The organism is Massiliimicrobium timonense (genome assembly GCF_002160865.1).
Classification (GTDB): Bacteria; Bacillota_I; Bacilli_A; order Erysipelotrichales; family Coprobacillaceae; genus Allocoprobacillus.
In genome coordinates this window covers 1-57,671 of record NZ_NFLJ01000003.1, presented here as the reverse complement: position 1 = coordinate 57,671, position 57,671 = coordinate 1, and the positions used below count along the sequence as shown (strand labels likewise).

The window sequence follows — 57,671 nt, the reverse complement described above, 5'->3', positions numbered from 1 at the left end:
AATCCCCATACAACTAGAAATCAATTGTTGAAAACCTAAAGGGATTGCCATAGAAAAAACATATTGATAAAACTTTCGTGGACCAATATATCGTTTGATTTTATCTAACATTATCACCTCATCTCCCTTTCTTTTTTTATCATATAAAAATCTATTTAATAAGAATTCAGTGTTTAAATAATTGTCACTTTTTATATATTTTAGACACTTTTTAAAAAGCGGTTCTTAAAATTTTGATAATATCCAACAAATAATATAGATGTTGCTGCCCATGAAATAGGATAACATACAACAACCATATGAAATGAAGCAAATATATCAGGAATCCCAATAACCCAAAGAATTCTTAATAAACAAACTCCACAACAAACAATAATCATTGGTTTGAATGCATCTCCACATCCTCGCATTGTAGCCGAAATAATTTCAGCTCCGCTATATGTAACATAATATGGAACAATATAATAGATAATTTGAACAGTTTCTAAAATAACTTGCGAATCATTTGAAAACAATGATGCAATCTGTCTACCAAAAGTCATCAAACAAATACTTAGAAAAATGGCTGAGATACTTAACATGCCAATACAAATTTTCATTCCCTGTCGCACTCTTGTATAAAGCCCAGCTCCATAATTTTGACCTACAAAAGTTGTTAATGCTGAACTGTATGCAGCGGCTATCATAAAAAACAGGGCATCTATTTTACAATAAACAGTCCATGCGGCAATCATAGATGTTCCAAAAGAATTAATTTTAACTTGTAAAATAATATTGGAAACTGCATACATAACTGCTTGTAACCCCGCTGGAATACCAATTTTTAAAACATTTTTTAAAATTTCTATATCAAACTCTATCTTTTTCAAACATAATTGATAACAGCCTTTTGCTTTAATTAGTTTGTAACAGACAAGAAGTGCAGAAACAAACTGTGCAATAGCTGTCGCAATACCTGCCCCAGCAATTCCCATGTAAAAATAAACAATAAAAATATAATCTAAAACAATATTAATAAAAGTACAAATCATAAGATATATTAAAGGCGTGTGACTATCTCCAATAGCACGTAATACTCCTGTTCCAATATTATAGACAACTAGAGGTATACCACCTAAAAAATACAATCGCATATACAAAGTTGCTGCCTCTAATATATCTGATGGAACTCCCATCATATTTAAACACTTTCCAGAAAAAAACAAGCCAAATAAAGTCATTATCAAGCCACAGACAATAGCTAAAGCAAAAGATGTATGAACAGTTTTAGAAACACGATGTTCTTGATTTGCTCCAAAAAACTGAGCAATCAAAACAGTTGTTCCTGAAGATAATCCAACAAAAAAATCCACCAGCAAACTAATAAGATTTCCTGTTGATCCAACAGCGGCTAATGCCTGAGTCCCTACATACTGTCCAACAATAATTGTATCAACGGTATTATATAACTGTTGAAAAAAAGTTCCTATTAATATAGGAAAAAAGAATTTCAGAATTTGCTTCCATATTTTCCCTTTCACTAATGAATATTGCATTATTCGTACACCTCCCTTAATAAAGTGTACTTTAATTCGTATGTCAAAAGAAAAAGTGTATGAATTTTCGACGAATTTTGATTTATTTAAACACTAAAAATAAGAAGTATGAAAATATTAAACACATCCCATAAGACATTTATGAATAGAAAAATCATTGATAATATCCTAAATAATATAAAAAACATTGAATATATATCTATTATCAGATACATATTCAATGCTTAATTCCTAATCTAATCATTATTTTTTATATTTCATTATTCTATTATAAATTCCAGCAATGATTCAATGGTCCACTGCCATGTCCTAAATTTAGATTAGCTTTTAATGCTCCTGTAATATACTTCTTGGCTTTTTCCACACTTGTTTTTAAATCATAACCCAAAGCCAGATTGGAAGCTATGGCACTAGATAAAGTACAACCTGTTCCATGTGTATTTGGATTGTCAATATGCTCACATTCTAGCCAATAAACCTCATTATTTATGACAAGTAAATCATCAGCACGTTTTTCAAAATGTCCTCCTTTAATCAAAATAGCTCCTTGATACCATTGTTGTATTTCTTTAGCCGCTTGAATCATATCCTCTTTACTTTGAATCGTATGATTCACTAAAACTTCTGTTTCAGGAATATTCGGTGTGATGATACAAGATAATGGAATCAACTCACTTTTTAAAGCTTCTAAAGCACTATCAGCTAATAAACGTGAACCACTTGTAGAAACCATCACAGGGTCTACAACAATATTTTTAGCATGATATTTTTTCAATTGTTCAACAATTTTATGAATTAATTCTGGTTGTGAAACCATTCCGATCTTGACTGCATCTGGATAAATATCTTCAAAAACACATTGAAATTGTTCTTCTAAAAAATAAGGAGTCACATCCATAATATCTTTAACACCTAATGTATTTTGAGCAACCAATGATGTAATAATACTCATTCCATAGACTTTATGAGCCATGAATGTTTTTAAATCGGCCTGTGCCCCAGCCCCTCCTGTTGGGTCCGTTCCTGCAATTGTTAAAACTGTTTTCATAAAATATCCTCCTTAACTTTTCCTTTTAAATTCTGGGCAGCCTTGAACACATCATCTTGAGCCATAATAGCACTAACTACAGCTACTCCATCAATGCCTGTCCCCTTTAATTGTAAAAGATTATTCTGTCCAATACCTCCAATAGCAATCACTGGAATATCAACAGCTTGACAAATATCTTTTAACGTCTGTATTTCCACTTTTTTGGCATCATCTTTTGTGTGTGTCACAAAAATAGAACCCACTCCTAAATAATCGGCTCCATCTTGTTGTGCTTTTAAAGCCTGTTCCACAGTTCTTACTGATACACCCAATATTTTATCCGGTCCAATCATCTCTCTTACCTTTTTTGCATCCATATCATTTTGCCCAACATGCACACCATCCGCTTGAACTGTTATCATCACATCAACATCATCATTAATAATCAAAGGAATATGATGTTGGTGACAAAGAGATAAAAGTTGTCTAGCTGATTCAACAAAATATTTTTGATCCAAATGCTTTTCTCTTAACTGAACACAAGTCACACCACCTTGAATTGCCTTTTCAACTGTTTGAATCAGTGATTCCTTTAACCAGCGACGATCTGTAACCAGATATAATGGCATGGCTTTCTTAACATCTTTTTTCAATCTTCATTCCTTCTTTCAATATACCATCATTCATAAGTGATAAATAATCCATCAAATAAACTCTTAAACTTCCCACACCTAATTTCTCAACAAGCATTTTATTTTTTGCCAACTCTCCACAATATCCCATCAATGCACTGACATAAGTACATGCTTCTAACAGTCTTTGACGATGAACAACCATAAATGCAGACATAATTGCACTTAACATACAACCTGTTCCTGTAATCATAGACATTTCTTGACATCCATTTCTAACAATATAAGCATTTTGACTATCCACAATCACATCAATAGCTCCACTAACCGCTATAATCGCTCCTGTCTTTGAACTGAGTTGTTGTAACCATATTATATTTTCATCTAAGTTTTCATCCGTTATACTATCTGATGCATTCGCATCAACACCTCTTGATTGTGACTGGATATTCATTAAAACTTTCATTTCTGAAATATTTCCTCTAATGACATCAAAATGAACTTCTTTTAATAATTGTTGAGTTGTCTGATAACGTAATTGACTTGCGCCTATTCCAACGGGATCTAATAAAACAGGGTGTTGTAAGGCATTGGCTTTTTTTCCAGCTTTCATCATAGATGGAATGGTTGCCTGATTCAATGTTCCAATATTAATCAACAATCCTTGACAAATAGATGTAATGTCTTCTACTTCTGCCTCATCATCAGCCATAATAGGACTCCCGCCAATTGCGAGTAAAGCATTGGCACAATCATTCATTGTCACTTTATTAGTGATACAATGAATTAATGGTTTAGCATTTTTGACTTGTTCTATCATCTTTTCATCCTCCTTACAAAAAAAGAATATATCAAGGGATATACTCTTAATACTCATTTTATATCCCTACGTTGGCATTATCCAAATCAGGTATGGTCGAAGTTCACAACTTCCTCTCAGCCTATTTATAAGCTCCCTTTTTTATTATCATAGCACTTCTCTTTAAACACGTCAAAAAAAGATGAAGCTATTTTTTCATCTTAATCACATAAATCACTTCATCTTCTGTTTCTGATATATCTACACTTATGTCTACCCCAGCCTGTTGTACCATCATGGCAGCCTGATCTAATGTATTCATCGCTATCTTTAAATTTTGTGAAATACTCTTTGTTTTAGGTTTAGGTTTCTTTGGTTCAATTTTCTTTTTAATCTTTTCTTCTGTCTGTTCAACATTTAAACCTTTATCCATAATTTCTCTTAACATATTATTTTGTTTAGCAGTTGTATCTAATTTCAATAAAGCTCTGGCATGTCTTTCTGTAATATCTTTTCTTCGTACTGCCTCTTGTACAGTCATCGGAAGTTGTAATAATCTTAATTTATTTGCAATCGTCGATTGCTTTTTACCAACCTTTTGAGCTAATTCTTCCTGTGTTATATTTTGCGTATCCAAGATTTGTTGATATGCCAATGCTTCTTCAATAGCCGATAAATTTTCTCTTTGAATATTTTCAACAATCGCTGCTGTTGCTGTTTGTTGTTCATCATAATTTTGAACTAAACATGGAACTTCTTCGATACCTGCTAAAAGACAGGCACGATAACGTCTTTCCCCAACAACAATCTGATACTTTCCTTGATAAGGTCTAACAACAATAGGTTGTAATAATCCATTTTGTTGGATAGATACAGCTAATTCTTGAATCTTCTCATTTTCAAAATGAGTTCTTGGCTGATGACCATTGGCTTCAATTTTATGAATATCTATAAATTTATATTTTGGTTCTTTCACAAAATCCTCTCCTTACAATTCGCTCATTATTATAACATCTTTATTGAAAAAACAAAAGAAATCAATGATATAAAAAAGACAATTATCAACAAGTTTTATATGAACTCATTTTTAATTGTCAAAATAATTCTTTTAATCTATTAAATTTAAATAACGAAAAGCATTATATAAACCATCATCATTTACATCTGTTGTAATATAATCAGCAGCTTCTTTAATTTCTTTACCACCATTTCCCATAGCAACATTATAATCACAACATTCAAACATAGATAAATCAATTTTCGCATCACCAAATGAAATCGTATCTTTTTGATCTGCTCCTAGATAATCTAATAACACTTCAATCGCATGTCTTTTGGTAATCCCTGTTGGTCCTAAATCACCATATAAAGCCACTTCACCTTTGCCACCCCAAGTATTTGCTATTAAATGAGGAAATTCCTTTTGTGAATCTAAATGATCTTGATAACGACTTAAAATAAAGCTAATTTTATTGACATCATCTCGATACAAATCTTCACCCTGCAAATGAATAAAACCATCCATAAACTTTTTTGAAGCTTCCTTAGCTTTAGTCAAATCTGCACCTTTTCCCTGTGCATATTTAATCATTGTTTCAGGTCCCTGCTCTAACATATAATCATTACAATACATACCACTGTTAGCTTCTAAATAAAACCCTAGATGTCTTTCATTACACCAGTCAACAATATGTTTGACATCTTCTTTAGATAATCCTTGATGCATCACGACATGTCCATGATCTTCTACATAAGCCCCGTTACCACCAATCATTCCATCTAATTCACAAAGATTTCTTTGTTCAATTTCAGCTTTTGAACATCCTGTACAAATATAGACTTTATGTCCATTGGCACGTGCCATATCTACAGCTTTCGCAGCTGAAGCAGGTAACTTTGCTTCATAGTCAATCAATGTTCCATCAACATCTAAAAATATAATCTTGCTCATAAATTCTCTCCTTCATCTTTATTATTTTTATTATAACATGTTTTAAAAAAATAACAGCATGATTTCATACTGTTATTGAACTTTCACTTCACCTGATAAAACTTTTTGATAATCTTCGTAATTCTTTTGTAGTAAAGCTGGTGTATCTAATTCATATGGACATTTTCTTGAACATTGACCACAATGTAAACAATTTTCAATTTTTTTCATTTCTTCCTGCATTTCAGGTGTTAACCAGCTCTTTGATGGTGCCCTTCTTAACATCAATGACATACGTGCACATTGATTAATCATGATCCCTACTGGACAAGGCATACAATAACCACATCTCGACAAAAATCACCAGATAATTCTTCTTTTTCCTTTTCAATAAACGCCTTCATTTCATCATTTAATACAGGTGTATTTTGCATATAAGAAAGCCACTCGTCTAGTTCACTTTCTTTTTGAATCCCCCAAATAGGCAATACATTATCAAATTGACACATATATGCCATTGCTGGTTTGGATTGATTAATTAAACCACCAGCTAAACCTTTCATCGCAATAAATCCCATATTGGCTTTTTGACTTTTTTGAACTAATGCTAATTCTTTATCTGATGATAAATAACTAAAAGGAAATTGAATTGTTTCATACAATTTTGAATCCACTGCATCCAGTGCGACTTGCAATTGATGAGTTGTGATCCCAATATGTTTAATCTTTCCTTGTTTTTTAGCTTCTAACATACATTCATACATACCTGTTCCATCTTGAGGCTTATAAACTTGCGTAGCACAATGAAACTGATAAATATCAATATAATCTGTTTTCAGTAATGTGAGTGACTGTTGTAGCTGCTTCCAAAATTCATCCGGTGTTGTTGCCATTGTTTTGGTTGCGATAAAATAACTTTCTCTAGAATAAACCTGTAATGCTTCTCCCAGCTTTTCTTCACTGTCACTATAAGCACGAGCGGTATCAAAAAAACGCATTCTACCCTCATATGCCTTTCTTAAAATATTAACGGCTACTTCCATTGATACTCTTTGAATAGGTAAAGCTCCAAACCCATTTTGTACAACTTGAATACCTGTACTTCCTAAAACAACTTCTTTCATAACTCTCCCTCTTTTCTTTTCTCTATTTTATCACAATTTATTTTCTCTAGAACGTTTAATATTTTGTTCATGATGACAGTATGGACATCTCACATGATAATCATTGACTTGACAATTGACATTCCCTATGATCTGGAAAAAGTTTGGTTTCCATATATGATAGCAATACCGACATTGAAAATAATGATTTTTTTTCACAATAAGATACACAATAATAAGACTCACAACAACAATACCCAAAACATAAATCATAATTCTTTCTCTCCTTTGGTTTATCATATTATAACATAAAAAGACGAGTTCCCTCGTCTTAAGATAAAAAAGAACTGAAAATCAGTTCTTACATTTCATAATCTATAATAACTTTAATATTTTTTGTTACATCACTGGCTGCTTCAATTGCTTGTGGAAAATCTTTATGTGAATATTTTTTTGTAATCATTGTTTTTACTGGTATATCATTTTTTTCAATCATTTGAATAACTTCTTGAATTGTATTTGTATTATATCCTTTTGATCCTCTAATCATTGCTTCATTAGCAATAAACATATTTCCTGATAATGGAATCTCTTTTCCATATACAGCAACAATAGAATATTTTGTACCAAATTTTCCTAATGAAAAAACTTGTTGTAATAAAGGTACAGCTCCTGCAGCATCAATATAATAATCAACATTAGGAATTTTTTTACCTAATGATAAATGTGATTTTTTAGCAAATTCCATAACTTGTTGAAGTAAATCTGGATTAAGATCTTCTGGGCGAAAAGCTGCCCCATTACTAACTTCACCACAATATTCTAATAATTTTTCCTCTAAATTATCCTCACTTGTATTAATGATTTTAGCTCCTAATTCCTTAGCTTTATCTAAACGCCATTGGACTTTATCAACGACTATAACATTTTTTATACCTCTAGATAATAGACCTGCTGTTGCACCTAAACCTATTGTACCCGCACCTAAAACAACAACATTTTGATCAACAGATGGATTCATCCAAGTTGCACCTTGTGTCCCAACACTAACCGGTTCTATCAATGCAGCAGTATCTAAGTCAACGTTTTTATCTAGAATATATAAATTAACATTCAAAGCAGCATCTTCAACACGAACATATTCACTAAATCCACCTGTCATGTCTGCTTTAAAACTTCCTAAACGACTCGCTTTCATTGGATCAATAAAAACAATATCATCTAATTGAAAACAATCTGGGACATCAGCACCTTTTTCAACAATTCTTCCAACCATTTCATGTCCAAATTCTTGTCCTTTAAAAATACCATAAGGTTCTCCTCCATGAAGATAAGCTCCTGTATCAGAACCACAAATACCAGCTCTCAAAACTTTTACAAGAACATCTTTTGAACCAATTTTTGGTATATCTCTTTCTTCCATTTTAACATTTTTAATTCCATAATAAATTGCACATTTCATTTTACCTTCCATTTTTTCATCCTCCTTTTTTTATTTTAAATGAATTTATAAAAAAAAGAATTGAAATTACCATAATAAAATCATATTACTAATAAAAACGGAACACTTTTTCAATTGTGTAACGCTTATCATGTTATAATATAGAAAAAGAGGTATAAATTATGACAAGAAAAACAAAAGATCAATTATCAAAATCTCTCTATCTACTTTTACAAGAATATCCTTTTGATAATATCACAGTAAACCAAATTATAAATCATTCTCACATAAGTCGAACAACATTTTATCGTCACTTTCATAATAAACAAGATGTTTTAACTTATTTTTTTCATAATGATATTGTTCCTCAATTTTTTCCATCCAAGACACAAGATTCTTACTATACACTAGCTAAGCAAACTATACTTTATTCACGGAAAGAAAAAAATTTTTTTAAGAATGCTCTTATTGATTCTCAAAACACATTAATACATTTACTTATCAATAAATATATACAATTAATGAGTACAAAATTACCTAAATTAACAAAAACACAGTATGATGTCTTATCTATCTATTTAAATGGAACAATGATAACTTCTATTCATTGGTTTTTAAAAGATGATGAACACTCTATTCCGGAAATGCTCTATCTTTTTGATTTAGCAATGCCTGATATTATAAAAAGTATTTTTGATAAATCTTAGAATACCATACTATACAAAAAGACGAGTTCCCTCGTCTTATAAATCACAAATACCTTTTCCTTCACCATACATACTATACCAGTCAGCATTAAAATCATCCACTGCTTTTTCAATGTTTGGATTCTTAAATATCTGCTTTAAAATGCCTACTGGTGCTGTAATCGCCTGTGCTCCATTATTCAATGCATTCTTGATCTGTTCAACACCTTTAAATGATGCTGCGACAATCTTTGTATCATAGTTATCCATGATGATACGATTTGATAACTCATAAATCAGTTCCATTGGATCAGCTCCCAAGTTTCCTATTCTATTGACATAAGGTGCAATATAGTCTGCCCCTGCGGCTAGTGCCATATATCCCTGCATCAAGTCATAGACTGCTGTCGCTGTGACATGAATGTTTTCTTCCTTCAGCATTTTAATCGCTTTGATACCTTCATAAGATACAGGTACCTTGATATAAACCTGTCTATCAATTTCTTCTAGGATTCTATGAGCTTCCTTCACCATACTGTCACAATCTTTAGAGATGACTTGAATATGCAGACTTCTATCCTTCCCAATAATTTCTCTAATTGTTCGCATATGTTCAAAGAAATCCTTTGGATTTGTCTTTTTTACTATTGAAGGATTACTCGTTACACCAACAATAGGCATATATTCTACTGCTTCTTTGATTTCACTTAAATCAACTGTATCAATAATCAATTCCATTTTCTTTTCCTCCTACAATGTTTGTTCTGTTCTTTCAATAATATCATCTTGTGTTGCTTTTGATAAAACATTAAAGAATGCTGAATAACCTGCCACACGAACAATGAGGTCTTTATGTTTTTCAGGATGTTTTTGAGCATCAATCAATGTATCTCTAGACACAACATTATATTGAACATGATAACCTTCTAAACGATTAAAGAATGTTTTCATCATCATTTCTAGTTTTTGTTTATTTTCTTCAGTTGATAACATTTGTGGTGTCACTTTCTGATTCAATAGAACACCACCTGTAATTTCATGTGTTGGTAGTTTTGATACTGATTTAAAGACAGCTGTTGGACCACTCTTATCACAACTATGAGCAGGTGAACATCCTTCAGCTAATGGTGTTTTGGCATGTCTTCCATCTGGTGTTGCCATTGTCCCAAAACCTTGTCCAACATTTGCTGAAATAGAAGATGTTCCAGCATAACGAATACCACCAATTGGTCCTCTTCCATATCTAGTATTAGGATATTTCTTCATTTCATCAATATAAGAAGCATAAGCATCTACAACAAGTTGATCAACATCATCATTATCATTACCATATTTAGGAGCATCATTGATCAACATATGTTGAATTTTTTGTCCTTGTTCACCTGCAAAATCATGCACAATTGCATCCCATAATTCCTGTCTTGTGATTTTCTTTTCTTCATAAACAAGTTTTTTAATAGCCGCTAAACTATCTGCCATATTGGCAATGCCTACCTGTAATCCAGAAATAAAATCATAAACAGCTCCACCTTCTTTGATTGTCTTTCCTCTACCAATACAATCTTCTGTTAAGGTAGAACATAAGACATCTGGAACATCTCTTTCAGAAGCCAAATCAATAGCATTTTCAACAATAACACTCATACGTGTTAATTCTCTGACAACTTGATCCCATGCTTTCATCAAATCTTCATATGTTTCCATTTCAGTAAAATATCCACATTCCTTCACAAAACGTTTACCAGAAGTCATATCTACACCATTATTCATCGCAATCAATAAAATTCTTGGGAAATTCATATAACTCATTCCTGTACAGCGATAACCCCATTTTCCTGGCACTGCTGTTTCTACGCATCCAATCGCAGAATAATTATAAGCATCTTCTTCTTTGACACCTTTTTCAATAAATGATGGAATAATGACTTCATCATTATTAAATGCTGGCATCCCTGTTCCTAGTTTCATAACTTCAATCGCTTCATCAAAGAAATCCTGATTGATATGCGCATGATATCTGACAGTCAGATTAGGTTGTGGTAATCTTGTTTGAGCTACTGATTTTAAAACTAAAAATGAAAGTTTATTCACAGCATCTTTTTGATCTGGGGTCTGTCCTCCAATAGTCACATTTTGATACATTGGACTTCCAGCACTTGAAAATGTATGAGCTTGACTACGGACTTTATTAATCGTTAATGTTTTGATCCATAAATTTGTCAGTAATTCAACAGCTTCATCTTCATTAATCATGTGATTATCTAAATCATGTTTTAAATAAGGATACATATATTGGTCAAAACGTCCATAAGATAAAGAATGTCCATTAGATTCAATCTGTAAAATTAATTGAATAAACCATACAGATTGAATCGCTTCATGAAATGTTTGAGCAGGTTGATATGGAACTTTTGCACAAATACGACTGATTTCTAATAATTCTTCTTTTCTTTTTCCTGTTTCTTTTTGAGCTTTTTCTTTCGCTAAAAGACTAAAACGATTGGCAAAAGTTCTCACAGCTTCAATTACAATCAATACAGCTTTATAGAATTGATACTTATTAAGATTTTCAGGAACACATAAGTCCAAATCTCTTAGAATGTCTAAAACTCTTTCTTCATAACCTTTTAATCCTATTTCCAGAACTTTTTGATAATCAACAGCTAAATGTGCATCTCCAGAGTTTAATTTTCCTTCCATCCCAAAAAATCCCGTTTCCATAAAAACACTGACTTCTTCAGGAAGTAAAGCTTCTCCTTTTGCTCTTAAATTATTATTTTCCCAAAATGGTGCAATCCTTTTTAATGCTTCTTTTGTTTCTTCTGTAATATAGAAAACATCACCGTCTCTTTTTTCAAAAGTGTCCAATTCCTCAATAACAAATTTCATTGTATATTCAGGAAAAATAGGCGCATCTTTATTAGAAGATGCCTGATTACCCACAATCAAAGTTTCATCTTCAATATAAATAGACATCTTTTCCAATATATTCTTTAACATATAGGCACGTTTCATAACCGGTGTCTGATTTTTATACTTTTCATAAGCTTCTGTGACAAGCAATGCACGTTGGGCATCAATATAAGGTTTCTTATCAAGCACTGCTTCTCTAAAATGACTCATACGTGGTGTTAAATCACCAAAATGTTCTACATTCTTCATCTTTCTTCTCCTTTTTATTTCATTTGAAAGTTTTTATATTTCATTTTCAATTATATATTATCATACATTTATTTAAAGTCAATATTTATTTAAACAAAATAGAAATGTCTTTCATATGAAACTTTTTATTTACTATCATCAATATATATGTTAACATATATTCAAAGGAGAGAAATTATGACAAAAGGTATCATTTTTAACATTCAAAAATTTAGTATTCATGATGGACCGGGTATTCGTACAACTGTCTTTTTAAAAGGATGTCCTTTAAGATGTCAGTGGTGTTCTAACCCTGAATCACAAAATCCAGATATTCAAATCCTATATAATCATCAGACATGCCTACATTGTTTGCATTGTATCAGTGTCTGCCCACAACACGCTATTTCCTATAACAATGAACATATCCATATTGATTTTCAAAAATGTATAGGATGTTTACAATGTACACAACAATGCCCTTCACATTCATTAACATGTGAAGGTGAATATCAGGAAGTGCAAGAAATTGTTCGTATCTGTAAACAGGATCTTCCTTTTTATGAAGAATCCAATGGTGGCGTTACGATTTCTGGTGGTGAAGGTATGGGACAGCCACAGTTTGTAGAAGCTTTACTTCAAGCTTTAAAAGCAGAAAAGATACATGTTGCGATTGAAACAACTGGTTATATCCAAGAAGACATTTTTCATCAATTAGCTCCACAATTTGATTTATTACTCTTTGATGTCAAACATTATGATAGTCACCAGCACCTTTTCAAAACAGGTGTTCCTAATGAACTCATTATTCAAAATTTAACATGGGCTATTCAACAAGGCATTGATGTATTACCACGTATTCCTGTCATACCAGATTTTAATTGTACATTAGAAGATGCTGAAGGTTTCGTGAAATTATTTCAAAAAACAGGAATCAAACGTGTACAGTTATTACCTTTTCATCAATTTGGAGAAAAGAAATATGAAATGTTGAATCAAGAATATCTTTATCAAAATAAAAAAGCCCTCCATCCTGAGGACTTAAAAGATTATCAACAAATTTTTATTAATCATAACATAGATTGTTTTATTTAGGAGCATAGCTCCTTTTTTATACCTTTTTTACAGTGATATTTTGACTTTGTAGATAGTCTTCACTATCTAATGGAATTTGTTGATCTGTCACAACATATGATACTTGATCCGTTGGTAAAAGATTAACCAATCCCACCTGTTGAAACTTTGATGATTCTGTAATTACAATCACATGTTGTGCCTGTTTTGCCATATCTCTTACTGTTTCACTACGCATATAATCATTCCCTGTAAAACCAGATGTTTTTGAAAAACCATCGGCTCCAATAAAGAACTTATCCACAAAAAAGGCTTCAACACATTTACGTGTCATCGGTCCAACACAAACTTGTGCTTCTTTTTGATATTCTCCACCAAGCAAAATGATACGCACCTGTGGATATTGACGAATATAATCAGCAATAAATGAAGAATTGGATATAATCGTTACATCTTTTTTACTGGCAGCTATCTCTTGTGCCAATAAAGCACAACAAGAGCCCGATTCAATCATAATTGTTTCTCCATCTTCAATCAGTTCACAGGCAAGTTTTGCCAGTTTTTGTTTAATATCATAATGATAAGCCAATCTGTTATTCATATCATCTTGACCATTCAATGTCGCAAATCCATGAGCCCTTATGATAAGCCCTTTTTTTTCTAATAAATCCAAATCTTTACGAATTGTCACTTGCGAAACTTTCAATAACTGTGAAAATTCATTCACATCAACTTTTTTTCTTTCTGTTAATAATTCTAATATTTTTGTCTGTCTGATTTCCATTTTTTTCATTTCTATCACCTTTATACCTAGATTATCACATCTAAATTTCAAACGCAACTTTATCACAAAAGAAAAAAAGTAATCCGAAGATTACTTTATACACATAAAGTGCTTTTGAAAGAATAGAAAATCATCATAGTTAAGTATGTCTAGATTTCAATCTGGCTTTTGATGAATAGGAGTATGAGGGGAAACTATTTTGATTCTTCTTATTCCTTTCAATTCTTTATATATCTTTTACACGCTTAGATATATCAGTTAGCTATAACTAACTCTATATTCAGTATACTCTTTTTTACACTTTTGTCAATAGATTTCAATAAAATTATACCCCTATCATTTTCTTTTTTAACCATTGTATATCATTATTTTGAATATATACTTGTTCATTTATTAATCCGATTTGAGGATGAATGCCATCATCCATATGAAAATCTGATCCCATTGTATAAAGCAAATGATTCTTCAAAGCAAAATTCTTCCATTTTTCGATATCATTAATCTTATTATTTTTTTGATCTATATACATATAAATAGCCTCTATTCCATCAGCATTCATCTCTTTAACAAGATGGGTTATAGATTCTACATTGATATGATCTTCATGTTCATAACAGACAGGATGTGCTAATACAACTATTCCACCCGCTTCTTTAATCAACTGACTTGCTTCCATAGGCGTTATAGATTCCTTTTTCACATAAGCTGGACATCCCTCATTCATTAAAGTTTCAATAAATTCACCACGTTGAGGAATATATCCAAAATCATGAAGCAATAATTTTTCATTCTCTTTATTTTGTACAATATGACTTGCAATATGTGCCTTCGTCACTATTTTGAATTGACTTAATTCATCAACATAAACAATATACCCTAACTCCTCTAACTTTTTTGAAACTTCCTTTAAATAAATATGTCTTGCATTTTTTAATGTATAAAGTTTTTCATTAAGCTTTGAGTTATGAATATCAAATTGATACCCTAACACATGAAATCCTGTTCCTTGATAATGTGTCGATATTTCCACTCCATAAACAACTGAAATATCATTTTTTCTGGCATATTCTAAAAAAGATAATGTATAAGCATCAATACAATCATGATCAGTAATAGATATCATATCAACATGATTTTCCATCGCTTGATCAACAATTTCAAAAGGTGTTAGCACTCCATCAGAACAACAAGAATGTATATGCAAATCAATGAATCCCATCACAATCACCCCTATACATCATACTCATGAATAAGTTTATATTTCAAGTCAAATCTTTTTATATCTATATATCATCTTATAATAATCATTTCTATAATTAAAGAGGTTTTTTCATTTGAAAATGTTATAATAGGATAAGAAATGAGGTGATGTTATGTATAAAAATAAGTTTTATTTTTTTATAGAGTTTATAATCGGTTTTATTCTCCTATTGATAAGTTTATTTATCCTTTTTCACCCGTCAATGATGATTTTTTCTATGAGAATTCTTGGAATCATTATATTATTCAATGGATTATATATGGTATGGAAACAAAGAAATAACAAAACTGGAATTATATTATCCCTTTTTGTAGGCATCATTCTTTCTCTCTTTCCTGCTTTACCTTTTACCCTATTTGTCTTTCTTTTTGCATTTTATATATGTATCAAGGGTTTATCTCAATTTATCACTTACTACTTATATAAACAAAACCATATTTCCTATCGTTTTATTATTTTATTATCAAGTTTATTTTTGATAAACTTTGGTTTTACTTATCTTCTCTCACCCTATATTCATCTTTATCAGACAAATATAATCATTTGCATTTATCTCATTTATCTTGCACTTTCTTTTATTTTAAAAGGAATCAGAGAAATCATAGGTGAAAACAGACAAAATCAAATAAAACGAAGAATCCATGTATCACTTCCTGTTATTTTAAATGCTCTTATTCCTAGAATCATGATTGATTATATCAACGAAAAACTAGAAACACCTTCTTTCATACATACAGATGGTCACAATATAGATTTAACAGTTTTTATCCACGTCAGTAAAAATGGATTTGGGGCCGTTGGGCATGTTGATATATCTTATCAAAATATTGTTTATGCATATGGTGCCTATGATGATTTATCTAATCACTTATTAGGAGCTATAGGTGATGGTGTATTATTTGAAGTTGATGAATCATCTTATATTGATTTCTGTTTAAAAGATGATCCTCAAAGTGTTATCTTTGCATATACTCTCCAATTAAATCATCAACAGACACAATTAATTGAACACAATATTCAATCATTAAAACAACAACTGCTTCCTTTTGAACTCACACACCATCAGCATACATATGCCAAAAGACTTCAAGAATATACTCACGCTCAATTTTATAAATTTAAAAAAGGACGTTTTCAAAAATATTTTGTTTTAACAACCAATTGTGTTCTTTTAGCTGATTCCATCATTGGAACATCAGGAATAGATATTATTGGTATTAATGGCATGATTTCACCCGGTAGTTATTATACCTATTTTGAAGAAGAAGCACGTAAAGAATATTCAAGAGTTTATCAAAAGAAAATATATGCTTCTTCATCTTATCATTTATAAAATATTAAGAATTTATTTAAACATTTTCAATCAGTGTATGACATAATGTAAAAGCGAGGTGATTTTTATGGTTAAGAAAAAAAGAATAAATAAAAAACCTGTTCTTATTATGGTGGTGATTTTGATGTTAATAAGTCTAGGTTCTTTCTATATTGCTTCTACACATCAAAATGATGTTGAAGCCTACCAGGTTGAAGGTCTACCCATTCAACATCAATTTCTCACAATCAATCCTTATTCTAGAAGTGGAAAGTCTTTACATCGTGTCAATGGGATTGTTATTCATTATACTGCAAATCCCGGTTCAACCGCTAAAAACAATAGAAACTACTTTGAAAATCTAAGATATACAAAAACCACATCTGTTTCCAGTCATTTCATTATTGGCTTAGATGGTGAAATCATTCAATGTATTCCTCTTAATGAGATTGCCTATGCTTCCAATAATCGTAATCGAGATACGATTTCTATTGAATGTTGTCATCCTGATGAAAGTGGAAAATTCAATGAAGAAACATATAACTCTCTTGTTAAACTTGTCCGTGCATTAATGAAAACTTATCACTTACAAAGTCAAGATGTAATAAGACATTATGATGTGACTGGTAAAATATGCCCAAAATATTTTGTTGAGCATGAAGATCAATGGAAAGAATTTTTAAATACACTCTAAAGGATGGTGATTGAAATGACATTAGAAGAAGATATCTTTCAAAAAACAAAAATAAACTATGACAAATTAATATCTTATGGATTTCATAAACAATCACATCAATACATTTATGTACAAGATATATTTGATCATACATTTCAAGTTATCATTATTATTCAAGACAATGATAGTGTACAAGGACATATCATTGATTTAGCTTTTCAAGAAGAATATACAAACTATCGCATAAAAACACAGGGCGAATTTGTTTCTAAAGTGCGTCAAGAGTTTATGAATATTTTAAATGATATTAAAGAACAATGTACATCTCCCCAATATTTTCTATATCCCCAATCTAATCGTATTGCTCAATATATTATTGAAAAATATCATGAATATCCTGAATTTCTTTGGGATAGTGATCCACAATATGGTGTATTTAGGCATCAAAGCAATCAAAAATGGTATGCTTTGATTATGAACATCAATAAAAATAAATTAGATTCTGATAATCAAGACATAGAAATTGTGAATTTAAAATTAAAAGAAGATCATATTCAACAACTTCTTCACCAAAAAGGATTTTACAAGGCATACCATATGAATAAACAAAAATGGATTTCTATTATCTTGGATGATACATTATCCGATTATGAAATTATTCAACATATTGATGAAAGTTATCAATTGACTCAATCTATTCATGAATGGATTATACCGGTTAATCCTCAAAACGATGATATTTTTCATTGTTTTAATCATACTGATACAATCCTATGGCAACAATTTCCACATATACGAAAAGATGATTGGGTTTATGTCTATGTCAATAAGCCTTATAATTATCTTCTTTACCAATGTCAGGTCATAGAAACAGATATATCCGACAATCATCACAATTGTCTTATGAAAATAAAGCATACACATACTTATACCCCAGAAGAATATCCTTTCCATCAACTCAAAGATTATGGCATCAAAACAATCAGAAATGTGCGAAAAATAACATCACGACTTCATCAAAGACTACATCAATAAATAAGAGGTTTTCCTACTGAAACCTCTTATTTTTACATATGTTGATGAATTAAACTCTCTAATTCCAATATAGCTGAATCTTGTAAAAAAGAACCATATCTAAATAAACCAAAACCTTTATATCCATGTTCATATAATATTTGAACTTGTGAAGAAATATTATCTGTACGATTTTGCCAGCCATGATCTTCATCTTCTCCATTTCCTGCACGATACAATGCTAAACCGGCATACAATATGACACTTTGATGTCTTGGTATATCAGCAAATTGTTGACATCGTTGAGTAAACATTGCTTCATTACCTTCTCCATATTGATCACTCCAATAAATCTGAGGCATCAAATAATCGATATATCCTTCTTCACTTAGCCATGTATCAATATCTGCACCATCACTGATACAGTTTTCATAATTTCCTTGTGGACTAATGCCAAACACAACATGATCATCAATAGATTTAATTGTTTGATAAACATCTTGTATAAGCATATTGACATAATCCATACGTTGATTTTGAGTTGTTCCATCATGTGTTCCAGCGACATAAAAATAATCATCAAAATGAATTCCATCAACATCATAATTTTCAACAATTTCACGAACACCATCAACAATATAATCTCTTACTGATTGACTGGCAGGATTGAAAATATATTGATATGTTGCATATCCAATGGTTTGACTGGCATCTTCCAGCCATTGATGATGGGGTGATTCATTGAGAAATTGTTCAAAACTTTTTCGATTCAATGAGATACGATAAGGATTAACCCATGCTTCAATGCTCATATCATTTTGATGAGCAATATCTATCATTGATTGTAAAGGATCAAATGATAAACTCTCTTGATGTGTAATGACTTTTGAAACCGGAAAGAGCTTTGAATCATATAAAGCATCACTAAAAGCTCTCACTTGAACAATGACTGTATTCATATGATATTTTTTTATATTTTCAATGGCTTGTGAAAAATCTTTTTCAAAGTCTTTTTGTGACTTATAAGAAAACTGTTCTAAATCTCCATAAGAAAACCAGACAGCTCTTTTATCAAAAGATAATAAAGAACATGGTGGATGGGGAATAAAAATATAAATCAATACACATATACATAATAATATGATAATCACAAAAAGACTGTGTTTTTTCTTTTTCAAAAGAACATCACCTCATTGATTATATTCAAGAATTTTATATTAAATCCTCTTTTGTTGTAATTTTTTTATTTTCATAATCACCTAAAACCATATAAACTTTTTCATCTGTAAAGTTTTCAACCATTTGTGCATCATCTGTTGCCTGAAAATTTTGTTGAATAGCTTTGGTATACGCATCTAAAATAAGTTTTGTATCAAATGCCTGTGGTGTTTGAGCTTGCATAAGTTCCTTTCTATTTAAAGTTTCTATCACAACATCATCAACAACTCTTTTAATTGTATCTTTACAAGGCACCATAACTAGACAAGCCTTATGTGTTTTTAAGCACTCTAATAAATCATCAATCTGTTGTTTTTTCACATAAGGTCTGGCACCATCATGAATGAAAACATATTTACTTTGAACCCGTTGTAAACCTGCATAAACACTATCCTGTCGTTCTTTTCCACCGTCCACAAATTCAATACGTGAATCATGAGATAACTTTATAAAGTCCTCCCTTTCTTCTGGTCTAGTCACAACGATAATTTGTTGACAACGTGCATCTTGCATAAAAACTTCCAATGTCATTTCATAAACAGTTTGACCTTGAAAAGTATAAAACATTTTATTATAACTTAAACCTGTTCTTTTCCCTTGTCCTGCACACAAAATAATAACACTATACATAAAACCATCCTCTTTTCTTTCATCCATTGATATTATCATACCATAGATATGTTAAAAGAGCCACCTTAGTAGCTCTTTACAACTTGTACATAATATTCTTGATAATTTTGAGAGTCTTGTCCAATACAAACTGCCATTTTCCCCAGTTCTACAATATTGTCCATATCTATATTCCATATTGCTAAATCTTCATATCCTAGAGTAATTGTTACTGTAGAAAAAGTTTGATGGGGAACAAATACTTTTTGAAAACCTTTTAGTTCTAACACTCTTGAAACGATACTAGATTGAATATGTTTAATATAAACTTGAACTACATCTTCTCCATCCATATGACCAGTATTGTATACATCTAATGATATTGTTAGACCATGTTCTTTTAATTCCTGTATAGTTATTTGAGATGGTAATGATATATTTCGGTAATCAAAAGTCGTATAACTCATTCCATAGCCAAAAGGGAAACGAGGTCCTGATGGTAAATCAATATAATCTTTTTGTGCACCATTATGTTTATGATTATAATAACATGGAAGTGCTCCAACATGACGAGGAACCGATACACTTAAATGTCCACTAGGATTATAATCTCCAAATAATACATCTCCTATCCCATCGCCACCTCTTGATCCAGGATAAAAACTTGATATAACAGCTTTTGAATAACTGAAAACATCTTCAATAACATGAACTCTTCCTTGAATTAATACAGTGACAATGTTTTTATTGACTTTACTTATTTCTTGTATAAGTTTGTTTTGGTATCCTTCCAATTCCAGAGAAGCTAAATCAATATTTTCTCCACAGTTCATTTCATTTTCATTTTGAATCCTCAATGCTCCATTATTTTCAAAAGCATTTTGGTATAAACGAGTACTATTGCCACCTAATACCAGTACAACAACATCTGCTTGCTTAGCTATCTTTAATGTTTCTTCTAAGTTTTCAAACTGATTTTTTCGTGTTGTACAACCTAAAGCATAGCTAACATTTTTAGCTTTTTTACAGATACCTTGATAAACTGTCACAATATCTTGTGGATTCTGATAAGCTGTATAATCACCTAATTGATTTAAATAATGGTGAGCATTAGGTCCAATAACAGCTATTTTAGAAGATTTATCTAATGGTAAAATTTGTTGTTCATTTTTTAATAGCACCTGACATTCTCTGGCACTTTGAAGCAACAGTTCATCACTTTGTGGTAAAGAGATTTTCTTTCTTTCTGATTGAAAAAGACCTAGTCTTTCTTTTAATTTTAAAATTCTCTCAACAGCAGCATCTAATTCTTTTTCATCTAAATAACCTTCTTCAATAGCCTTATCAAGCTTTGTATACACTTGATCCCATAAGCTTAGATCAACACCTGCTTTCAAAGCTAAACTTCCCATTTTTAAAGGATTATCATCTAATAAAAGCAATCTATCCAGTGCACATCCATCAGCCATAACAATACCATCAAAACCATATTCATTTCTTAAAATTTGATTCAGCAAATTCTTATTGATATGACATGGAATACCATCAATTTCATTATAGGCAGCCATGACCCCTTTTGCTCCTGCTTTTACAGCTGCTTTCACAGGTGGTAAATGGATTTCTCTTAATTCTCTAGGACCAATTTTAGCAGCATCTGAATTATGACCACCTTCACAAGCTCCCTGTGCACATAAATGTTTCACAACAACACTCACACCATTATCATCTTTTTCAAAGCCTTTAACAGCACTCTCTGTCATTCTTGAAGTCAAATATGCATCTTCACTAAAGCATTCTTCACTTCTTCCCCAACGTGGATCTCTTAGGACATCAAATCCTGTAAACAATGCAAGATTTCCACCTTTTGCGGCAAGTTCTTGACTCACATGACATGCTATTTTTTCCATCAAATCTGGATTCCATGACATTCCCATTGCTAGCTGGGTAGGAAAAACAGGGCTTTGTAAAGCCATATGACCATGAACACATTCTTCAGTAATCAATGCCGGTATTTGAAAACGAGAATGTTTTTTTATATAATCTTGAATCATTTGAATCACTTGATAACTTTCTTCTCTGTTAATTCCATTATTTTCGTCTATCTGTGACCATGCATCTGCCCTCATAATGCCATAGATAGCTCCTATTCCACCATATTCTTTAACATGTTTCTTAAATAAATCAGTTAATTCAAAGTGATCTCCTATTTTTTTATAACATTGCCACCCATATAAATGTTGATTTAATTGACCAACCTTTTCTTTTAAAGTCATTTGTTTAACAATATTTTCTACCATTTTCTTTCCTCATTTAATTATAAATATTTCTTGCTATATAAATGTTGATTGACTAATTCACGTAATAAATACTCAATAGCTAAATGCATATGTAAACGTGAATCTATATCATATCCTTCATCCTTTGATACGGAAACATTCATTGTATAATCAGATAATTTAGACATAGATGAATGAATCTGTTCAGAAATCAGTAACATCTTACAACCATTCATTTTTGCAATCTTCATAACATCAATAATATCTTTTGTTTCACCACCACGTGATATCACTATCACAAAGTCTTGAGTTGTTAAATTATTAGCTTCCAAATACAAAAACCAACTATCGTCTGGATAGATTGTTCTAATTCCAAACAGACTTAATTTTACAGCCAATATTTTAGCAACATATTTATTCATTCCTGAAGAACATATGAGAACACTTTTAGCATGTACAATATCATCAATTGCTTGACTAATATCCAAATGTCGTAACATTGACATTGTATCTTTAATTTCTTTTTCTATACTGTCACAAGTATTTTCACATTTTGAAGTCAACTCATATTGATCTCTACGATGATAGAGAAGATCATAACGAAAATCCATAAAAGTTTTATAATTGAGTTTTTTCACCATTCTAAAAATTGTTGTTGTTGAAACATTTAATGTTTCTGATAATGATGATATTGTTAAGTTAGGCTGTAAATTTTGAAAGCTTAATAGTTTATGAAAGCATTCTACTTCCAACTCAGTTAATTGATTACCAAATTCTTGAAAATTCTTAATAAGACTCATTTTTATCAATCCTTCCATATGAAAATAGAGTAGAAAATCTACTCTATTATAACAGTTATGAAAGTATTTGACATCATGCTTTTAATACAAATTTTGCCATCTTTATTGATAAGTTCTTCCTGCTTTTCTTCCTGTGCCGTAGCAAGATAACATTTCTTATCTGCATCTATAGAAAGAATAACATTTTCAATATCCTCATTTCTATTATTAACAATACGAATAACTGAAGCTTGTCCTGACTCTGCTTTTTTATACGCCATCAATTCAACTCTAGAATCTAAATCTATATTTTCATATCTCCAAGCTAAATTTTGATTTTGTTGACGACTAATATCATTAAGATAACGTGATTGTACAGGAGTATTTAAAACTTCGGCATTGCGTACAAGCATTGACATTTGATGACTTTCTCCAAAGAAAAGTGAATATTCACTTGTTATTTTTTTATCTAAAAGTTGTGATGATGGTGTATCCATACGATAACCAGAAGATCTTCCTGGTCTAATTAAAAGATCTGCTTTACCAAATTTTCCAACACTTCTTAAAAGTGTTAAACAAATTTTTTGATTATCTTCTACCTCATATTCAAGCGGTCCGCGACTGATCATAGCCATAATAGACTTATCATGATTGAGTTTTACAAATCTTTGCATTGCATAAATTGGTAAAACAAATTCAGTTGCTCCATTATCAAGACCTTTTTGGTTTGTTATAACATTATCTCTTATAATTGTTCCAAATTGATCCTGACTGCAGTTTTGATGAGAAGTATAAATATCATCAAAAGTAACTCTTACAATATGATCACATGAATGATTATCAATTGTTGTTTCAAAATCAATTGTTTGACTATTTGCTTTTAATGAGATATCTGTCACAATACATAAAGCTACCTTTTCATCACTACGATGATGATTAACAACCTTCTCAGGTACTTTCACATTAAAAGTCAGACGATATTTAGCTTCTATTGAAGATACTTCAATGAGTTCAACAGTTGGTTTTGTATCATTAATTCTGATTTCTTTATCATCTATACAAGGTGAATAATTATATTCATCACCATCATCACCTTTTTCAACAAGGGTATGAAGACGATGATATGTTTCACCTGTTAATTGATTTGTCACTGTTAAAGTTCCATCTTCTTCAATATTCATTGATAAATACTTATTTTTAGCTCCACAATCTGTAATGACAACATCACCTTGTAAAGTTTTTTCTGTCTTTTCTTTAAAACATACTTTTAAGATTTCATACCCCATTGCTGGTAAGAAAGATGTATCAATTTTTAATTGAATTTTAAACTTCGTTCCTTCTAGAACCTCACCAGAATCATGGAAATTTTCCATACCATTATAGTATTCAATATCATGGCATGTTTCTTTTATTTCATTCATTAACTGGTAAGGAACAATTGTTCCATCTTGACGTTTTAATACAAAATCTTTATCTTTAACAATCATGCTCACAAACGCATAATCTTGTCTAGCATATGGTAAAGTATTAAACAATACAAGAATATCTTCATTATCTTGAAGTTCACTTAAATCTACTTTTTCAGCTAAGAATCTAAAGTTCATCCAAATCAATTCGTTTAATCCATGACGTAAATTCAACAAACGATTTTCAACTGTATGATTGATACTATCTGGAGATGAACTATAAATGGAATCATGGAATTGATTTTTAAAGATAATTTTCCAGAAATAATTCACAAGTTCTTGATCACAATACCCACCTAATGATCTTGTAATACTGATCATTGGTTCAACAACTTTTGCCATCAATGTTTCATAATATCGCATAGCATTTTTTATATCTATACGTGTAGATGTAATTCCAGCATGAATACGACCTAAAGCAGCACTTCTAGCTTCACCCTCATAAACAGTTAGTTCATGATTATTTTGTTTTGCAGTTTTTAAAATAGTATCTAAATATTCTTCTGGATTTGTCATTTGACATGGATATTGATCGTTTTTCAATTTTTCTATCATCTGAGAAGAATGACGTCTAGGAAAAGCATAATCGCTTCCTAACATGAATAGAATTTCCCCATCTTTATAACGTTCTTTTAATTTAGGAAGAAAGTTTTCCATATCCTTTTTAACATCTTCGTAATTTTCAGGAAATCCACGATAATGTCCATATCCTAAGGCAAAGTGAACTGATGGTAAAACAGTATCTCCATTCCCTTTCCATAAAAACAATGAATCTTCTAATGTATCATAATCAAATCCTCGCCATGCAAAGATACCTTTCATTCCAATTTGTTTAAAAAGGTAAGGTGTTACTTTATTTTGACCAAAAGCATCTGGCACCCATCCAACTTGCATACAATGACCTAGTGATTTTGCATATTGACTTCCAATAATAAGGTTTCTTAATAATGCTTCGCCAGAAGGTATAATCATATCTGGCTGAACATACCAAGGACCTATAAATAATTTTTGAGCTTTAACCAATCTTGCAATACGTTCTTTTTGAAATGGTTTAATTGCAAGATAATCTTCTAATGCAGCTGTTTGTCCATCAAATGTAAAACATTTCATTTGTGGATCATTTTCTAACATATCAATCAATCTATCAAAATAATAACACAATTTAATACGTGAAGCATCAGTTGAACGTAGCCATTCTCTATCCCAATGAACATGGGGAATAAAATGAATATTATTCAAGTGTGACACCTTCATTCTGAGCTTCAATACTATTTTGTTTAATTTGTAGTTTTACAAATGGATAATATAAGATTAAATCAACAATAAACAATACAATACATAAGATAACTGGACTGATTGTAAATGCACCTAATACCCATGCGTTAACAAAGATAGGTTCAACTCCAGAATTTAAAACAACTAAATGATTAACCCATCCCCATGAAGTTGCAAAATAACCAATAATTGCATTGATAACAGGAACAAAAACAAATGGTAAGAACATAATAGGATTTAATACGATTGGTAAACCAAATGTTACTGGTTCATTAATACCAAATAATCCTGGAATAATGGCTACTTTACCAATAGATCTTTCTGCAGAACCTTTTTTACCTAATACCAATAACAAGACAACAAGAGCCAATGTTGAACCAGATCCTCCAATCATGGCATAAACATTACATAGTGTATTTGGAGCAACTTGTGTAATTCCATCAAAAGATCCTGTTTCCACATACATTTGAATGTGTTCATAAAAGATTGGCATCCATAAAACTGAGATTAATCCCCACATAATTGAGAATCCGTGAACACCAAAGAACCATAATAATTGCATAATAATGATAACCAAAATAACAGCTGGTAATCCTGTACCAATACCATTTAATGGTGAAATAATAAATTCAGTAATTAATGCCTGTAATGAAGCATAACCACAAAGTACAACAACTTCTTTAATAACTGAGAAAATAACCATAATTACAAAAAATGGAATAATAGATAAAAATGAATTTAAAACCATTGGTGGAACTTGTCCTGGTAATTTAATTGTATATTTAGAATTAACTAAATGATAGTATAAGAATGATGAAGCTAAACCAATAATCATCCCTGTAAACATACCTTCATAATTGAAGAAATTAATTTGGAATGCTGTAATTGTTGAATCACCAACATCAATAGCATTTGGAATTGTAGCAATATAAGCAATAAGTGAAACAATACAAGCAACTAGTGGAACACATTTATCACCTGTTTTATTTGCTCTTAACTGATTAGAATAATTGTAAGATGAAGCCAATACAACAACTAAACCAGTCATACCCATAGCGACTGTATTAATATTTGCGAAAGCATTAATAATACATCCTAAGATTCCATCTAAAGGAATTCCCCATTCACCAAACCAATAATTAGCTTGTTGACTCACTAAACCTGCAAGAGATCCAACAACAGTAAATGGACTCGTTAAGATACATGCGTCTTTAATCGCATTTAATAACTTGTTTGAAGTAACTTTGTCAGATAGTGGCATAAGATACTTCTCTAAAAATGACATAATTAATTTCATATTTTTTCCTCCTCAACAACAATAAGTATACAGAAAGCACTTTCAAATAGAAATTACAAAACCTGTAATATTTTTACAGATTTCCACAAAAAAATAAGAGGCTGTTACCTCTTAGAAATACACTTTCATAATCAGTTCTGCAAATAATGAATTAGCCCAACAAAACCATGGTCTTGTATATTGGCTATCATCATTGACATCAAAACTTTCATGACAATATCCTGTATCACCTGTATTATTCACAATCATATCAATAAGTGTTTGAATTTCTTGTTCATCAGTTGATGTCAATGCCTGCATTGTTAAAGCGATTGGCCATACATATTCTTTCCATGTATGTGGTGAACCAATGCCTTTGGCTTTTTTTCCTTCATAATAATAAGGATTATCATGACTTAAAATAAAACATCTTGTATTTTGATAAATCTCATTATCTTCATTACAGTATCCTAAATATGGTAAAGATAATAAGCTTGGGACATTTGCATCATCCATTAAAACATGATTTCCATATCCATCTGTTTCATAAGCATAGATTTTCCCATATTTTGGATGAAGATATGTTCCAAACAATTCAATCCCATAATCAATCTCAAATTTCAAATCTTGAATACGTTCTTCCAAATATTCATCATGATAAATATCTTTAACAATTTCTTGTAAGTAAGATAAAATCACACTGCAAAACATATTACCGGGAATATTATAATTCAAGGCACAGGCATCATCACTTGGACGAAATGCACTCCAAATCATCCCTGTATATCTTGTATCAAAACCATGTCCATGATTTTGTAAAGTTTCCGTTTTTCTTAAATTCCATACTTTTGCCATATCTCTTTCAAAAGTATAACTTGATTTTTGACTATGATATTGCTCAGTTTCAAAAACATCCAAAATTGTTTGAATAAAATGAAGATATTGTTTATCAAAAATCGTATCATCATTTGTTTCTTTTAAATATAGATAAGCCAACTGAACAGGATAGCACAATGAATCCAATTCAAATTTTCTTTCCCATACATAAGGTTTCATAATTGTTGTATCGTGATATTCTCTTTCAACATCTTCTGTATTTAAAAATGCATTAGCATAAGGATCCAATAATATATAATCAACTTGTGATTTTATCAATCCTTTAACCTTATTTTGTAAATCACTATCATCTTTCATCAATGATAAATAATGATGCACTTGACAACTGGAATCACGTAACCACATGGCATTAATATCACCAGTAATAATATAAGTTTTCTCCCCATCTACTTTTACACTTGTTTCCAATGTAGACATAAAACACTTTTTAAACATTTCTCTTAATTTTTGATCTTCAATCACTTCATCAGCTTTTTGTAAAACTTCTTTTATATTCATATCAACCACTCCTTATATCCATTTTATAAAAAATAGTCATTGATTTCTATTTCTAATGATGTATTATTTTTTCTTTATAAACATCTGCATTCCATGACCTGATAAATCACTAGGTATTCTTGCAAATCCTAAGCTTTCATAAAATGCTTCTTTTCCCTTTGCAGCAATTAATTGAATAGAACAACGTTCATTGTTTTGTAAGTGATTTTGAACATATTCAATGATTTTTTCAATAATTCTCGTTCCAATTCCTTGTTTTTGATATTCAGGAATAACAGCTACGTCACATATCAAATAATAAATTCCATCACCTATTAATCTCCCCATTGCGATAACATTTTCATCATCCTTCACAACAATACTATAAACAGTCATATTTAATGCTTGTTGTAATTGATTTTCTGTAAACATAGACCAATGTACTGCTTTTCTTATTGCTTGAATATCTTCAATCTTTAGTATATTTTCTTCGTACTTTATCATTGATATCACTCTCCTATCTTTTTAAACCACATTTTAACATATCAATAATAATTTTTAAACTATCCCTCATAACACAAAAAGCTGTCTTTTCAACAGCTCTTTTACTTATGATGATTCATGAGTCATCGACTGAATATGATATCCAGCCTTTTCTATAACACGATATAAATCATCATCATTGATCTCTCGATCATAACTGACTTCGGCAGTTTGTGTTTTTAAATCTACTTTTGCACTTGCACCATCTATAGAATTAATCGCATTTTGAACATGTTTTACACAATGATCACAATGCATTCCTTCAATTTTTAAAACTTTCTTTCCAATGATTGGATATTTTAATTTCTTTTCTTCAACATCAAGATTTTTGTGGCTTCCACCACAACAAGAACCATCACCTTTAAAATGTTTCATACTGCCTTTTAATGCAAACCACAACAAAACAACAACTATCCCAATAATAATTGCATCAACCATGATGATCCCTTCTTTCCTGAAATTTTAAATCATTGCGTTTATTTAACCATTTTTTAAATTTTTGAAATCCTAAATAAATACACATCCCAGCAATATAAACAACAATAATAATCAAAAACATATAAAACATTGATCCGGTTGAATTTCCCATATAGACCTACCTCTTTGATTTCTTTTGATCAGCATCATACATTTCTTTCAAATGTTTTAAATCTCCACAGCCACTACATCCCGTACAGATACCATTGCAACTATTTTGCGTTCCATTTTTCTTTTTACGATAATATTGTATGATAACATAAAGACAATAACTGGCAATAAGTATTAAAACAATCATATCTGCCATAACATTTCACTCCTTTAATATGTCAAAACTGGACACTCTCGTATCCAGTGACTTGACTATGAATTGACTTGAACTGATCTTCTTGAATACACTTTTTGATTTTTGTATGGATCTGGTCTAAACAACAAGAATAATATCACAGCTGCCAAGACAAATGCAATAGCTGTCCAAATACCAAAGACTCCTGTCACAAAGAATGTTCCAATCTGGTAAATACATAAACATACAACATAAGCAAAGACATTTTGGAAAATAATCGCAAACCAGAACCATTTACGAGATTGCATCTGTTGTGCCATAGTTGCAATAGCCGCAAGACATGGTGAATCTAATAAGTTGAAAATCAAGAATGATAAAGCAGATAAAGTTGTAGGGAACCATGCTTGGACACCTTGAGCAACATTCATAGCATCTTCGACATCTCCAGCAACATTCGCCAATAATCCCATTGTTGAAACAATCGCTTCTTTCGCTGTAAATCCAGAAAGTGAAGCAGCCACTGCCTGCCAGTTTCCAAATCCAAGTGGTGCAAAGATTGGAGCAATGGCTCCACCAATCATAGCTAATAAGCTATTTTCACTTTCAACCAATCCAAAGTGTCCATCTACAAATCCATAAGCACCTAAGAACCACATCACAACACATGCCAAGAATAAAATGGTTCCAGCTTTAATAATAAATCCTTTTAATCTTTCCCAGACATGTAATAAAACTGTTTTCACTGATGGAATATGATATTGTGGTAATTCCATGACAAATGGTGCTGGTTTCCCCGAGAATGGTTTTGTTTTTTTCAAGATAATTGCTGAAACAAGTACAGCAAGAATTCCCATAAAATACATCATTGGGGCAATAAATGAACTTTCAGTATATCCTGCCACTTCTCCTGCAATGACACCACCCATTAAAGCAATAACTGGTAACTTTGCTCCACAAGGGATGAAAGTAGCTGTCATAATTGTTAAACGACGATCATTATCCTGTTCAATCGTTTTAGAAGCCATAATACCTGGAATTCCACACCCTGAAGAAATAAGTAGTGGAATAAAACTTTTTCCAGATAACCCAAAATGTCTAAATACACGGTCCATCACAAAGGCAATACGTACCATATATCCACAATCTTCTAAGATAGATAAAAACAAGAACAAAATAGCCATCTGTGGTACAAAGCCAAGTACTGCTCCTAAACCACCAATAATACCATCTACAACGAGTCCTTGAACAACATCACCTGTTCCAATACTTGCAAGAAAGCTTCCAACAGCATCTTGAATAGCTACAACAAAAACATCATTAGTCCAATCTGTTACCCAAGTTCCTACTGTTGTAACTGATACATAATAAACAATAAACATCACAGCTATAAAGATAGGAATACCTAAAAGACGATTTGTGACAATTTTATCAATCTTATCTGAAATCGTTAATTTTTCTCCACCTTTTTTAACTGTTGTAGAAATTATTTTTTGAATAAACTGATATCTTTCATCAGTCACAATACTTTCCATATCATCATCGTGCTTCTTTTCTAGTGTAATACGTTGATGATCAATAATGGCTTGATTTGCAATCTTTCCTTGTAAATGCTCTACAACCTTACTATCATTTTCTAATAATTTAATTGCATACCATCTTTTTTTATCCACACTAATAGAAGCAGGTAATTGATTTTCCACTTCCACAATAGCTTTTTCTAATTCAGATGAAAAAATATCTTTTGGTAAAGACACTTCTTTTTGATGTGCTACTTTTACAGCTTCATCTATCAAAGCATCCAGTCCCGTCTGTTTTAAAGCAGATGTTTCAATAATAGGACAATTCAATAACATTGATAAACGTTTTATATCAATTTTGATGTTTCTCTTTTTTAATAAATCAGCCATATTTAAGGCAATCACAACAGGAACTCCTGTTTCAATTAATTGTGTTGTCAAATAAAGATTTCTTTCAATATTAGTAGCATCAACCAAATTAATAATCACATCTGGATTCTCATTAAGAATATAATCACGACTGACAACTTCTTCCAATGTATAAGGAGAAAGCGAATAAATACCCGGTAAATCTGTAATGATGATATTTTCATCTTTTCTCTTTCCCTTTAATTTACCCTCTTTTTTCTCTACTGTTACACCTGGCCAGTTTCCTACATATTGGTTTGCTCCAGTGAGAGCATTAAACATGGTTGTTTTCCCACAGTTAGGATTTCCTGCTAAAGCGATTTTAATATTCATATTTTCAACCCCCCTATTTTACTTGTACACACTGTGCATCCATTTTTCTTACAGATAACTCATACCCTCGAACTGTAATTTCAACTGGATCCCCCAAAGGTGCTACTTTTCTAATATACAAGCTTGTTCCTTTTGTGATTCCCATATCCATAATACGACGTTTATAAGCACTATCACCATCAATCTTTGTAACAGTGACTGTACTACCAACTTTTGCTTCACTTAGATTCATTTTTAACCTCTCCTTTCAATCACACCATAATATGACGTGCCATTTCTTTATTAATCGCAACACGTGAGTCTTTAATATTCACAATAACGTTTCCACTTATCGTAGATAAGACTGTGATTTCACTACCAGCTATAAAACCAAGATTTTCTAAAAAACGTCTTGTTTCCTCATTTCCTCCAACTTTACGAATTGTATTTACTTCACCAATACTGGCTAATGTTAATGGCATCATAATCATCCCTTCTTTATATTAGCACACGCTAACTCTTTGTCAAAAATATAAGTTAGTCTTTACTAACCACATCATTAGAATACTCTCATTTCCTATAATTGTCAATATATAAAAGCAAAAAAGTAGCTATTTTCATATATTCATGTATAATGAAATTTTGCTAAAAAATTTCATTATATGATTTAACATAATACCAAATATAATATGTTAAATCATTTCCAAATCAAAAATGAATAATATATAAATTAGAATCATTATATGAAATTACACTTTATAATGGTCAGCATGTCTCGAGTTGTTTTAAACTAACTCATATGATATGATTACTATAGATAAAATCATAAGGAGGTCTGTATGTTAGAATTATGTTTTGATATCAATACATATCATATTTTAAAAATTCTTCAAGCTGAAAATGTTATTGATTCTTTTCATCACATTATATATTTATATGATGATTTATCTATAGGTTCTTTGAATGTTAAAAATCTTGAAGAACGTATAACTTCATTACAAGCGTTAAAAGTCAATTATGATTTTCATAAGATGATTAAAAATTATAAAGACATGTTATCACAAATAAAAAATCATCATCAAATCAGAATATGGACTTCATCTTATGCCCATGAAAAAATAGGATTTTACATTACATGCTATATCTTATATCAATTCAAATTTTATGATAAACAGATATATTTATGTCAATCTGCCAAACTTCATAACAACAAATATGCAACTATGTTTTTAAATGTCCCTGATGATTTTATAGACTTGATGAAAAAATCTGAAATCATAAATCCAAGTCAATATATCAAATTTGCTGAGAAATTGATTCAAGAAAATGCACCATTAAGATTAAAAATAAATAATGAAATTGTTTCAGTACAAATCAATTATTTTGATGATATGATTTTATCATACAAAAAACAGTTTCCAAATATATCAGATCAGGATTTATGCGGTGATATATTATTTGATTATCACAAACAAAATTTTGCATTGATGAGAGATGATATAATATTGAATAGAATAAAATATTTGAAAAACAAGCACTAGTTAAAAGTCCTCATATAGTCAAACTAACTATATGAGGACTTATTTATGCATCAATTTGCCACTTAGCACTCTCATTTTGTAAATCGAGCATATGTCGATAGAGTCCATCTTGTTTATATAATTGTTCTGGACTTCCTTCTTCTTTCACTTTTCCATCTTCTAAAACAATAATCTTATCAGCTGATTGAACAGTTCGCATTCGATGTGCAATGACCAACACAGTTTTGTTTACTAACAGTCTTGACAAAGCTTCTTGTATTTTTGTTTCATTTTCAACATCAAGACTAGCTGTTGCTTCATCTAATAAGATGATTGGTGCATCTTTTAAAAGTGCTCTTGCGATTGAAATTCTTTGTCTTTCTCCTCCAGATAGCTTAGTACCATTTTCACCAATAAGAGTATCATAGCCATCAGGAAGTTTTTGAACAAATTCATCACAATTCGCTGCTTTTGCAGCTTTATATACTTCTTCATCCGTTGCATTTCTTTTCCCCAAACGAATATTTTCTTTAATGCTGTCATCAAATAAAACAACATCTTGAAATACCATTGAATAATCACTCAATAAAACTTCTGGATCAACTTCATTGATATCAACACCACCAACTGTTATTTTTCCCTTTTGAACATCAAATAGACGTGCCGCTAATTTAGCACAAGTACTTTTACCTGACCCTGATGGTCCAACCAAAGCTGTCACTTCACCTTCCTTTGCGATAAAGCTAACATCTTTTAAAACATCTTGTAAATCATAAGCAAAGGAAACATGATGAAACTCAATGTCATGTCCTTTTGGCTTAAATGTTTTTTCACCTGATGCAACAGGTGTATCATATATTTCTGTTATACGATTTGCTGATACTTGAGATATAAACATTTCTGCAATTAATGCTAGACTTTGATCAAAAGGTGCATAAATTCTTGTAATCACTAATAAAAACATAAACAAAATCATAAAATCAACTTGTCCTTGCACAATCAAATGTACTCCAACCAAAATTGTTGTTGCTACACCTAAACGCATAATTACACTTGCTCCATTGACAAACAATCCAGCTACCAGTTCACCTTTAATCATCACTTTTTCATGTGTATCTATTTTTTGATAAAGTCCTTGAAGATAAGTTTCTTCTTGATTAGTTGCTCGTATCTCTCTCACATTTTCCAATGATTCTTGGATACCATCAGAGACTTGTATTGCTGCCTGTTTAAGTTTTTGAGATGCTTTTGAAGTCCATTGACGAGAACCAAATAGTAAGCCAAATGCCACTGGTACACCCCAAAGACAGGAAATCGCCAATCGCCAATCATAGATAAATAAGAACACAGCAATAATCCCTGTTGAAATATAAGAACCATACAAATAACCAAGAACATGTGACCAGACATGTTCCATTCGGTTTACATCTCCCATTAGTGTTTCCGTTAAATCTGCAATATCTTTTTTATGAAAATATCCTAGCGGTAATTGACGCAATTTTTCTGCCAATGAAATTCTCGTTGCTTTGACTTCTCCATAAACCAATCCATATGTTGAAGTATACTGTTGAAGATGAGTTATAAATGATAGGCATACAAATACAATCAATAAACCAATAATAACAAGAACATTCATTTCAGCTTGATTTTTTATCAAAAGGGAAATAAGGTGATTCATAAGCAAATATAATATACCCATACCACCCATAACAACAATATTAACTATAACCGTCCAAAACGTTCCCTTTTTAACATTTTGAACACCTTGATGAGTTAAAGCATATTTACGTTTAAAATTTTCTCCAAACATTTATATACCCTCCTTCCCACTTGTAATTTTCCATTTCACTGATTGATTATAATTATTCCACATTTTATGATATAGACCTTCTTTATTTAAGAGCTCCTTATGACGTCCTTCCTCAATAATTTTTCCATCTTTTAAGGCAATGATTTTATCCGCATTAACAACTGTTGATAAACGATGAGCAATCATAATAACTGTCTTATCCTGACACAAAACGCTAAGAGCTTTTTGGATCAAAACTTCATTTTCAGGATCAGCAAAAGCAGTCGCTTCATCCAATACAACAATGGGTGCATTTTTCAATATAGCTCTTGCTAGGGCAATTCGTTGTTGCTCACCGCCAGATAAATATGTTCCTTCTTTTCCAATTTGTGTATGTACACCATCAGGAAGTTTTTCAATAATATCTTGACATCTTGCAGCTTGTAATGCTTTTATCACATCCTCATCTGATGCCTGAGGATTAGCAATTTTCACATTATTTAAAATAGATGTTTTAAAAAGTTGAGTATTTTGAAAAACAAAAGCTACTTGATTCATTAAAACATGCTGATCAATATTTTTGACATTCACATGACCTACTTCTACTATACCTTCATCCACATCCCAAAATCTTGGAATTAAACTTGCTGCTGTGGTTTTACCTCCTCCCGATGGTCCAACCAATGCAATTGTCTGACCTGACTCAACTTGGAAAGATACATGTGATAAAGCAGGAATATTTGATCCCTGATAAGTAAAACTTACATCCTTAAAAGCAACACTATTGTCCTTTGGCATTTGAGGATTGATGCACTTTTCAAGTATTGGTGCTTTCATAACCATGTCGATACGGCTAAGTGCTGTATTTGCCAACATGATTCCTGATGAAGCGAACATAATTTTTGCAAGGGCTGTTGAAATAATAGCTGAAAAAACCGCATAAAATATAAAATTTGTTACAAGTTCATGAAATTGCCCACCATTTAATGCTTCAGGTATCAAAAGAATAACCACTGGAATTAAAAAAATAAATGCTCCTTCAGTGAATGTTAAATTAATGGATTGAGGAACACGACAAACTTTTCCTTGATAATATTCAGCTTTATCACTATATTCCTCAATAGCTTGTTGAAATGATTTAAATGAATAAACTGTCTGTTGAAATATTTTCACAACTGGTATTCCTCTTACATATTCTGTTCCAGCTTTTGTCATTTTATCTTGGGCAGCCTGATATTCAGCCATAATCTTTGCATTTTTACCACCCATCATTGAAAACATCATCAAAATGGAAATCACTGCAGATAGCAGACAAGCCAATCCCATACGCCAATCAAAAACAAACATCAAAATAACCATCCCTATAAAAAGAACAATCGTTCCTACTATATCAGCTAAATTATGTGCTAAGAGTGTTTCTGTATCATTTGCTCCACTATCAAGCCTTCCTCTAATAAGTCCTGAAGCGTTATTATCAAAGTATCCTAAAGGTGCCTTCATAATATGATTCATACCTATCTTTCTTATGTTTTCAGCAGTTCTAAATGCAGATAAATGCGTACATAATAATCCAATAAAATAAAATATAATTCCAATGATTGCAAACCCAAAAGCAACCCATCCATACATTTCTAGATTTTGAACATATAAATAATCTGGCATTGCTCCAATCAAATCTCTTGCAACTAACCAAATACAAACATATGGCACAATACTACAAAGCATAGAAATTGCTGATAAAACAAGACCAATAAAAGTTAATACTTTGTAATTTCCTGCATAATCCAATAAAGTCATAATGGATCCTTTTTTCTTATTTTCCATTGTATTCCTCCTTCCGCCATTATTAGCATAAGCTAACTGTTGGAGTAAAAAATTGCAGGTTGGTATACCCTTTTATTTTTCTTCCATCAACGCTAACCAACCGGCAGTATAAAAAGCTCTTAATTGTCCTACATCTCGCATTGCCTGATCTTTTGGAATATCATGGATAACAACCTCAAAAATCCCACCAAACATACCACTTGCAATAATATGGCATAGGGTCTTATCAAGCTTTGGCACTTGATGTCCAAGTTCTCTAAGAACTTCTACATATTTTAAAGTATATTCCACTTCTACTTCAACAATGTTATGAACAAAATTTTCATAGCTTGTACCTTCAGCCTTCAATAACAAAAGTTTCACAGGCTCACGATGATCACAAATATAATCAACCATCCAATCAACACAAACACTCGATTCAATTCCCATATGTGAAGGTTGTTCATCTTTTGGTAGAGCCGCAAATTGAAGCTGTGCTTGTATAAAATGGGCCATTATTGCTTGAGCATGTGGTTCAACAATTGAAGCAAATAAAGCTTCCTTACTTGAAAAATACCCATAAAAAGCTCCTGTTGTTACTCCAGCATGTTTAACAATTTGACGTAGAGAGGCTCCTCTAAATCCTTTCTCTAGAAACTCGTCAAGAGCTGCTTGTTGAATTTTATCCAATGTTAAATTTGATGTATCCTGCATTCTTCTACTCCTTATAACAGCGTTATATAACACTGTTATAATACACCCCTCTTTATCTCTATGTCAATATAAAAAACAAATATTTTATAAATCTATTGTTCTATTCACAAAAAAACTTGAAAACAATAAAATTTTCAAGTTTCTCACATATTTTGATAACTTTGCCAATCAATCTCATAAGTATTTCCTTCAACAAATAGCTCTAATGTTCCTTCTTTATTCGCTTGTGTTTTTAAAATAGGCATAGCCAAATATAATGTTCTTTTTTGACCTGCAAGGATACTTCCTTTTTTTGAAATAGATTCATGATCTTCACTTTCTAAGATGATTTGTGAATGAATAATGTCTTCATCTATTTGATATTCACAATAAAGATACTGGGAAGGATCAATATCTAAAGATGATTGATTTTGAATCTCTAATGATAATACAACAAAGATTTGATTATCATTTTCTGTAGGATGATAACTATAGAAAAATCCTTTTTGGGATGGTTCAATACGTTCACTTTGTTGATAATCTAATAAAACAATTTGTGAGCTTGTACAATTAATCACATCACCTATTGATTTGACTTGAGAATCTTCATGAACTTCTTCTAAAGAAAATGTATATTGATATTCTTTTTGATTCATGACTTTTAAATCCATTTGAACATCTTTTTCGTTTTCATTTTTCACCTCACAATAAAGATGAACATATCTTTCTTCTTGTGGTTTTAAAGTATCCGTTGTACTTAATTGTGTAAAATATGATGATTCAATAGCCAATTCTATATCATGTTCTTCTTGAGCAAAATGCATTGTACCTTGATATATATTATGAAGTTCATATTCTTGATCTGATAAGTTTTTTGTTTTCAATATCATATCAATAAAAATATGTTGCTGATCTATCGGTTGAAGATACTGATATGTTTTATTTTTATTTGTTGGTGCAATTTCTTTTGTCAGTGATGTTTTTATGATTTCAAATTCAAGTTGATCATCTATTGTATATGTTTGTGCTGTATCAAGTGTTTCTACTGTTGGTTGTTTTGTTGTGGTTGCATTTGTCTTTGTTGTTTCAGATGATGTACAACCACATAACAATAATATCGCCATGACAAAAACTATTATTTTTTTCATAAATATCAATCCCCTTTGACATTATTTTATCATAGATTTCTACATTCATGAAAAAAAACATTCTCTTAAATAGAATTCATATATGACAAAAAGGCAAAAATTGATTTTGCCTTTATTCAATAACTCTTACTTGAATTACATGATCTAAATTCTTTAATTCTTCACAATCAACAACATCTTGCGTATCAATCATTGTATAAGCATATTCTCCTTTGGCTTTATTCACCATATTTTCAATATTAATATGCTTATTAGCAAATAATGTTGCAAACTGTGCTAACATATTAGGAACATTTTTATGAATCAAACAAATACGATACTTTGTCGTACGTGGTTCATGAACAGATGGTAAATTAACAGAATGAGTGATATTTCCATTCTCTAAATAGTCTTGCATTTCTTTAACCGCCATAATGGCACAATTATCCTCTGATTCTGGTGTAGATGCTCCTAAATGCGGCATCACGATAACATCCTTTTGATCAATAATATCTTCTGTTGCAAAATCTGTTATATACTTTTTGATTTTCCCCTTTTGAATCCCCTCTAAAACAGCTTGAGAATCTACCAAATCAGCTCTGGCAAAATTTATAATACGTACTCCATCTTTCATCTTTGCAATGCTTTCTTGATTAATCATTGCTTTTGTTTCAGGAGTGCTTGGAGCATGAAGTGTAATATAGTCACATTCACTAAAAATCGTATCCATATTTTGAGCATTTTTCACCCATTTGCTCATACCCCATGCAGCATCTACAGAAATATATGGATCATAGCCATAAACTTCCATCCCCAATTTAATTGCCGCATTAGCAACATGAACTCCTATAGCTCCTAAACCTATAATACCTAGCTTTTTCCCATCAATTTCCGGTCCTACAAATTGACTTTTCCCTTTTTCAACAAGTTTTCCAACTCCCTCTTGTCCTTTTAACGTTTTCACCCAATCAATACCTTCTACAATTTGTCTTGAAGAAAGAAACAATGCACATAAAACAAGCTCCTTAACAGCATTCGCATTCGCTCCGGGTGTATTGAAAACAACAATCCCCTGTTCACTGCACTGATCAATAGGAATATTATTCACACCTGCCCCTGCTCTGGCAATCGCTAAAAGTGTTGATGGAAATTGATAATCATGTAGAGATGCAGAACGCACCAAAATACCATCTTCGTTCTCTATATCTTCTCCTATTTGATATTGTTGTCCAAACAAATCTGTCCCTACTTTAGAAATTTTATTCATTAACTTGATTTTATACATTCATCTCACCTATTTTCTTCTTCAAATTTTTTCATAAAAGCAACCAATGTTTCTACGCCTTCTTTTTCCATAGCATTATATATAGAAGCACGAATACCACCTACAGAACGATGACCTTTTAAATTTGTCATTCCTGCTTCAACAGATTCCTTGACAAACTTGGCATCTAATTCTTGACTTGGACAAGTAAATGTGACATTCATCATAGAACGGTTCTCTGGATAACTATGTGCCTTATAGAAATCACTTTGGTCTAAATAGTCATAAAGAAGTTTTGCTTTTTCTTCATTTCTCTTTTGCATAACTTCTAAACCACCTAAAGAATCAATCCATTTTAAAACTTCTCCTAGTACATAAATAGAAAATGTTGGTGGCGTATTATACATAGAATCATTTTTAGATAATGTATCATATTCTATTAATACTGGTATTTTTTCTTGATGTTCTTGTATCAAATCTTCTCTAACAATCACTACACCTAAACCAGCAATACCCATATTCTTTTGTGCTCCAGCATAAATCATACCATAATCACTCACATTGATAGGCTTTGATAAAATATTTGAAGACATATCAGCCACAATAGGAATCCCATGTGTATCAGGAACATATTTCCACTCAGTTCCATAAATTGTATTATTAGAACACAAATGAACATATGATGCATCTTCTCTTATATTTAATTCATCCTGTGTTGGAATATGTTTAAAATCTTGGTCACTACCATCATAAGCAATATGCACATCTCCAAACTTCTGTGCTTCTTGAGCTGCTTTCTTTGAAAAAGAACCTGTCACAATATAATCTGCTTTTCCATTTTTCATCAAATTCAAAGGAATGGTTGAAAACTGTTGTGTTGCCCCACCTTGAATAAATAATATCTGATAATCATCCGGTATATTCATAACTTTCTTTAACATAGCTTTTGTTTCATTAAAGATTTCAAGATAGGATGATGATCGATGACTCATTTCCATAACGCTCATACCACTATCGTGATAGTTTAACATTTGTGAAGCAATATTCTCTAATACTGATACAGGTAATGTTGATGGACCTGCTGAAAAGTTATAAACTCTTTTTGTCATAACGACATCCTCCTTTTACAAAATATGATGATATTATATATGATTTATACAAATTTATCAATTAATTTTATAATTTTTCATAATTTGTAATAAAACAATCATATATTGTATACAATATCAACCATCTTTCATCACCTTTATAATATATTCACCTATTTTCAAAAAAGAATAAAAAAGATTAAGAATCATAGTTCCTTAATCTTCATTCAGTCTTAGCATTGCTTCTTTAATAGAATGACCTACATCTTCTGGTTGATGAGCATCCGAAGCATAAATCATCTCTACTTGATATTCTTTCAAAATACGAAGAAGTTCATCAGACAACCCTAAATCAGGATGTCCATAACGATAATAACAACCAACATTATTTTCTGCTTTCATATGATGTTGTTTTAAAAGAGTTGCCATTTTTCGATAGGTTGGTTTTAAATCATATGTTGGATAAATCTGAAACAGTTTAATTGTATCGGGATGGGCTAATTGTGTAAATAAATCAGATTCTATTAACTGAAAGACTAACTCATAATATCTATGATAAATATCATCAACATCATAACGATTCCATAATAATTCTTTTGAAAAACTCATATCATATAAAATACCATCAATAGAATGAATTGCTCCAACAAGAAAATCAAATGAATATGAATCGATGATTTCTTTAATCTTTTGTTTATATTGAGGAACATAACAGACTTCTAATCCATATTTAACTTTGACAGGTAAATCCATTTTTTGAATATCTTTCATTAAATCAATATAATCACTTAATTGGTCTTTAAATTTCATGGTTTTATTTTCTAACCATGTTTTTTGAACATCATATACTTTTAAATCTTCATAAATAGGCTCAAATTCAATAAAGCGATGAGTATGATCTAATATCTGGATTTCATCCAATCCTTTTTGATGAGCAGCTTCTACAAACTGTAAAACATATTCTTTTGTTAGTGGTCCATTTTCTAAGTGCATATGTCCATCTCTATATAACATATTCTCAACTCCTTTTTCTTATTATATGAAAAACATGAAAAAATGTAAAATGATAGAGATGTTCATGTTATAATTTGAGTAGAGGTGATTATAATGCAAGAATGGTGGAAAGAAGAAATTGTTTATCAAATCTATCCAAAGAGTTTTAAAGATAGTAATCATGATGGGATAGGTGATATTCAAGGAATTATTGAAAAATTAGATTATTTAGAAGATTTAGGTGTGACAATGCTTTGGATTTGTCCTGTTTATCAATCTCCAATGGATGATAATGGTTATGATATTTCTGATTATTATCAGATTCATCCAGATTTTGGAACAATGGAGGATATTGATGAACTCATCCAAAAAGCGAAAGAAAGACATATCAAAATTATTATGGATTTAGTGATTAATCATACTTCTGATGAACATGCATGGTTTCAAGAAGCATTGAAAAATCCTGATAGTCCTTATCGAAACTATTATATTTTTAAAGAAGGAAAAAATGATCAACCCCCAACAAACTGGCGTTCTGTTTTTAGTGGTTCTGTTTGGGAAAAAGTCCCTCACGAAGACAATATGTATTATTTTCATTCTTTTTCTAAAAAACAACCTGATTTGAATTGGGAAAATCCTCAAATGCGTGAAGATATTTATCGTATGATTAACTGGTGGTTAGATAAAGGGATTGCTGGTTTTAGAGTTGACGCTATTAACTTTATAAAAAAGGATCAAAGTTGGCAAGATGGTCCAGTAGATGGTGCTGATGGTTTATCTTCATGTTTTGAATTTGCAAGAAATCAACCCGGAATTGAAGTCTTCTTTAAAGAATTAAGAGAAAAAACATTTGATGTTCATCAATGTATGACTGTTGCTGAAGCTGTTGGTGTTCCTTATCATCAATTAGATATTTTTATTGGTGAAAAAGGTTGTTTTTCAATGATGTTTGATTTTAATTATTCGCATATTGATATTACTGAACATGAAGAATGGTTCCCACTTCAAAATTGGACAATGCAGGAATATAAAGATAAGTTATTTTTAAGTCAAAAAGAAATCTTTAAAACAGGATGGTGTGGTGTCTTTTTAGAAAATCATGATATGCAAAGAAGTTTAAATAGACTCATTCGTAATCCTCAAGAACGTACTCCTAAAGTTGCAAAAGCATTAGGTCAATTATTTATGTTTTTAAAGGGAACACCTTTTATCTATCAAGGCGAAGAAATTGGAACCATCAACAATCATAGACTTTCTATCAATGATTTTGATGATCTTAATTCACATGCTCAATATCGTAGAGCTTTACAGGAAGGTTATAGCGAAGAAGAAGCTTTAGACTTTGTCAATCGTCGTAGCCGTGATAATACACGTTCACCTATGAGCTGGAACAATCAACGTTATGCTGGATTCAGTGATACAAAACCTTGGTTGGCTAATAATGAATATTATAAGGAAATCAATGTTGCTGGAGAAATCAATGATTCTGATTCTGTCTTATCTTATTATAAACAGATGATTGCGTTAAGACAAAATCCTTTATATCATCAGACTTTTGTTTATGGTGATTTTACTCCATTAGATAGTGAAGAATATGTCATTGCTTATATAAGACAAGATAAACAAAATCAAATCTTATGTATTCAAAATCTACAAAATAAAACAACATCATTCCCTCTAGAACACTACTCAAAGGTTCTTTTATCCAATGATGACATTCATATTTATGATCATCAAATTCAACTTTCTCCATATCAATCTATGATTATACTTTTATAAGAGGGTTACAACATGCAACAAATTAAACAATTCAACAATAACGTTATGATTTATCCTATATATCAAGAACAATCTGTATGCCAAGATATCATTGATACACTAGGATATGATATCACTCAAGATATTGATAAGGACTTTTCTAAAATCACTCAGATTCATACTTTTGGAAAATATCCTTTCTCTTATATTCTCTTTGTAGGTCTGGGAAAACAAAATGAAATCACAACAGACAAGCTAAGAAAGATAGCTACTACTGTATCCAAAGATATCAAGCAATCTGTACAGCTTGTTGTGAATCATTTAGATAATCAATCAATATTGGTAAGAGCCTGGTTAGAATCACATATCTTAGCTCAATATGAAGAAAGAAAGATCGGACATGATGCGAAACCTATCATGAATATGGATGTTCTTGCATCAGTAGATGTTCAAGATGAAATCAATGAAGCTAGCATCTATGGCGAAGGTATCAACTATGCCAGAAGACTGGCTGATACACCATCTAATCTAATGACACCAGATGAAATGGTCAAGGAATCCATTCAGTTGGCTAAAGATTATGGTATGGAATGTACCATTCTTGATAAGGCACAGCTAGAAGATATGAAAGCAGGAGGAATCCTATCAGTCAATCAGGGAAGTGATATTCCTGCATATATGATTGTTCTTAAGCATAATGGAGATGGTGACAATGCATATAAGGCAGTGATAGGAAAAGGGCTGACATTTGACTCAGGAGGATACAATCTTAAAGGAAATAGCTATGGAATGAAATATGACATGTGTGGAGGAGCAGATGTGCTAGGAGTTATGCAGATACTGGCAAGAAGTCAAGCGAAGACAAATGTGTATGGAATCGTACCAGTCACTGAGAATCTTGTTAGTGGAAAGGCATATAAACCACAGGATGTCATCACAACATTATCTGGAAAAACAGTAGAAATCACGACTACCGATGCCGAAGGAAGATTAGTTCTTTGCGATGCGATGACTTATGCTAAACAACTTGGTGTTCAAGCCATCATTGATTTAGGAACATTGACCGGTCCAGCTTTAGGCGATGTCTACACAGCTGTTTTCAGTAATGACGATGACTATTATCATAAATTTGAAGAAGCTATGAAAGCAGCAGATGAAAAAGGATGGCGATTACCATTAGATCAAGAATATTTTGATAAATTAAAATCAAATAGTGCTGATATGACAAATTGTTCAATGACACTTGGTGGTGATGCCAGTGTTGCGGCTAACTTTTTAGAAGCATTTGTTGAAAAAGACATACAGTGGATTCATTTGGATATTGCTTCTACTGCAAAAAAACCAAATATTGGAGCAACCGGAGTCATGGTTAGAAGTATCGCAGTATTTTTAGAGTAGTAAAAAAGCTGTAAGAAATAACACATTATAAAAAAGACAATACTGCTAGTATCATGCTGATATATCTTGTCTTTTTTGATACAATTAAATTATGGTAATTTATTTCAATTATATTTATGATTAGATTTGAAAATAATCAATCTCAATGATAAGATTTTTTCTTTTAAAAGGTGTTCTTTTTGAAAAAAGAAAAGTGAAAATGGTTTTTCAATTTAAAAGATATAGCTATGTAAAAACATTGCGTACAAAAGCAGAAAAAAATGGGATGAAATCAACCCTTTAAAAACAATTATTTCGTTAGCTTTTTCTTCTCAAATGATAAAAAGTATATAATTTTACAATTATCAAGCGTTATGGTAGACTATAACCAAAAGAGCATAAAGCATGAATGGATAATATAATGAGAGGAGAAAAATATGCACCTTATTCTAAGTGATCGAAGAATAGATTTATCTACAGAAGATGAATCAACCTATAATTTGATTGACCTTTCAGAATTAAACATTACAAATTGTGTCGGCTGTTTTAGTTGCTGGGTAAAAACACCTGGAAAATGTATTATACGTGATGATGCTATTAAAGTTTATCCTAAAATTGCATATAGTGATAAAATCATTTATGTAAGTAAAATTAAATATGGTGGTTATGATACCATCATGAAAACAATGTTAGAAAGATCTATCCCCGTACAACAGGCATTTATTCGCTTATTGCACGGAGAAACACATCATGTACAAAGAAACGTTGCCTTGAAACATGCCGTTATTATTGGCTATGGTAATATATCGGATGAAGAAAAAAATATTTTTAAACAACTTATTAAAAGAAATGCTAAAAACATGTGTTTTGAAAGCTATCAAATTATTTTTGTAAAGGAAAATGAACTTGAACAAACTGTAAGGGACGTGATATCATCATGGGAAAAATAATGATTATTAACGGAAGTCCTCGTGCTCCAAGATCTAATTCGCAAAAATATGCAAAAATATTTCAAGCAAAGAGTCCAATGCCAACTGAATATTTTACAATCACAAAGAATAATCACTTAGAACTTTGTAAAAAGATGAATGATTTTACGCATGTTTTACTTGTTTTCCCACTTTATGCAGATAGTATACCCGTAACACTATTAAATTTCCTAAAAACATTGGAGATAAATTCTCCAAGTCAAAAGCCTAAATTTTGCATCATGATAAATTGTGGATTTATAGAGCCAAATCAAAATGATATTGCTGTAAAGATGATACAATTCTTCTGTCAAAGTCAAGGATATTCATTTGGATCAGTTTTACGTATTGGTAGTGGTGAAGCTATATTAACAACACCTTTCCAAAAATTAGTTGAATGGAAGATTAAAAAATTTTCTTTAGCAATCACAAAAGAAAAAAATGTATCCTTGAAAGTAACAATGCCTTTGCCAAAAAAAGTTTTTGTAAAAGCATCTACAAAATATTGGGAAAATTATGGAAAAAAGAATGGTATTACAAAAGAGCAAATGTCAATAATGGATATTGAAAACTAGATACTATTTTAGACTAAAAAGGTATAATTAAGTACCTTTTTTAAGTTCTCTATCTTCAATACAAACAACTCTAATAATCAAATTAACACTTATAACAATGAAATTGATTAATTCCATATCATTATTGTATATTCATGGTTCACAATAGTATAGAAAATATATTGCTAAGCACGAGAAAATATGAAATACACCCGGTTTATGAAACGAGGACTAATAGAATTCTGATATCATTCAATAACATAGACATTAAAAAGAGCTGAAACAAAATCAACTCTTTAAAAAATTATTTTGTTACAGCCCATTTTTAGTCTAATTCAAATTGTCCCGTATATAACTGATAATAACGTCCTTTTTGTGCAATCAGTTCATCATGACTACCACGTTCAATAATTTCACCATGATCTAATACCATAATAGCGTTAGAATTTCTAACTGTTGATAATCTATGAGCGATCACAAAAACTGTACGATTTTCCATTAAACGATCCATGCCTTTTTCAATTAATTTTTCAGTACGGGTATCAATCGAACTTGTTGCTTCATCTAATATCAAAACAGGTGGATCAGCAATTGCTGCTCTGGCAATGGCCAATAACTGACGTTGTCCCTGTGATAGATTTGCTCCATCCCCACTCAACATTGTATCATAGCCATTAGGCAAACGTTTAATAAAGCTATGAGCATTCGCTAATTTAGCTGCTTCAATCACCTCATCCATTGTCGCATCCAGTTTTCCATAACGAATATTATCAGCAATCGTTCCAGTAAATAAATGTGTATCTTGTAAAACAATAGAAATAGAATGTCTTAAATCATCTTTTTTAATGAGCTTCACATCAATACCATCATAAGTAATACTTCCACTAGAAATATCATAGAAACGATTAATCAGATTTGTAATCGTTGTTTTTCCTGCACCTGTACTTCCAACAAATGCAATTTTTTGTCCCGGTTTCGCAAACAAATTAATATTTTTCAAGATTGGAACATTTTCTTCATAGCCAAACACCACATCATGGAAACGCACATCACCCTTTAATTCGACAAGCTCAATACTTCCATCTGGTCTAGGATGACGCCATGCCCAATATCCTGTATGTTCCTGACATTCACTTAAATGGCCATCTTTATGTTTACGCACTCTTGTTAATGTAACTTGACCATCATCAATTTCTGGTTTTTCTGACATCATATCAAATATTCTTTCAGCCCCTGCCATAGCTGCTAAAATAAAATTCAACTGTTGTGTAAACTGATTAACAGGTTGTGCTGTTTGTCTGACAAAAACCAGATAAGAAGATAAACTTCCTAAATCCATAAAACCAGAGATTGTTAAAAATCCACCAATACAAGCAACAATAGCGTAATTAAAATAGGAAATACTAACAACTGTAGGAATTGTTCTTCCTGAATAAGTCAACGCATTAGTCGCAGCCTCCTGTAAAATACGATTACGACGATTAAATTCTTCAATATTAGCCTGTTCATGGTTAAACACTTTTACAACCTTAACACCATCAACCATTTCTTCAATAAAACCATTCAAATCACCTAATGCCGCCTGTTGTTTAGAGAAATAATGTTTACTTCTTTTTGTTAAATATTGAATCATAAAATACATAATCAACATACAGGCAAAAACAATTAATGATAATTGCCAACTTAATACAAAAATTAAAATCAATGTTCCTACAATCATAATAAAACTTTGAATTAAATTATCAAAACAGTTATTTAAAGCATCTTGAACTGTATCAAGGTCATTTGTAAAATGACTCATCACTTCCCCATGTGTATGACTATCAAAATATTGAATAGGTAATTTTTGTGTTTTATCAAATAAATCTTGTCGCATTTCTTTAACAATCTTTTGAGATGTATGCACCATCAATTGTTTATAGATAGCTGTTGAAGTTGCCCCAATCATATATACAACAATCATAAAAATAATAAAACGGACCAATCCCTGATAATCTCCCGGCATTAAATATTGATTAATGACCGTACGAATTTGAAATGTTCCCCAAAGATTAATTCCTGTACTAATAATAACTAAAACAGCTACACTGCTTAAAGCATATTTATGATATCCAATATACTTTTTAAAGGAGCTTAATGTTTTCATCATATCTTGAGGTTTTGCATTTGTAATTTGTCTTGCCATTATAAACCAGCTCCTTCCATTTGAGAATAATAAATATCTTGATAAATCTTATCTTGTGACAGTAATTCATCATGCGTTCCTATCGCATGAATATGCCCATCATCTAATATCACAATCTGATCAGCATGTTGAACACTGGAAACACGTTGAGCAATAATGATTTTTGTTGTATCTTTTAAAGATGCCAACCCTTCTCGAATACTGGCTTCTGTGGCCGTATCTACTGCACTTGTAGAATTATCTAAAATCAAAACTTTTGGTTTTTTTAATAATGCTCTGGCAATACATAATCTTTGTTTTTGACCACCTGAAACATTGACTCCACCTTGTCCCATATCAGTTTGATAACCTTCTGGGAAATTTTTTATAAATTCATCCACACAAGCAATGTGACAAGCCCATTCAATGTCTTCATCACTTGCATTTTTATTACCCCAAAGCAAGTTTTCTTTAATCGTTCCACTAAACAAAGTATTCTTTTGTAAAACCATTCCTACACTATCTCTTAAATGTTCTACAGAATAATTTTTCACATTACGTCCATCAACCAAGACTTCTCCTTCACTAACATCATAAAGTCTAGGTATCAACTGTACTAAGCTCGTTTTCGCTGAACCCGTTCCTCCCAAAATACCAATCGTTGATCCTGCAGGTATGTGTAAATCAATATCTGTTAAGACATATTCTTTAGCTGTTGATTTATATTTAAAATAAACATGGTGAAAATCAATCGTACCATTTTCGACAATTTCTGATGTATTTTGTGGATCGTATATATCTGGTACTTCATCAAGCACTTCAATAATACGTTCACAACTGGCAATGGATCTTGTCAACATTAAAAAGACATTAGAAATCATCATCAATGCATTTAATATCTGCATGACATAGCTTAAAAAACCAGTCAATTCTCCAACTTTCATCGTTCCAGCTAAAATCATCTGTCCACCAAAAAATAAAATAGAAACAATCGTTAAATACATCACATATTGGAATAATGGCATATTCCATACTGAAGTACGAAAGGCTTTTTCACTATTTTCTCTTAAATTTTCATTCATGCCTTCAAATTTTTCAGATTCATACCCTTCTCTGACATAAGATTTAACAACACGAATAGCATTTAAATTTTCCTGGACAACTGTATTAATATTATCCATACTTGATTGCATAAACTTAAACAGTGGTCCAACTTTTCTTACGATGACAAATAATCCAATCCCCAATATAGGTGTAGAAACCAAAAATATAAGAGCTAATTTTGCATTAATAGTAAAAGTAAAAAATAATGCCAACAAAAGCATAAAGGGTGCTCTGACTAATGGTCTAATTCCATTACATATCGCATTTTGAATAATAATAACATCACTTGTTAAACGGGTAATTAAAGACGACGTTGAAAAATGATCAGTATTCGCAAAAGAAAAATTCTGAACTTTTTCAAATTCATCTTTTCTCAATTCGGCTCCAAATCCTTGTCCTGCCGTAGCTGCAAAACGAGCATATAAGACTCCTAAAACATAAGCAATACAGGCACAAACAACCATCAGTATGCCTTGTATGACAATATAATTTGTATCTTTATTGGCTACACCTACATCAATAATATTAGCCATCAATACAGGTATCACAAGTTCAAAAACTGTTTCTCCAATAATACAGGCACATGCCAGTAAAAAATAACGTTGATATTTTTTTGCATATGGCCATAAACGTTTGATCATATTTTCCCCTCCTATAAAATCTCTTTTCCTGTTAAATTCGTATACATACGAGATAAATAGTCTTGAAACTGCTGTTTCTCCTTTTCACTAAATCCTTTTAAAGAAATCTGTTCTATTTCTAAACAATGTTCATCCCACTTTTCTAAAGCCTTTTGTCCTTCAACTGTTAAATTCAGTTGATAAGCACGTTTATTTTGAGGATTAATAGCTTTTGTAATCATACCCTTTTCTTCCAAGTTATCAAGAATCTTACTCACTGTAGCACTTTCAACATCACATTCTTTTGCAATATCTTTTAACTTACAATCTTTATGATTTTGAATATATCGTAGTACTTTTGGTTGACCGGGTGATAAACGAAAAGCATTCATATTCATTCGATTCTTTTGCCTTTGGGCATGAAAAGCTTTAAAAACCAACATATAAAAAGGTGTTTTCATGATTTCCTCCTTTCATTAGTATGCTAATTATTAGTACACTAACAATTATAGTCTTATTCCATCTTTTTATCAAGAGAATTGTATGTTATTTCATTTGCTTGTTAAAAATACGAGTGCTATAATACAAAAAGAAAGAAGGTCGAATAAATGAGTAAAGTAGATATTATTTCTGGCTTTCTCGGAGCTGGAAAGACAACATTAATCAAAAAACTTATTCAGGATTGTTTAGGTCATGAAAAAGTTGTTTTAATTGAAAATGAATTTGGTGAGATTGGTATAGATGGAAGCTTCTTAAAAGAAGCTGGAATTGAGATTACAGAAATGAACTCTGGATGCATTTGTTGTTCATTAGTGGGTGATTTTAGCGAAGCTTTAAAACAAGTCGTAGCTAAGTATCATCCTGATCGTATTATTATTGAACCTTCCGGTGTAGGAAAACTTTCTGATGTGATTAAAGCTGTTGAAAATGTTCATAGTGATGAACTTCAGTTAAATAGTTTTGTGACAGTTATTGATGTTAAAAAATGTAAAACATATTCATTGAATTTTGGAGAATTCTTTAATAATCAAATCGAATATGCTTCTACAATCATTTTAAGTCGTACTCAAGATGTTTCTATGGATAAAGTTCAAGAAGCTATTGATATTATTAAATCAATGAATACAACTGCTTCGATTATCACTACAGCTTGGGATGAGTTAGATGGACAAGTTATTTTACAGACAATGGAAAATCAAAATTCTTTACAGGATATATTAATGAAAGAAGCAGATATTTGTCCAGAATGTGGCCACCATCATGAACACGGTGAACACTGCCACCATCACGAACATCATCATGGACATGGCGAACATTATCATCATCATGATGAACATCATGAATGTTGTCACCATCATCACGAAAATGAAGAATGTCATCATGGACATCATCATGACCATGAATGTGGATGTGGTCATCATCACCACCATCACGCAGATGAAGTCTTTACAAGTTTAGGAAAAGAAACTGTTCACACTTATACACAGGAACAGTTAGATCAAATTCTTCAGATTTTATCTTCATCTCATGAATATGGAGATATCTTGCGTGCAAAAGGTATTTTACCTACACCAGATAAGAAATGGCTACACTTTGATTTAGTGCCTGGAGAATATGAAATTCGTTTTGGTAGCGCTGATTACACTGGTCGTATCTGTGTTATCGGTAAAGATTTATTAGAAGACAAAATTTATGAATTATTTGGAGTAGAATAATGAATACAAGAATCTATTTATTTACAGGATTTTTAGATAGCGGAAAATCATCTTTTATTAATGATACCATTACAACAACTGATTTTTGTCAAAATGAGAAAACTGTTTTAATTGTCAGTGAACAAGGTGAAAAAGAATACTCACAAGAAGAAATTGAATCGTTCAATTGTGATATTGTTTATATTCATAAAGAAGATGAATTTAATAAAGAATTTTTACAGGAACTTGAAAACAAATATCATCCAACCCAAGTTTTAATGGAAGTCAATGGAATGTATAATGTTGATAATATTGTTGAATGTGAAAAACCTGATGATTGGGAAGTTGTCCAAGTTTTAACAACCATCAATGCTAAAACTTTTGCTTTATATATTCAAAATATGCGTTCTTTACTTTATCAACATGTTAAATACAGTGATTTACTTATCTTCAATCGTATTGATGCATCTATGAAAAAATCTTTTTTAAGAAATAACATTAAAGCCATCAATTCTACATGCCAGATTATTTATGAAAAAGAAGATGGAACTGTGAATACTTTAGAAGATGATGAATTACCATTTGATATATCTCAAGATGAAATCCATGTATTAGATCATGATTTTGGTATATTTTGTATGGATGCTTTAGATCATCCAGACAAATACAATCAAAAGAAAGTCACATTAAGAGGTAAATTTATTGGCAGAGATAAACAGCTTGAAGATGGATTTGTATTAGGACGTTTAGCTATGGTTTGTTGTGAAGAAGATACGTCTTTAATTGGTATGGTCTGTGAACATCCTGCTGCTAAACAACTGATTCCTAATGAATGGGTTGAAGTCACTGGAACAATTGATGTTCAATATGATTCAGATATTAACGGAAATTTCTGTTTATTAAAAGTGGATGACTTAAAAGTCATTCCACCACTCAAAAACGAATATGTCACTTTTGATTAGAGGATTCCAAATCCTCTTTTTTATTTATATCTTTGACCATGACAATTAACCTTATCATGACTGTTATTTTTAATATAACTTTAACCATAACATTTATATCAAAAGACTTATTATCATTCCTACTAAAACATTACGAATTTGGTTCTACAAAGTATTGATAAACACTATCTTCTATATGAATATCTCTTGAGTTCTTTATACTAAATCTAGATTTAGTCATATTATATTGATATATAAACGATTGAGTACTACTATAATCATAAACTCTGATTGAAGGACTTTAAATAAAAAGAGCAATGAAAAATATGATAGAGCCTATAATACAAAATGTTCCCATAACACGCATCAAAGCGATATACAACTCTGAAGGTTCTCCATTTTTTACATCCCAGAAATGTTCTATTTTCCACAACAAATCTGGTTTTACTACCATTGTTATTCCCAGTAATAACAATAACACAATCCAAATATATTTCATCGTAACCACATCCTTTATCTTTATTTTAACATACTCTTTTCTTTTGCATAGAATTTCAATCAATAAAATTTGAACTTATGCTCCCTTTCATGTATAATGTTTATGCTAAAAAGAGGTGAAAAAATGGAAGGTTTTTGGTATGAATTAAAACATGTGTGTAAACAATCAGGTGCAAGATATGGTATTTTACATACACCTCATGGTGATGTTGAAACACCTATGTTTATGCCCGTTGGTACACTTGCGACAGTGAAAGGTATTTCTCCAGAGCAATTAAAAGAGATGCATTCTCAAGTCATTTTAGCAAACACTTATCATTTATGGTTAAGACCTGGTGAAGATGTAGTGAAAATGGCTGGAGGATTACATAAGTTTATGAATTATGATGGTCCTATTTTAACTGATAGTGGTGGTTTTCAAGTCTTCTCTTTAGGAAAGACAAGAAAGATTGAAGAAGAAGGGGTCACATTTAAAAGTATTGTTGATGGGAAAAAGTTATTTTTATCTCCTGAAAAATCTATTCAAATTCAAAATGATTTAGGTGCTGATATTATCATGAGCTTTGATGAATGTGCTCCATATCCTTCTACACATGAATATATGAAAAAAAGTGTGGAAAGAACTCTGCGTTGGGCAAAACGTGGTAAAGATGCTCATAAGCGTAAAGACCAAGCTTTATTTGGTATTGTTCAAGGTGGAGAATTTGAAGATTTACGAGAGTTAAGTGCTAAAGAATTGGTAAAAATGGATTTTCCTGGTTATTCTATTGGGGGAACAAGTGTTGGTGAACCTAAAGATGTCATGTATAAGATGATCGCTGATGCCGTAAAATGGTTACCAGACGATAAACCACGTTACTTAATGGGGGTTGGTAATCCTATTGATTTAATTGAAGGTGCTATTCGTGGTATTGATATGTTCGACTGTGTTTTACCAACAAGAGTCGCAAGACATGGTGCATTAATGACACATCATGGACGTATGAATATTAATAATGAAAAATATAAATATGATTTTACACCTATTGATGATAAGTGTCATTGTTATACATGTCAAAATTATACTCGTGCTTATTTAAGACATTTACATAAATGTGATGAATTATTTGGAAAGAGTTTACTTTCTATTCATAATGTAGCATTTTTATTACAATTAAGTGAAGATATCAGAAAAGCCATTCAAGAAGATCGTTTATTAGATTTTAAAGAAGAATTTTTAAATAGTTATGGTAGAGATGTATATGAAAGGGCGTTTTAAATGAAATTAAGTGAATTTGATTATAACTTACCAGAAGAATTGATTGCACAAACTCCTCTACAAAAAAGAGATACTTCTCGTTTAATGGTTTTAAATAGAAAAGAAAGAACCATTGAAGATAAACATTTTTATGATATTTTAGATTATCTACATGCTGGTGACATTTTGGTTAGAAACAATACAAAAGTCATTCCTGCCAGACTTTATGGAACAAAAGAGGAAACAAATGGTCATGTTGAAGTTCTATTATTGAAAGATTTAGGAAATAATGTATGGGAATGTTTAGTAGGAAATGCCAGAATTGTGAAAATGGGTACAATCATTACTTTTGGTGATGGTTCTTTAAAAGCAAAATGTATTTATATTGGTGAAGAAGGGATTCGTCATTTTGAGATGATTTATGATGGTATCTTTTATGAAATCTTAGATCATTTAGGTATGATGCCTTTACCGCCATATATTAAAGAAAAATTAGAAGATTCTAGTCGTTATCAAACAGTTTATGCAAAAATTGAAGGTAGTGCTGCTGCCCCTACAGCAGGTTTACATTTTACTGATGAGATTCTTGAAAAGGTTCAAGAAAAGGGTGTTGAAATCTTAGATGTCACACTACATGTAGGACTAGGTACATTTAGACCTGTCAAAGTAGATGATGTTTTAGAACATCACATGCATAGCGAATTTTATATGATTGATGAAGAAACTGCACAAAAATTAAATACAGCTAAAGCAAATGGTCAACGTATTATTAGTGTAGGTACAACTTCAACAAGAACTTTAGAAGCGAATTATAAAAAATACGGACAGTTTAAAGTAACACAGGAAAGTACAGATATTTTTATCTATCCCGGATATCAGTTTGAAGCGATTGATGCCTTGATTACGAATTTCCATCTTCCTAAATCTACTTTAGTAATGCTTGTCAGTGCATTTGCTGATAAGGAGTTTATTATGAAAGCTTATCATCACGCTGTGGAAGAAAAGTATCGCTTCTTCTCATTTGGTGATTGCATGTTTATTCAATAATGAAAATAAACTATGATTTAAAATTACAGGAAGAAATTCAAAAATTAGGCAATTGTCATCCTTCATTATTATTACATGTCTGTTGTGGTCCATGTTCAAGTAACGTTATTAAAGAATTAAGTGAACATTTCCAGATTACGATTTATTATTCTAATTCTAATATATATCCACCAGAAGAATATCAAAGACGTTTTCATGAACTTTTATCTTTTATAGAAAAATTTAACCAAGACTATCAACAAGATATTAAAGTCATTGAAGACCCTTATAACAATGCAGAATGGATTTCTCATCTCTATCCTTTAAAAGAATATCCTGAAGGAAGTGTGAGATGTAAGCTTTGTTATAGTTTGAGAATGCGTAGAACCTTTGACTATGCTAAAATACATCATTTTGATTATTGGACAACAGTTTTAAGTGTTTCTCCACATAAAAATAGTCAATGGATTAATGAAATTGGTCATCAATGGCAGTGTGATTCTCCACGTTTTTTATATGCAGATTTCAAAAAGAATAATGGCTATTTAAAATCTACACAAATGACAAAAGAATATGGAATGTATCGCCAAAACTACTGTGGTTGTATGTTCAGTTATGAAGAAATGCAAGAAAGAGAAAAAAGAGCTCAAAATCATATAGATTAAGAGTTCTTTTTTCTCTATTTCATTTTATACTTCTCCTATTTATAAATATACTTTAATACATCTTCTTCGTTATGTATTTCAAATATATGGATAATAATACTATCAAGCGTTTCTTCTTTACTATTAACTATCTTCATCTCTAAATCTGGTGTGAGTTTGCCTAATAGTTTTTTTAATTGAATCAATACAACACTTAACTTTCCTTGTTGTTTTCCTTTTTCCATACCTGATTTCTCTGCATCTTTCCAGAATGAATACATTTCCACTGTTCCTCCATCTCCTTTCATTTTTTTCAGTATGTCTTCTCTCCCTGTCAATGTTGCCAGTACTCTGGCTACCGCTTTTGTAATGATCATCTTCTTTAATCCTTCTTCATCTTTTCTCCATATTATCTTTAATCCACTGATGACCTTTTTATTGTCTTCATTTTTCAGTAGGTTTTCATCCATCTCCTTCATGTCTACAACCCTCATCTTCCAGTCATTCTGTTTTCTCTTGATTTCCTCTGGTCCTTTGACTCTTTCCAGCAATGATGTCACGGCATTCCATTTCCC

56 protein-coding genes and 1 riboswitch (1 of these 57 running past the window's edge) are annotated in these 57,671 nt (G+C 31.2%); of the genes, 15 read left to right on the top strand and 41 right to left on the bottom strand.

Annotated features, from left to right (window positions below; all coding sequences use genetic code 11):
- From B5E75_RS01585 to B5E75_RS01540, 11 genes are all read right to left on the bottom strand, one after another.
- A protein-coding gene (locus B5E75_RS01585) for an MATE family efflux transporter (RefSeq protein ID WP_087357051.1) crosses the window boundary here: on the bottom strand, positions 1 to 111 show its beginning. The gene continues 1,272 nt to the left of window position 1, outside the view; only the first 111 of its 1,383 coding nucleotides appear in the window; its start codon is at positions 109 to 111; the stop codon falls past the left edge of the window.
- Positions 112 to 200: 89 nt separating this feature from the next.
- Positions 201 to 1,535, bottom strand: a complete 1,335-nt coding sequence (locus B5E75_RS01580) for an MATE family efflux transporter (RefSeq protein ID WP_087357050.1) — start codon at positions 1,533 to 1,535, stop codon at positions 201 to 203.
- A 268-nt stretch (positions 1,536 to 1,803) separates the two neighbouring features.
- Entirely contained in the window at positions 1,804 to 2,583 is a 780-nt protein-coding gene (gene thiD / locus B5E75_RS01575; protein ID WP_087357049.1) for a bifunctional hydroxymethylpyrimidine kinase/phosphomethylpyrimidine kinase, read from the bottom strand.
- The gene (gene thiE / locus B5E75_RS01570) at positions 2,580 to 3,218 is read right to left on the bottom strand and encodes a thiamine phosphate synthase (protein WP_087357048.1); all 639 of its coding nucleotides are present in this window, start codon (positions 3,216 to 3,218) and stop codon (positions 2,580 to 2,582) included. Before thiE ends, thiD begins: the two co-directional genes overlap by 4 nt.
- Positions 3,202 to 4,017, bottom strand: a complete 816-nt coding sequence (gene thiM, locus B5E75_RS01565; RefSeq protein ID WP_241146599.1) for a hydroxyethylthiazole kinase — start codon at positions 4,015 to 4,017, stop codon at positions 3,202 to 3,204. The genes thiE and thiM overlap by 17 nt, the downstream gene beginning before the upstream one ends.
- A gap of 46 nt (positions 4,018 to 4,063) precedes the next feature.
- Positions 4,064 to 4,166, bottom strand: a riboswitch (TPP riboswitch).
- 38 nt (positions 4,167 to 4,204) lie between these two features.
- Positions 4,205 to 4,972: a nucleoid occlusion protein gene (gene noc, locus B5E75_RS01560; RefSeq protein ID WP_087357046.1), complete on the bottom strand. Its 768-nt coding sequence runs from the start codon at positions 4,970 to 4,972 to the stop codon at positions 4,205 to 4,207.
- Positions 4,973 to 5,104: 132 nt separating this feature from the next.
- Complete coding sequence (locus B5E75_RS01555) at positions 5,105 to 5,947, bottom strand: Cof-type HAD-IIB family hydrolase (RefSeq protein ID WP_087357045.1); 843 nt, start codon at positions 5,945 to 5,947, stop codon at positions 5,105 to 5,107.
- Between the two features lie 72 nt (positions 5,948 to 6,019).
- A complete protein-coding gene (locus B5E75_RS14795) occupies positions 6,020 to 6,262 on the bottom strand; it encodes a 4Fe-4S dicluster domain-containing protein (protein ID WP_241146598.1) in 243 nt (80 codons plus the stop codon).
- Positions 6,247 to 7,050, bottom strand: a complete 804-nt coding sequence (locus B5E75_RS01550) for an aldo/keto reductase (RefSeq protein WP_241146597.1) — start codon at positions 7,048 to 7,050, stop codon at positions 6,247 to 6,249. The genes B5E75_RS14795 and B5E75_RS01550 overlap by 16 nt, the downstream gene beginning before the upstream one ends.
- A 30-nt stretch (positions 7,051 to 7,080) precedes the next feature.
- Positions 7,081 to 7,302 (bottom strand): hypothetical protein, encoded by a 222-nt coding sequence (locus tag B5E75_RS01545; protein WP_087357044.1) that lies wholly within the window; start codon positions 7,300 to 7,302, stop codon positions 7,081 to 7,083.
- A gap of 88 nt (positions 7,303 to 7,390) precedes the next feature.
- Complete coding sequence (locus tag B5E75_RS01540) at positions 7,391 to 8,503, bottom strand: zinc-dependent alcohol dehydrogenase (RefSeq protein ID WP_087357043.1); 1,113 nt, start codon at positions 8,501 to 8,503, stop codon at positions 7,391 to 7,393.
- A 149-nt stretch (positions 8,504 to 8,652) separates the two neighbouring features.
- On the opposite strand from B5E75_RS01540, the gene B5E75_RS01535 reads away from it, so the two are divergent.
- Complete coding sequence (locus tag B5E75_RS01535) at positions 8,653 to 9,177, top strand: TetR/AcrR family transcriptional regulator (protein WP_087357042.1); 525 nt, start codon at positions 8,653 to 8,655, stop codon at positions 9,175 to 9,177.
- Positions 9,178 to 9,213: 36 nt separating this feature from the next.
- Here B5E75_RS01535 and B5E75_RS01530 read toward each other — a convergent pair whose 3' ends face one another.
- Together B5E75_RS01530 and B5E75_RS01525 are read right to left on the bottom strand one after the other, a co-directional pair.
- Entirely contained in the window at positions 9,214 to 9,894 is a 681-nt protein-coding gene (locus B5E75_RS01530; RefSeq protein ID WP_087357041.1) for a fructose-6-phosphate aldolase, read from the bottom strand.
- Positions 9,895 to 9,906: 12 nt separating this feature from the next.
- Positions 9,907 to 12,318, bottom strand: coding sequence for a glycyl radical protein (locus B5E75_RS01525; RefSeq protein ID WP_087357040.1), 2,412 nt, complete (start codon positions 12,316 to 12,318; stop codon positions 9,907 to 9,909).
- Between the two features lie 177 nt (positions 12,319 to 12,495).
- Here B5E75_RS01525 and B5E75_RS01520 point away from each other — a divergent pair, with 177 nt between their 5' ends.
- Positions 12,496 to 13,392: a glycyl-radical enzyme activating protein gene (locus B5E75_RS01520; RefSeq protein ID WP_087357039.1), complete on the top strand. Its 897-nt coding sequence runs from the start codon at positions 12,496 to 12,498 to the stop codon at positions 13,390 to 13,392.
- Positions 13,393 to 13,408: 16 nt separating this feature from the next.
- Here B5E75_RS01520 and B5E75_RS01515 read toward each other — a convergent pair whose 3' ends face one another.
- Positions 13,409 to 14,155: a DeoR/GlpR family DNA-binding transcription regulator gene (locus tag B5E75_RS01515; RefSeq protein WP_087357091.1), complete on the bottom strand. Its 747-nt coding sequence runs from the start codon at positions 14,153 to 14,155 to the stop codon at positions 13,409 to 13,411.
- A 325-nt stretch (positions 14,156 to 14,480) separates the two neighbouring features.
- A complete protein-coding gene (locus B5E75_RS01510; protein ID WP_087357038.1) occupies positions 14,481 to 15,374 on the bottom strand; it encodes a PHP domain-containing protein in 894 nt (297 codons plus the stop codon).
- A gap of 259 nt (positions 15,375 to 15,633) precedes the next feature.
- Here B5E75_RS01510 and B5E75_RS01505 point away from each other — a divergent pair, with 259 nt between their 5' ends.
- The 3 genes from B5E75_RS01505 (at position 15,634) to B5E75_RS01495 (ending at position 18,439) form a co-directional block, all read left to right on the top strand.
- Positions 15,634 to 16,749: a DUF308 domain-containing protein gene (locus tag B5E75_RS01505; protein ID WP_162607613.1), complete on the top strand. Its 1,116-nt coding sequence runs from the start codon at positions 15,634 to 15,636 to the stop codon at positions 16,747 to 16,749.
- 67 nt (positions 16,750 to 16,816) lie between these two features.
- Complete coding sequence (locus B5E75_RS01500; protein ID WP_087357036.1) at positions 16,817 to 17,422, top strand: peptidoglycan recognition protein family protein; 606 nt, start codon at positions 16,817 to 16,819, stop codon at positions 17,420 to 17,422.
- Between the two features lie 15 nt (positions 17,423 to 17,437).
- On the top strand, positions 17,438 to 18,439 hold the full coding sequence (locus B5E75_RS01495; protein ID WP_162607612.1) for an MmcQ/YjbR family DNA-binding protein: 1,002 nt from the start codon (positions 17,438 to 17,440) through the stop codon (positions 18,437 to 18,439).
- Between the two features lie 32 nt (positions 18,440 to 18,471).
- Here the strand turns inward: B5E75_RS01495 and B5E75_RS01490 are convergent, their stop codons facing one another.
- The 14 genes from B5E75_RS01490 to B5E75_RS01430 form a co-directional block, all read right to left on the bottom strand.
- Complete coding sequence (locus tag B5E75_RS01490) at positions 18,472 to 19,596, bottom strand: glycoside hydrolase family 10-like protein (RefSeq protein ID WP_087357034.1); 1,125 nt, start codon at positions 19,594 to 19,596, stop codon at positions 18,472 to 18,474.
- Between the two features lie 34 nt (positions 19,597 to 19,630).
- Positions 19,631 to 20,266, bottom strand: a complete 636-nt coding sequence (gene ispD / locus B5E75_RS01485; RefSeq protein WP_087357090.1) for a 2-C-methyl-D-erythritol 4-phosphate cytidylyltransferase — start codon at positions 20,264 to 20,266, stop codon at positions 19,631 to 19,633.
- A gap of 65 nt (positions 20,267 to 20,331) precedes the next feature.
- Complete coding sequence (locus tag B5E75_RS01480) at positions 20,332 to 22,542, bottom strand: glycoside hydrolase family 3 N-terminal domain-containing protein (protein WP_087357033.1); 2,211 nt, start codon at positions 22,540 to 22,542, stop codon at positions 20,332 to 20,334.
- A 17-nt stretch (positions 22,543 to 22,559) separates the two neighbouring features.
- Positions 22,560 to 23,321: a MurR/RpiR family transcriptional regulator gene (locus B5E75_RS01475; RefSeq protein WP_087357032.1), complete on the bottom strand. Its 762-nt coding sequence runs from the start codon at positions 23,319 to 23,321 to the stop codon at positions 22,560 to 22,562.
- Positions 23,322 to 23,359: 38 nt separating this feature from the next.
- Complete coding sequence (locus B5E75_RS01470; protein ID WP_241146602.1) at positions 23,360 to 26,014, bottom strand: glycoside hydrolase family 38 N-terminal domain-containing protein; 2,655 nt, start codon at positions 26,012 to 26,014, stop codon at positions 23,360 to 23,362.
- The gene (locus B5E75_RS01465) at positions 25,998 to 27,338 is read right to left on the bottom strand and encodes a PTS sugar transporter subunit IIC (protein WP_087357030.1); all 1,341 of its coding nucleotides are present in this window, start codon (positions 27,336 to 27,338) and stop codon (positions 25,998 to 26,000) included. The genes B5E75_RS01470 and B5E75_RS01465 overlap by 17 nt, the downstream gene beginning before the upstream one ends.
- Before the next feature lie 111 nt (positions 27,339 to 27,449).
- Positions 27,450 to 28,712, bottom strand: a complete 1,263-nt coding sequence (locus tag B5E75_RS01460) for a glycoside hydrolase family 125 protein (RefSeq protein WP_087357029.1) — start codon at positions 28,710 to 28,712, stop codon at positions 27,450 to 27,452.
- 63 nt (positions 28,713 to 28,775) lie between these two features.
- Entirely contained in the window at positions 28,776 to 29,195 is a 420-nt protein-coding gene (locus tag B5E75_RS01455; RefSeq protein WP_087357028.1) for a GNAT family N-acetyltransferase, read from the bottom strand.
- Between the two features lie 105 nt (positions 29,196 to 29,300).
- Positions 29,301 to 29,672: a heavy-metal-associated domain-containing protein gene (locus B5E75_RS01450; protein ID WP_087357027.1), complete on the bottom strand. Its 372-nt coding sequence runs from the start codon at positions 29,670 to 29,672 to the stop codon at positions 29,301 to 29,303.
- The gene (locus tag B5E75_RS14695) at positions 29,665 to 29,823 is read right to left on the bottom strand and encodes a hypothetical protein (protein WP_164483530.1); all 159 of its coding nucleotides are present in this window, start codon (positions 29,821 to 29,823) and stop codon (positions 29,665 to 29,667) included. Before B5E75_RS14695 ends, B5E75_RS01450 begins: the two co-directional genes overlap by 8 nt.
- Positions 29,824 to 29,829: 6 nt before the next feature.
- Positions 29,830 to 30,018 (bottom strand): FeoB-associated Cys-rich membrane protein, encoded by a 189-nt coding sequence (locus B5E75_RS01445; protein WP_087357026.1) that lies wholly within the window; start codon positions 30,016 to 30,018, stop codon positions 29,830 to 29,832.
- Positions 30,019 to 30,074: 56 nt separating this feature from the next.
- The gene (gene feoB, locus B5E75_RS01440; protein ID WP_087357025.1) at positions 30,075 to 32,255 is read right to left on the bottom strand and encodes a ferrous iron transport protein B; all 2,181 of its coding nucleotides are present in this window, start codon (positions 32,253 to 32,255) and stop codon (positions 30,075 to 30,077) included.
- Between the two features lie 13 nt (positions 32,256 to 32,268).
- Complete coding sequence (locus B5E75_RS01435) at positions 32,269 to 32,487, bottom strand: FeoA family protein (protein WP_087357024.1); 219 nt, start codon at positions 32,485 to 32,487, stop codon at positions 32,269 to 32,271.
- A gap of 19 nt (positions 32,488 to 32,506) precedes the next feature.
- Positions 32,507 to 32,719, bottom strand: a complete 213-nt coding sequence (locus B5E75_RS01430; protein ID WP_205090083.1) for a FeoA family protein — start codon at positions 32,717 to 32,719, stop codon at positions 32,507 to 32,509.
- 354 nt (positions 32,720 to 33,073) lie between these two features.
- Between B5E75_RS01430 and B5E75_RS01425 the strand changes: the two genes are divergently transcribed.
- Positions 33,074 to 33,775, top strand: coding sequence for a DUF1835 domain-containing protein (locus tag B5E75_RS01425; RefSeq protein ID WP_087357023.1), 702 nt, complete (start codon positions 33,074 to 33,076; stop codon positions 33,773 to 33,775).
- 43 nt (positions 33,776 to 33,818) lie between these two features.
- Here B5E75_RS01425 and B5E75_RS01420 read toward each other — a convergent pair whose 3' ends face one another.
- The 7 genes from B5E75_RS01420 to B5E75_RS01390 form a co-directional block, all read right to left on the bottom strand.
- The gene (locus B5E75_RS01420; RefSeq protein WP_087357022.1) at positions 33,819 to 35,564 is read right to left on the bottom strand and encodes an ABC transporter ATP-binding protein; all 1,746 of its coding nucleotides are present in this window, start codon (positions 35,562 to 35,564) and stop codon (positions 33,819 to 33,821) included.
- On the bottom strand, positions 35,565 to 37,367 hold the full coding sequence (locus tag B5E75_RS01415; RefSeq protein ID WP_087357021.1) for an ABC transporter ATP-binding protein: 1,803 nt from the start codon (positions 37,365 to 37,367) through the stop codon (positions 35,565 to 35,567).
- 72 nt (positions 37,368 to 37,439) lie between these two features.
- Complete coding sequence (locus B5E75_RS01410) at positions 37,440 to 38,060, bottom strand: TetR/AcrR family transcriptional regulator (protein WP_087357020.1); 621 nt, start codon at positions 38,058 to 38,060, stop codon at positions 37,440 to 37,442.
- Positions 38,061 to 38,203: 143 nt separating this feature from the next.
- On the bottom strand, positions 38,204 to 39,187 hold the full coding sequence (locus tag B5E75_RS01405) for a hypothetical protein (protein ID WP_087357019.1): 984 nt from the start codon (positions 39,185 to 39,187) through the stop codon (positions 38,204 to 38,206).
- Between the two features lie 112 nt (positions 39,188 to 39,299).
- Positions 39,300 to 40,451, bottom strand: coding sequence for a phosphoglycerate dehydrogenase (locus B5E75_RS01400; protein WP_087357018.1), 1,152 nt, complete (start codon positions 40,449 to 40,451; stop codon positions 39,300 to 39,302).
- A 5-nt stretch (positions 40,452 to 40,456) separates the two neighbouring features.
- Positions 40,457 to 41,539 (bottom strand): 3-phosphoserine/phosphohydroxythreonine transaminase, encoded by a 1,083-nt coding sequence (gene serC, locus B5E75_RS01395; RefSeq protein WP_087357017.1) that lies wholly within the window; start codon positions 41,537 to 41,539, stop codon positions 40,457 to 40,459.
- Between the two features lie 195 nt (positions 41,540 to 41,734).
- Positions 41,735 to 42,532 (bottom strand): PHP domain-containing protein, encoded by a 798-nt coding sequence (locus B5E75_RS01390; protein WP_087357016.1) that lies wholly within the window; start codon positions 42,530 to 42,532, stop codon positions 41,735 to 41,737.
- A gap of 93 nt (positions 42,533 to 42,625) precedes the next feature.
- Between B5E75_RS01390 and B5E75_RS01385 the strand changes: the two genes are divergently transcribed.
- The 4 genes from B5E75_RS01385 to B5E75_RS01370 all read left to right on the top strand — a co-directional run bounded on the left by B5E75_RS01385 (position 42,626) and on the right by B5E75_RS01370 (position 47,189).
- Positions 42,626 to 44,290, top strand: coding sequence for a glycoside hydrolase family 13 protein (locus B5E75_RS01385; RefSeq protein ID WP_087357015.1), 1,665 nt, complete (start codon positions 42,626 to 42,628; stop codon positions 44,288 to 44,290).
- A 12-nt stretch (positions 44,291 to 44,302) separates the two neighbouring features.
- A complete protein-coding gene (locus B5E75_RS01380) occupies positions 44,303 to 45,667 on the top strand; it encodes a leucyl aminopeptidase family protein (RefSeq protein ID WP_087357014.1) in 1,365 nt (454 codons plus the stop codon).
- A 416-nt stretch (positions 45,668 to 46,083) separates the two neighbouring features.
- Entirely contained in the window at positions 46,084 to 46,596 is a 513-nt protein-coding gene (locus B5E75_RS01375; protein WP_087357013.1) for a flavodoxin family protein, read from the top strand.
- Positions 46,584 to 47,189, top strand: a complete 606-nt coding sequence (locus B5E75_RS01370) for a hypothetical protein (RefSeq protein ID WP_087357012.1) — start codon at positions 46,584 to 46,586, stop codon at positions 47,187 to 47,189. The genes B5E75_RS01375 and B5E75_RS01370 overlap by 13 nt, the downstream gene beginning before the upstream one ends.
- 304 nt (positions 47,190 to 47,493) lie before the next feature.
- On the opposite strand, the gene B5E75_RS01365 is transcribed toward B5E75_RS01370, so the two are convergent.
- From B5E75_RS01365 to B5E75_RS01355, 3 genes are read right to left on the bottom strand one after another with little or no spacing between them, the layout of a single operon-like run.
- A complete protein-coding gene (locus B5E75_RS01365) occupies positions 47,494 to 49,353 on the bottom strand; it encodes an ABC transporter ATP-binding protein (protein ID WP_087357011.1) in 1,860 nt (619 codons plus the stop codon).
- On the bottom strand, positions 49,353 to 51,077 hold the full coding sequence (locus B5E75_RS01360; protein WP_087357010.1) for an ABC transporter ATP-binding protein: 1,725 nt from the start codon (positions 51,075 to 51,077) through the stop codon (positions 49,353 to 49,355). Before B5E75_RS01360 ends, B5E75_RS01365 begins: the two co-directional genes overlap by 1 nt.
- Before the next feature lie 11 nt (positions 51,078 to 51,088).
- Positions 51,089 to 51,517: a MarR family winged helix-turn-helix transcriptional regulator gene (locus B5E75_RS01355; RefSeq protein ID WP_087357009.1), complete on the bottom strand. Its 429-nt coding sequence runs from the start codon at positions 51,515 to 51,517 to the stop codon at positions 51,089 to 51,091.
- Between the two features lie 147 nt (positions 51,518 to 51,664).
- Here B5E75_RS01355 and B5E75_RS01350 point away from each other — a divergent pair, with 147 nt between their 5' ends.
- Both B5E75_RS01350 and B5E75_RS01345 read left to right on the top strand, forming a co-directional pair.
- On the top strand, positions 51,665 to 52,771 hold the full coding sequence (locus tag B5E75_RS01350; protein ID WP_087357008.1) for a CobW family GTP-binding protein: 1,107 nt from the start codon (positions 51,665 to 51,667) through the stop codon (positions 52,769 to 52,771).
- Positions 52,771 to 53,712, top strand: coding sequence for a TIGR03943 family putative permease subunit (locus B5E75_RS01345; protein ID WP_087357007.1), 942 nt, complete (start codon positions 52,771 to 52,773; stop codon positions 53,710 to 53,712). The genes B5E75_RS01350 and B5E75_RS01345 overlap by 1 nt, the downstream gene beginning before the upstream one ends.
- 280 nt (positions 53,713 to 53,992) lie before the next feature.
- Here the strand turns inward: B5E75_RS01345 and B5E75_RS01340 are convergent, their stop codons facing one another.
- Positions 53,993 to 54,190: a DUF6199 family natural product biosynthesis protein gene (locus B5E75_RS01340; RefSeq protein WP_087357006.1), complete on the bottom strand. Its 198-nt coding sequence runs from the start codon at positions 54,188 to 54,190 to the stop codon at positions 53,993 to 53,995.
- Positions 54,191 to 54,313: 123 nt separating this feature from the next.
- Here B5E75_RS01340 and tgt point away from each other — a divergent pair, with 123 nt between their 5' ends.
- From tgt to B5E75_RS01325, 3 genes are read left to right on the top strand one after another with little or no spacing between them, the layout of a single operon-like run.
- Positions 54,314 to 55,447, top strand: a complete 1,134-nt coding sequence (gene tgt / locus B5E75_RS01335; protein ID WP_087357005.1) for a tRNA guanosine(34) transglycosylase Tgt — start codon at positions 54,314 to 54,316, stop codon at positions 55,445 to 55,447.
- On the top strand, positions 55,448 to 56,473 hold the full coding sequence (gene queA, locus B5E75_RS01330) for a tRNA preQ1(34) S-adenosylmethionine ribosyltransferase-isomerase QueA (RefSeq protein ID WP_087357004.1): 1,026 nt from the start codon (positions 55,448 to 55,450) through the stop codon (positions 56,471 to 56,473). It abuts the gene before it with no gap.
- Positions 56,473 to 57,117, top strand: coding sequence for an epoxyqueuosine reductase QueH (locus tag B5E75_RS01325; RefSeq protein ID WP_087357003.1), 645 nt, complete (start codon positions 56,473 to 56,475; stop codon positions 57,115 to 57,117). The genes queA and B5E75_RS01325 overlap by 1 nt, the downstream gene beginning before the upstream one ends.
- 35 nt (positions 57,118 to 57,152) lie before the next feature.
- On the opposite strand, the gene B5E75_RS14500 is transcribed toward B5E75_RS01325, so the two are convergent.
- The coding region (locus tag B5E75_RS14500; protein ID WP_087357002.1) for a DUF4351 domain-containing protein at positions 57,153 to 57,671 on the bottom strand (519 nt) is incomplete at its 5' end.

Bases quoted from the DNA above. Each gene is read 5' to 3' on its own strand.
- B5E75_RS14695 (WP_164483530.1), bottom strand. From the start codon at position 29,823: ATGGGAAATTCAACCGGATCAATGTTTTATATGTTTTTGATTATTATT.
- queA (WP_087357004.1), top strand. From the start codon at position 55,448: ATGAAATTAAGTGAATTTGATTATAACTTACCAGAAGAATTGATTGCA.
- B5E75_RS01430 (WP_205090083.1), bottom strand. From the start codon at position 32,719: ATGATGCCATTAACATTAGCCAGTATTGGTGAAGTAAATACAATTCGT.
- B5E75_RS01345 (WP_087357007.1), top strand. From the start codon at position 52,771: ATGAATACAAGAATCTATTTATTTACAGGATTTTTAGATAGCGGAAAA.
- B5E75_RS01415 (WP_087357021.1), bottom strand. From the start codon at position 37,367: ATGGAAAATAAGAAAAAAGGATCCATTATGACTTTATTGGATTATGCA.
- B5E75_RS01465 (WP_087357030.1), bottom strand. From the start codon at position 27,338: ATGAAATTAATTATGTCATTTTTAGAGAAGTATCTTATGCCACTATCT.
- serC (WP_087357017.1), bottom strand. From the start codon at position 41,539: ATGACAAAAAGAGTTTATAACTTTTCAGCAGGTCCATCAACATTACCT.
- B5E75_RS01425 (WP_087357023.1), top strand. From the start codon at position 33,074: ATGTTAGAATTATGTTTTGATATCAATACATATCATATTTTAAAAATT.
- B5E75_RS01370 (WP_087357012.1), top strand. From the start codon at position 46,584: ATGGGAAAAATAATGATTATTAACGGAAGTCCTCGTGCTCCAAGATCT.
- B5E75_RS01445 (WP_087357026.1), bottom strand. From the start codon at position 30,018: ATGGCAGATATGATTGTTTTAATACTTATTGCCAGTTATTGTCTTTAT.
- tgt (WP_087357005.1), top strand. From the start codon at position 54,314: ATGGAAGGTTTTTGGTATGAATTAAAACATGTGTGTAAACAATCAGGT.
- B5E75_RS01515 (WP_087357091.1), bottom strand. From the start codon at position 14,155: ATGGAAATCAGACAGACAAAAATATTAGAATTATTAACAGAAAGAAAA.
- B5E75_RS01505 (WP_162607613.1), top strand. From the start codon at position 15,634: ATGAGAATTCTTGGAATCATTATATTATTCAATGGATTATATATGGTA.
- thiD (WP_087357049.1), bottom strand. From the start codon at position 2,583: ATGAAAACAGTTTTAACAATTGCAGGAACGGACCCAACAGGAGGGGCT.
- feoB (WP_087357025.1), bottom strand. From the start codon at position 32,255: ATGAATATTAAAATCGCTTTAGCAGGAAATCCTAACTGTGGGAAAACA.
- B5E75_RS01340 (WP_087357006.1), bottom strand. From the start codon at position 54,190: ATGAAATATATTTGGATTGTGTTATTGTTATTACTGGGAATAACAATG.
- B5E75_RS01480 (WP_087357033.1), bottom strand. From the start codon at position 22,542: ATGGTAGAAAATATTGTTAAACAAATGACTTTAAAAGAAAAGGTTGGT.
- B5E75_RS01460 (WP_087357029.1), bottom strand. From the start codon at position 28,712: ATGAATATAAAAGAAGTTTTACAAAAAGCTGATGAAGTGATTGAAGAT.
- B5E75_RS01420 (WP_087357022.1), bottom strand. From the start codon at position 35,564: ATGTTTGGAGAAAATTTTAAACGTAAATATGCTTTAACTCATCAAGGT.
- B5E75_RS01400 (WP_087357018.1), bottom strand. From the start codon at position 40,451: ATGTATAAAATCAAGTTAATGAATAAAATTTCTAAAGTAGGGACAGAT.
- B5E75_RS01410 (WP_087357020.1), bottom strand. From the start codon at position 38,060: ATGCAGGATACATCAAATTTAACATTGGATAAAATTCAACAAGCAGCT.
- B5E75_RS01450 (WP_087357027.1), bottom strand. From the start codon at position 29,672: ATGGTTGATGCAATTATTATTGGGATAGTTGTTGTTTTGTTGTGGTTT.
- B5E75_RS01405 (WP_087357019.1), bottom strand. From the start codon at position 39,187: ATGAAAAAAATAATAGTTTTTGTCATGGCGATATTATTGTTATGTGGT.
- B5E75_RS01350 (WP_087357008.1), top strand. From the start codon at position 51,665: ATGAGTAAAGTAGATATTATTTCTGGCTTTCTCGGAGCTGGAAAGACA.
- B5E75_RS01355 (WP_087357009.1), bottom strand. From the start codon at position 51,517: ATGAAAACACCTTTTTATATGTTGGTTTTTAAAGCTTTTCATGCCCAA.
- B5E75_RS01390 (WP_087357016.1), bottom strand. From the start codon at position 42,532: ATGTTATATAGAGATGGACATATGCACTTAGAAAATGGACCACTAACA.
- B5E75_RS01500 (WP_087357036.1), top strand. From the start codon at position 16,817: ATGGTTAAGAAAAAAAGAATAAATAAAAAACCTGTTCTTATTATGGTG.
- ispD (WP_087357090.1), bottom strand. From the start codon at position 20,266: ATGTATAGTGTTATTATTTTGTGTGCAGGACAAGGGAAAAGAACAGGT.
- B5E75_RS01475 (WP_087357032.1), bottom strand. From the start codon at position 23,321: ATGAGTCTTATTAAGAATTTTCAAGAATTTGGTAATCAATTAACTGAG.
- B5E75_RS01510 (WP_087357038.1), bottom strand. From the start codon at position 15,374: ATGGGATTCATTGATTTGCATATACATTCTTGTTGTTCTGATGGAGTG.
- B5E75_RS01555 (WP_087357045.1), bottom strand. From the start codon at position 5,947: ATGAGCAAGATTATATTTTTAGATGTTGATGGAACATTGATTGACTAT.
- B5E75_RS01495 (WP_162607612.1), top strand. From the start codon at position 17,438: ATGACATTAGAAGAAGATATCTTTCAAAAAACAAAAATAAACTATGAC.
- B5E75_RS01545 (WP_087357044.1), bottom strand. From the start codon at position 7,302: ATGATTTATGTTTTGGGTATTGTTGTTGTGAGTCTTATTATTGTGTAT.
- B5E75_RS01520 (WP_087357039.1), top strand. From the start codon at position 12,496: ATGACAAAAGGTATCATTTTTAACATTCAAAAATTTAGTATTCATGAT.
- B5E75_RS01360 (WP_087357010.1), bottom strand. From the start codon at position 51,077: ATGATCAAACGTTTATGGCCATATGCAAAAAAATATCAACGTTATTTT.
- B5E75_RS01455 (WP_087357028.1), bottom strand. From the start codon at position 29,195: ATGATAAAGTACGAAGAAAATATACTAAAGATTGAAGATATTCAAGCA.
- B5E75_RS01530 (WP_087357041.1), bottom strand. From the start codon at position 9,894: ATGGAATTGATTATTGATACAGTTGATTTAAGTGAAATCAAAGAAGCA.
- B5E75_RS01435 (WP_087357024.1), bottom strand. From the start codon at position 32,487: ATGAATCTAAGTGAAGCAAAAGTTGGTAGTACAGTCACTGTTACAAAG.
- B5E75_RS01550 (WP_241146597.1), bottom strand. From the start codon at position 7,050: ATGAAAGAAGTTGTTTTAGGAAGTACAGGTATTCAAGTTGTACAAAAT.
- thiM (WP_241146599.1), bottom strand. From the start codon at position 4,017: ATGATAGAACAAGTCAAAAATGCTAAACCATTAATTCATTGTATCACT.
- B5E75_RS01535 (WP_087357042.1), top strand. From the start codon at position 8,653: ATGACAAGAAAAACAAAAGATCAATTATCAAAATCTCTCTATCTACTT.
- B5E75_RS01540 (WP_087357043.1), bottom strand. From the start codon at position 8,503: ATGGAAGGTAAAATGAAATGTGCAATTTATTATGGAATTAAAAATGTT.
- B5E75_RS01365 (WP_087357011.1), bottom strand. From the start codon at position 49,353: ATGGCAAGACAAATTACAAATGCAAAACCTCAAGATATGATGAAAACA.
- B5E75_RS01385 (WP_087357015.1), top strand. From the start codon at position 42,626: ATGCAAGAATGGTGGAAAGAAGAAATTGTTTATCAAATCTATCCAAAG.
- B5E75_RS14795 (WP_241146598.1), bottom strand. From the start codon at position 6,262: ATGCCTTGTCCAGTAGGGATCATGATTAATCAATGTGCACGTATGTCA.
- B5E75_RS01380 (WP_087357014.1), top strand. From the start codon at position 44,303: ATGCAACAAATTAAACAATTCAACAATAACGTTATGATTTATCCTATA.
- B5E75_RS01580 (WP_087357050.1), bottom strand. From the start codon at position 1,535: ATGCAATATTCATTAGTGAAAGGGAAAATATGGAAGCAAATTCTGAAA.
- B5E75_RS01375 (WP_087357013.1), top strand. From the start codon at position 46,084: ATGCACCTTATTCTAAGTGATCGAAGAATAGATTTATCTACAGAAGAT.
- B5E75_RS01525 (WP_087357040.1), bottom strand. From the start codon at position 12,318: ATGAAGAATGTAGAACATTTTGGTGATTTAACACCACGTATGAGTCAT.
- B5E75_RS01325 (WP_087357003.1), top strand. From the start codon at position 56,473: ATGAAAATAAACTATGATTTAAAATTACAGGAAGAAATTCAAAAATTA.